This window comes from Metallumcola ferriviriculae (assembly GCF_035573695.1).
In the GTDB taxonomy this organism is placed as follows: domain Bacteria; phylum Bacillota; class JADQBR01; order JADQBR01; family JADQBR01; genus Metallumcola; species Metallumcola ferriviriculae.
Window position 1 is genome coordinate 162,501 of the sequence record NZ_CP121694.1, and the last position, 57,671, is coordinate 220,171.

Consider the following 57,671-nt stretch of genomic DNA (forward strand, 5'->3'; position numbering starts at 1 on the left):
TGCAGTTTTCAAAGAACTTTTCTTCCCTTTGTTAAAAGAAACTTCTTGACTCTTAATTCAAGAAGTCCTTCAAAACTAAACAGCGGATTTTCTCTCTTAAAGCCTAAATCGACCTAGGAGTATTTCTTTTCTCCTTAGAAAGGAGGTGATCCAGCCGCACCTTCCGATACGGCTACCTTGTTACGACTTCACCCCAATCACTAGCCCCACCTTCGGCGGCTCCATCCTTCTCGAAGTTCGAGGTCCGACTTTCGAGGTGCGATTTCTCCTGTCTTCCTTTAGGGTCTCTTGGGTCTTCTCTTGCTTTTTTCTTTTCTTTATCCTTGACCCTCAAGACCAGCTTGAACTCGCACTTCTCACTTCGAACTTCCAACTTCGAGAAGGTTAGGTCACCGACTTCGGGTGTTGCCAGCTTTCGTGGTGTGACGGGCGGTGTGTACAAGGCCCGGGAACGTATTCACCGCAGTATGCTGACCTGCGATTACTAGCGATTCCGACTTCATGCAGGCGAGTTTCAGCCTGCAATCCGAACTAAGAACTGCTTTTTGGGATTGGCTCCACCTCGCGGCTTCGCTACCCTCTGTACAGTCCATTGTAGCACGTGTGTAGCCCAGGACATAAGGGGCATGATGATTTGACGTCATCCCCACCTTCCTCCGGTTTGTCACCGGCAGTCTACTTAGAGTGCCCAACTTAATGATGGCAACTAAGTACAGGGGTTGCGCTCGTTGCGGGACTTAACCCAACATCTCACGACACGAGCTGACGACAACCATGCACCACCTGTCTCTCCGTCCCCGAAGGGAACTCCCTATCTCTAGGGATAGCGGAGGATGTCAAGCCCTGGTAAGGTTCTTCGCGTTGCGTCGAATTAAACCACATGCTCCACCGCTTGTGCGGGCCCCCGTCAATTCCTTTGAGTTTCAGTCTTGCGACCGTACTCCCCAGGCGGGGTACTTAATGCGTTAGCTGCGGCACTGAAGGGGTCGATACCTCCAACACCTAGTACCCATCGTTTACGGCGTGGACTACCAGGGTATCTAATCCTGTTCGCTCCCCACGCTTTCGCGCCTCAGCGTCAGGGTCAGGCCAGCAAGTCGCCTTCGCCACTGGTGTTCCTCCTAATATCTACGCATTTCACCGCTACACTAGGAATTCCACTTGCCTCTCCTGCCCTCAAGCCAACCAGTTTCCAGTGCCAATCCTGGGTTGAGCCCAGGTATTTCACACTAGACTTGATCGGCCGCCTACACGCCCTTTACGCCCAGTAATTCCGGACAACGCTTGCCCCCTACGTGTTACCGCGGCTGCTGGCACGTAGTTAGCCGGGGCTTCCTCCTCGGGTACCGTCACCTTACACGCTATTGACGTGCAAGACTTCTTCCCCAATGACAGAGCTTTACGACCCGAAGGCCTTCGTCGCTCACGCGGCGTTGCTGCGTCAGGGTTTCCCCCATTGCGCAATATTCCCCACTGCTGCCTCCCGTAGGAGTCTGGGCCGTGTCTCAGTCCCAGTGTGGCCGTTCACCCTCTCAGGCCGGCTATCCATCGTCGCCTTGGTAGGCCGTTACCCTGCCAACTAGCTAATGGAACGCGGGCTCATCCTTTAGCGGGAGCACTAAGGCCTCCTTTACTCAAAATATCATGCGATATCTTGAATGTATCCGGTATTAGCAGCTGTTTCCACCTGTTATCCCGGTCTAAAGGGCAGATTGCCCACGCGTTACTCACCCGTCCGCCACTATCCGTCCCCGTAAGTCTACCGAAGTGTCTTTACGGTTAGAACCGTTCGACTTGCATGTGTTAAGCACGCCGCCAGCGTTCGTCCTGAGCCAGGATCAAACTCTCCTGTTAATTATCTTAAGCTCATTTGAGCTTAATTATCTTAACTTGAAGTTCTCTCCGGCTCCTCTTTGCTTTATTTTCTTACAAAAAGGGTCCGCTTAAATCTTTTGCCTCGGTACTTCAAACGCTTATCACGCTTGGTTGCCGCTGCTTCAAAATTTAGGCTTTAAAACTTTCTTTCCGCTGTTCAGTTTTCAAAGACCTCTCTCGCCGCCGCTTTCGGCGACAAATACTATCTTATCATATTTCTTCCCGCGTTTCAACTGGTATTTTCTACCTCGTCTCTCCGCTTCTTCCGCCGCCTCTAAAAGCGACAAAATCTATCCTATCATCTCTCGCCTTACTTTGCAACTGGTAGTTTTTGCTCTCAGTTGCTCTGCTGCGAGAAAAGTCGGTGCCATATCCCGGCACCTGGAATTATATAATAGCACATATTTTCGCAGCGTGTCAACATTTCTCCCTTCTTGGTCCATGTTAAACCATAAAAGCTAAGACCGCACTTTCCCACGTATTTTACCCCCAAGTTTCAACGGTAATTGAGAAAAGCGGGCCGAGGGCCCGCTGCTATTAGCTAATCATTTTCTCTTGGTCGCATAGTAGGGAACAGTATTACGTCCCGAATGGATGGTGAATTGGTTAAGAGCATTATCAACCTATCAATGCCTATGCCCAATCCGCCTGCAGGAGGCATGCCGGTTTCTAGTGCACGCACGAAGTCCTCGTCCATCATGTGGGCCTCATCATCCCCTGTTTCTCTTTGCTTCACCTGAGAAAGAAAACGTTCTTTCTGATCTATAGGGTCATTTAATTCGGAAAAGGCATTAGCTAATTCCCGGGCGAAGATAAAAGCTTCAAACCGTGATGTAAAATTAGGGTCTTCTTTCTTCCTCTTAGCCAATGGAGATACTTCTATCGGATAATCCATAATAAAAGTAGGCTGAATCAAATGCGGTTCCACAAATATTTCAAAGACTTCATTTATTACCTTACCCTTAGGAGTGCCCTTTTCTAGTTCCATGTCCAATTTATCAATGAGCTTATCCACTTCATCCTGAGTGTTAATACTGCTGAAATCCACATTCGCATGTTCTTTTATGGCATCCAACATGGTAACCCTTTTCCAGGGCGGTGCTAAATTTATTTCCGTCCCTTGGTATGTAATAGCCTGTGTACCCAGCGTCTCCTGGGCAACAAAACTAATCAAGTTCTCCGTCAGTTTCATCATGTCATGGTAATCCGCATAAGCTTGATAAAGCTCAATCATCGTGAATTCCGGATTATGCTTGGTCGAGATGCCTTCATTACGAAAAACTCTACCTATCTCATAGACCTTTTCTAAACCGCCAACCAGTAATCTCTTAAGATGCAGTTCTAGAGCAATGCGCATATAAAGATCTATATCCAGTGCATTATGATGCGTGGTAAAAGGTCTGGCCGTTGCCCCACCGGCAATGGCATGCATCGTCGGAGTCTCTACTTCCAAGAAGCCCTCTTTATCCAAATACTGCCGCATAGCTTTAATGATGTTGCTGCGGGTTATAAATACTTTTTGTACCTCTGGATTAACAATTAGGTCTATATATCTTTGGCGGTAACGCAAATCCGTATCTTTCAGTCCGTGCCATTTTTCCGGCAAAGGTTGTAGAGATTTAGTTAAAAGTACCAAGCTGTCAACGTTGACTGTTACCTCACCCCTGCGGGTTTTAAATACCGTACCCCCGATGCCGACAATATCACCAATATCCAGGATCTTAAACAATTCATAAGTCTCTTCGCCCACATCTTCTTTGCGAATGTAAAACTGAATTTGACCGGAAATATCTTGAACATGCGCAAAGCTTGCCTTACCATGTTCCCTCTTGGACATAACCCTACCGGCAAGAGCCACGGATTTGTCCGCATATTCCTCAAAATCATCACTAATTTGAGCAGCATAATGCTGACGCAGAAATTTATCGCCAAAGGGATCGAATCCCATTGCCTTAATTTGATCCAACTTGTCCCGTCTTATCTGTAATAATTCATTGACATCTTCGGTCAAAAAAATCCCTCCAAAAGCTACTTTTTAATATCAATAATTTCGTACTGTAGTGTCCCCGCAGGCACCTCAACATCCAGCACTGCCCCTACGGCTTTACCCAAAATAGCTTTGCCTACAGGTGATTCGTTTGATATCTTATTATCTGCGGGGTCAGATTCTATAGAGCTAACGATACTGTATTCCAACTCATCGTTATTTTCTAAGTCTTTAAGTTTCACCCTTGAACCCAAAGAAACCACATCAGTCAATACATCCCGGTCATCAATAACCCTGGCATTACGCAGTTTTTTCTCCAAAGTAATAATTCGTCCTTCGATAAATGCTTGTTCATTTTTCGCATCTTCATATTCGGAGTTCTCACTGATATCGCCAAATTCTAACGCCTGTTTAATGCGCCCGGCAATTTCACGCCTCTTAACTGATTTAAGATGTTCTAGCTCGTCCTCCAATTTTTTTAAGCCTTGAGCAGTCAAAATTAATTCTTCAGTCATATTCGGTTTCGCTCCCTTTCTAAATAACTTGCTGAATCACTATGTCAATATATGTTATTGCCCCATTCTTTATACTGTCAAATACTAGTATCCAGCTAACCACGAAACAAGCACTGGCTGGCCAAAAAATTGAGCGGCAGTCAGTGCTCCCTCTATTTTGCTTATTGGGTATTATATAGAGCAACCTAATTTTTGTCAAGGACTTTCGGCCTTAGCCAGCTTTTTTCTTTTTAGCACGGTCACATATTTGACCAATTTCCTGATTATCCACCGGCCGGTCGAAAGAACGAAACCCAGCCAGTTTAAATTTGTGTTTATCTGCCAGTGCCGCTATTTCCGTAACTCTTTCAATTGATAATTCTCTCCCTAAACTATATGATTCCCGGCGTCCTTCCAAGGCCAAAATCATAGTTTCGGCCATACATGCATAAGCCATTCCTGTCGGATAGCCAAAATTAAAATTAAAATTGGCGGGCCCCGGAACTTGAACTACTCCACCTTCAATAACTAAGACATCATCTCTTTCAGCCGCCACCCGCTTGGAAACATCCCTGGGTCTAGCAACATCGCATACTATCGCGCCCGGTTTAAGATCCTCAGGAAAAATCAATTCATCTACCGCAGCAGTAACAGCTATAATTATATCGGCTCGTTTTAATGCAGTACGGACATCTGTAGCAATGCGCACAGATAAACCGGTCTGATAGAACACCCGGTGGGCCAGTCGCTCAAGCTTTGCTTTATTCCGACCAGCAACAGTCATATATTTAGCATCTTGGGCCAAAATTTGCGCACAAACAGCGCCAATAGACCCGGTAGCACCCAGAACCAGGATTTCAGCGTTTTTCAAATCTACCTCCATCAATTCGGAAGCTTTCTTCACTGCCTGACAGGCCACAGCAACAGTGTAACTGTTCCCCGTGGTCACGGCAATATCTAATTCCCTGTTTACGGTAATTCCTGCGTCGCCAACAACTGATGTCATCGCTCCTAATCCTAAAATATCAGCCCCAAGTTTTTCAGCTAAACGACCAGTTTTGATAATCTTTTTTAAGACATAATCCTGGGGTAAACTTAGCATTTGTTGACTGGTCAAAGGACACCCGACAAACCAACCAGAAGTTTCTGCATGAGGAGAAACCACCCCCTCAATATCGGAAACATGAAGTGGAGGGAAAAGTTTGGTCACATTCGAAATAAGCTGCTCAGGCATCTTTCCCAGTAATGGGAACTTCCTGGTATAATCAGTTATATCTAATGGGTGGATCATAAAAGCAAACTTACTCAAGACAAATTCCTCCGTTCATTAATCAAAATACTCGATCCTCGGTAAGAAGTTCATTTCGGTCAATACCCGCTCGTAATCCTCAGTGTTGATATCTTGAAGCCTTTTACTGGTTAGAGCTACCATCACCGCTTCCATTACATTGGTGCCAAAGGACCTACCGTTTAATTCGGGCGTTGTGGTAACAAGCAGCTTGGCTCCTCTCTTTTTCAATTCTGCCACATCGTCAACAGTAACTGTATTGGTTATAATAATCTTTCCTTCAATATGTCCCGGAAGGTACTTTTTTATGTAATGGAAGTCACCCGCAATTATATCTGCCTCATCGTAATAATTAGCAAATTTATTGTTATTATTGGCCTGCTCTTGCTTGCTCCCTGTGGGATAAAGGTATTTAAAAGGCATTCTGCACACTACCGGTGCAATTATTCTGGCCACCCGGTTCAATGCCTTTAAAGAATTGAGGGGCACGGGAATCCCCAGTCCAAATATCAAATCACCATAAACCGTCTGCCCGCCCAGTTGGTGAATCGCTTCAGCCATACCAAACCGGTCAACTGCACACACCATTAAAGTTTTCTTATCATTGAATTTGATGCCGGCGTCATGATGCAGATGGTTTATTACCCGGCGCTCCAATGTATTCTTCAAGCCGCTGCCATCTACAATGGGAGTTTTCTGTGCAGCCCTGGCAATCTTGGCTGCATCCTTAATAGTGTAGCGTCGCTTCCCGGCGAAAATGTATAAATCAGCGCCTCCAAGACCAAAGGCATCCACCTTACCGTCCAATTCCTTTATCAAATTTATAGCAGCGTCCATATCCCCATCAGTGCCGCGTCGTTCTATTATAAACTTTTCTCCTAAAAATGTAGTTTCCACATAATGATCACGTTTAGAGGAACCCAAGCTTATACTTACTACTTTCATCAACTGTCCCCTCCCCCTTTCAGGATCTTGATAACTCTTCGCACTTCTTCTAGCGAGACCAGCTTGTCTTCTTCAATGGGTGATTTGCCAATTTCCAGCCCCACGACATCCCGACCAATAACTGCTGACATCAGTTCAATCCGGTAGTTTGAACCTATTACCACCACCTGGTCATACTCTTTTAGCTGGGCAATAATATCCATAACGTAGTTAAAAAGTTCAAGTCCGTTCTGATGTAAAAACCCCCGACGTTGTTCCTCGGTAAGAATAAGGTAAAATTCGACTCCTTCTTTATTCAGTACTGCTTCCACTTCATCCCTATTTTTAATGGGAAAACCTAAAACAGCAATAGGGGCGCCTTTGCGTACTTCCCCCAAGCTTTCCAGGCGCGACACCAGCGTTCGGTCCACGCCAACCTTTTTTGCGGTTTCTGTTTGTGATATACCCATGGCCCGCAACTCAAAAATCTTATCAACACTTCTTAGCACCCTTTTCTTACTAATAACCTTTTCCCCAATGCGTAGTAGATCCATTAGCAATCCTCCCATAGGTTACACAAGTGAGCAAGAATTTATGTGCACAAAACTGTGTACAGTAAATTTTAACAAATATATCCCTGTTTCACAAGGGACCAAAAATGTAAGGGATTGTAGAAAAAAGAAATAATCTACCGCAAGGGTAGATTATCGGGCATTTCTTTATACTGTTTTAGTACCCTTTTCAAGCTCATTACATCCTGCTGTTTATTAACAATTTCCCTAATTTTGGTGGCGTTCCACAAGCCTTTTATATACCAGGCGACGTGTTTACGCATTTCCCTTACGGCAGTGTATTGTCCTTTGGCGTCCACCATCATATCCAGATGGCGCAAAGCCATATTAATCTTCTCCTCAGCGGTGGGGGGCGGAACCATTTCCCCGGTTATTAAGAATTTTGTTATTCGATTGAAAATCCAGGGGTTACCCAAGGCGCCACGACCAACCATTACACCGTCACAGCCGGTAACCGCTAACATTCTCGCCGCATCTGCTGGCGCCCATATATCACCGTTACCCACGACTGGTACCGGCACCGAATTCTTTACCTCTTTGATAACCTCCCAAGAAGCCTTTCCTGAATAAAATTGCTCCCGGGTGCGGCCGTGTACCGTAACCATAGCGGCCCCGGCATCCACCATGGCAGCTGCAAAGGATGGGGCATTAACATTATCCTTGTCCCACCCAGCACGTATTTTTACTGATACCGGAATAGTCACGGCATGGCTGACTGAAGCAACGATTCTTTTAGCTAGCAGCGGCGTTTTCATTAGGGCGGACCCCTCTCCGCTTCTAACTATCTTGGGAGTGGGACAGCCCATATTAATATCCACCATATCAGCGCCTAAGCCTTGTATAATGACTGCTGCTTCAGCCATAGCCACAGGATCTGAGCCAAATAACTGCACAGCTATAGGCGGTTTCTCACCAGCAATTTCCACTAATTTGAAGGTACGCTGGTTATTATAAACCAATGCTTTTGCACTTACCATTTCCGTGACCACTAAGCCGCATCCCGCTTCCTTGGCCAAAACCCGATAAGTTTTATCGGTTACTCCAGCCATAGGTGCGGCAATCACCGAGTTATTTTTTAGCATTCCTGCAGGGGTCAATCCCATATTCACCCTCGCTTCACTTCAACAAATTTCGTTGATAAATCAGCCTCAGTCCCTCTAAAGTCAAAAACTCATCTATAACTTCCACTGTCGCCGAGTGCTTTCCAATCAAAGGTGCAAGGCCGCCAGTAGCTATTACCCGGGCCCTTTCAGTCATTTCTTCCTGCATCCTGTTTACTATTCCTTCTACTTGGCCGACAAAGCCGTAAAGAATACCCGACTGCATACTGTTGACAGTGTTTCTTCCCACCACATTGGGGGGTGGTGCCAACTCCACCCTGGGCAGCTTCGCTGCTCTTTGGAACAATGCCTCCATCGAAATACCAATACCCGGTGCAATTGCCCCGCCCAAATACTCCCCATCACGAGATACGAGGTCGAATGTAGTGGCCGTGCCGAAATCAACCACTATAGCCGGACCCCCATACTGTGAGTATGCCCCAACAGCATTGACAATCCTATCCGCGCCCACTTCCCGGGGGTTGTCAAAACGTAATGGCATTCCTGTTTTGATGCCCGGCCCGATTAGAAGAGGGGTCATGCTAAAATATTTTTCCGTCATCTCCAAAAGTGCAACCTGCATTTGGGGTACCACGGAAGAGATAGCAATTCCGGTGATATCTAAAAAACTTAATTTTTCAAATTGGAAAAGATTCTTAAGCAAAATAGCAAATTCATCAGCGGTTCGTTCACGGTAAGTGGAAACCCGCCAATGATTTGTTAGCTGCTCTCCCTGGTATGTACCCAATAAAATATTTGTATTCCCCACATCAAAGGTTAAAAGCATTCTACACCTACCTCCTAGTGCGCCGCGTGCGCGGTCTCCCCTAGGTCAATTCGCTCTATTATGACATTTTCCTTTATTTTTCCCTAATTTGCAATCGTTAAACCCAGCATCAGTTAAGGTTGTTTAATTGCGGTAATACAAAGATAAATATTCACGATTTATAATTCGCCGGGAACCAACAAACCGCCGGACACCAGTGAACTGCGGAGGTTGACTGCTACTCCCGCTGCTAAAAATACTTTTACTGCATCCAGTGGCAAAAACCAACCAACTCCAGCAACAATTGCTTCACGAGCAGTAAGGCCCATTACGTAAGCCAGTTGGACGGTACCGGTAGTATAAATGATAACCAACCCGACAAGCATGGCCGCCAGCATGGTCCCGTAACCCGGACTTTTTACGTGTTCGACAATCCAACCAATGATAAAGGCGGCAATAATATAACCCCAGATATACCCGCCCGAATAGCCAAATATTACAGGAATTCCACCCTTTAACTGTGCGAAAACCGGTGCCCCCGCAGCACCTAAAAGCAGATATACCAACATACTTAAGCTACCCAAGCGAGCACCTAAAATTCCCGCCGTCAGGCAAACCGCAAATACTTGCATCGTGATAGGTACCGGAGAGAAAGGTATGGGTATTGATATCTGTGCCATTACTCCGGTAACAGCAGCAAACATGCCTGCCAGTATCATTGACTTCAGTTTCATCATTATATCCCCCTTAGTATGTAAACCAGTTTTATATTCAGGTTGACGTTGACAATAAATTTTTTTACCGGCTTAGGGTCACCTCGCCAGATAGAAACTCTTTCAGCTCATCACCATCCGTTCTAACAACAAGCCCTCCCCCGTCACCCAGTGCCACTGCTTCCCCGGAAACAGTACCGCTATGGGAAGTGACTGTTACCATTTTGCCTAACGTTACGTTAAGCTCCTCCCATTTGCCTCGTATAGGACTAAACCCTTTGGACAAGAAAAGCAGGTAGTTTTTTTCAAATGCATTTAAAATACATGCCAGCAACCCAACCCTGTTAAGCTTTTTACCCAATACTCCTTCTAAGGTAATTGCCTTGCCTTTTACCTCCTCAGGAAAATCAACAAGCTTAATATTTATACCAAAACCCAAAGTGACATAATTAATACTATCCACTTCTGCACGCATTTCGGTAAGAAGCCCGCAGACCTTTTTGCCTTCGACCAAAAGGTCGTTGGGCCACTTTATTCCCGGCTGTAACCCTGTATATTTTTCAATACCCTCAGCAACTGCCACAGCACCTAATAGGGTTAGTTTGGGCGCATGGGCGGGTGAAACAGTTGGTCGCAGCAACACCGAGCACCAAATACCGGCACCAGGCGGCGAAAACCAGCTGCGTCCCAGCCGCCCTTTTCCGGCAGTTTGTTGTTCCGCGACTACCACTGTCCCCTCACCCTTACCTTCATCAGCCAACTTTTTAAGCTGGTCATTTGTTGAAGTAAGATGGTTATAATGATAAATTTTTTTACCGATAAAATTGGTGGTAAGCAGCGAATAAATTTCCTCAGCATAAAGCTTATCCGGAATATGCAAAATTTTATATCCTAATCTGGGCACTGACTCTATTTTGTACCCTTCCTGACGCAGGTAATTAATGTGCTTCCAAATAGCCGTTCGGCTTACCCCCATCTCTTTACTCAGCCATTCACCGGACACATATTCATCGGATTTTTTTAGTAATGCCAATATTTTACCCTTCATCGCAACCTCACCCCAATATTGTTAACCTCATTTTATCATAGGTTAACATTGCTGACAATACTCTTGTTACACTAAAATATCTTGCTTGGGCAAGCTGGAGCCAATCACAAACTAATTATTATCCCTGGCGTCCTCTTCCAGCATCCGCTCAATTCGATTATTTTCGTCCACCAAAGCAACTTTAGGCTTAAATCCAGCCAGTTCGTCATTGTTCAACATTCCATAAGCTATAATAATTACCAAATCGCCTTTTTGAACCAACCGGGCGGCAGCACCGTTTACACAAATTACACCACTGCCCCTCTCTCCGGGAATAACATAAGTCTCAAACCGCTGCCCATTGTTATTATCTACTACTTGTACTTTTTCATTGGGTAAGATGTCTACCGCTTCTATTAGATCAAGGTCGATGGTAATACTACCTACATAGTTTAAATCCGCTTGGGTAACCGTTGCTCTATGAAGTTTTGATTTCATAATCATACGCATCATATTTTAGACCTCCAAAATAATATTATCTATCAGGCGAGTTTTACCCAGCCAAATGGCGCCAGCCAAAGCAATACTGCCTGCCAATGTTTTCGGCGTACTCAAGTTCTCTACATTCAATACTTCTAGATAATCTAACCGTATACCGCTGTTTTGGGTCTTGAGGAATTCTTTCATTCTGGTTTTCAGTTCTTCCGTATTACGCAATCCCTTATCCAGCAATTCGCGGCCAAATCTCAGTGTCTGGTACAGCGCTAGAGCATTATGCCTTTCATCTGGACTGAGGTAAACATTTCGGGAACTAAGAGCTAACCCGTCTGCTTCCCTAATAATGGGCAGACCTACTACTTCTACGGGCTGATTTAAGTCCTTGACCATCCTTTTAATTACCACCAACTGCTGCAGATCTTTTTGGCCGAAATAGGCCCGTTGAGGCTGGATAATATTAAACAATTTTGTAACTACTGTAGCCACACCCTGAAAATGCCCAGGCCGAGAAGCGCCGCATAATCGATTGGTCAATTCCTCAGGCGCTTGCACATAAAAGCCAAAATCGTCTTCATACATTTCATCCGCCCCCGGGGTAAAAATAATATCAACCCCGGCATCACGAGCCAGCTTGAAATCCCTTTTTTCATCTCTTGGATAGCTTTCGAAATCTTCACCCTGACCGAACTGAGTCGGGTTAACAAAAAGACTGGTGACTACAAGATCACATTCTTTTCTAGCGTGCGCCATTAGGGATAAATGCCCGACATGGAAGTAGCCCATTGTGGGTACCAAACCAACAGTCTTGGAGGGGCGGCAGGGTGCCAACGCTTCCCTAATCTCTTTAATGGTACGAACAACCTTCATCTTAAACTCCTCCATTTTCTAGAAGTTTCTTAATGACTGCACCTTTTTCGTTACTTAAGCTGCCTTTTTCTAAAGCCAACCCAATTGTTTCCTTACCCAAAGTTCGGTACAAGCTGTCTGCGTCCTTTACCTCTTTGGCAATTCGTGCCAAGTGATCCTTAATGGTTTCCACATCGCCTCTGGCGATAGGGCCAGTAAGAGCATCCGGAATACCCAATTTCTCAATATTCGCCAAGGTCCCTTCTATCAGCGGGTAAATTGCAGGTACAAATTGATCTTCAGGCATTCCCGCCTCTACCATTAATCGTTTACTTAAATCTATCAGGGTGACCAAATAATTTGATGCCACCACCGCAGCCGCATGATATAAAGCCTTCTTATCACAATCGATGAAAAAGTAAATGGCGCCTAGTGCTTCCACTAATTTTACGCCAATTACCCGGGCGTCGTTACCACCTTCAATACTGAAGACGGCGCCAGGAAGCTTCTCTACCGCAAACTCCGCCGAAGCACAAGACTGCAGTGGATGTAATGATAACACCCGGGCACCATCCTCCCGGGCCGGTGCCAGCACCGACAAGGTTAATGACCCGCTACAATGAATTACCGTATGCCGACCATTAATCAATCCTTCTTCACTAAGCTGCTCCACAACCGGAGTAATAGCATCATCATTGGTTGTAACAAACAGCGTGTCAATATTCTCAAGCAGCGCTGCCTTACTTTTAAAGTACCGGGAATTAGTTATTTCAGCAGCACGGGCAGCACTAGATACGGAGCGGCTATAATAACCTACAATGTCAAAACCTCTTTCACCAAATAGTTTACCCAGTGCAGTACCTACCACCCCCGCACCAATAAAACCCATACGCATCTGTCATAACTCCCTCTCTTTTAGCTACATAAACATACAAATGCCCCCTGAACACACGTCCAGAAGGCATATCAGTCCTATTCCCTCCGTCCCGGTCCCATAGGCTCCAAGCGGCAATCATGTCGATATTCTTTTATCAGGGATACATCGTGTAAACAGTACGGTACGACATAAATCGTTACCATCTGCCACTATATTTTAACATCCAACCTCCCGAAAAACAAGACTTTTTGTTCAGAATATTCTAATTCGTTGAGTAACTGCGAAGCCCTTGTCCCGCCGGGAAATCTTAAGTCGGGGTTTAATTCTAGCATGGGCACCAGCACAAAGCCACGCTGCCAGGCCCGAGGATGCGGCACAGTCAAACGGGTTGAATTTAATACCAATTTATCATAAAGAATTATATCTAAGTCTAAAGTACGCGGGCCCCACCGTTCCAATCGCCTTCTTCCCAACTGCGCCTCTACTTGCTGTAAATAATTTAGGAGATTTAAAGGCGAAAAAGTTGTGGTTAATGCCGCGGCCGCATTGAGAAACCAACCTTGGTCGGTTTTTCCCACGGGCTGGGTCTCATACAAAGCAGAGACCTGCAGCAGCCGAATATCCCGATGTTCACCAATTAATGCCAATGCTTTAGTTATTGTGTGTTCCCGGTCCCCAAGGTTAGAGCCTAGACTAATATAAATAGACATGCTACCTACTCCGCTCAATTTCCACAGCAAAACTATCAAACTTACCATCAACAGGAGCCTGGGGCTTATCAATCCTTACTTTAACATGCGATACTGCAAAGCGGCTGAGCACTTCGTATGCAATATTTTCAGCTACGGCTTCAATTAAGTGATATGTTCGTCCTTCTACTACATTTTTTGCCGTGAGATATACATTACTGTAATCTACAGTAAACTCTAAATTATCAGTTTGCCCCGCGCGCTCCAACTCTTTCCAAAGCTCCAGATGGACAATGAATTTTTGCCCTTGAACCTTTTCATGAGGAAGGCACCCATGGAAACCATAGAATTCTAATCCGGACATAATGATTTTATCCATTAAGCTATCACCGCCGCACCATGGAGTCCGTCATCCTAGTTACCCGTGCCATTTCTTTTACGTCATGAACTCTGACAATATCAATACCTAAAGAAATACCTAAAGTCAACGTAGCTGCAGTGCCTTCCATCCTTTCACTTACCGGTAAATCCAGCGTCTTACCTATCATAGACTTCCGCGATGTTCCCAGCAGCACAGGCTTGCCTAGGGCTTGAAATTCTTTCAAACGCCGCATTACCTCCAGATTCTGGTCCGTATCTTTACCAAAGCCGATACCCGGGTCAATGATAATATTGTCCGGAGCAATACCGGCACCCTCCGCGATAGTAACACTTTCAGCTAAACTGGAAATAATATCACCCATAAGGTCTTGGTAATGGTTTCCCGACTGATTATGCATGAGTATCACTGGTACATCGGGATATTGCGCCACCACTTCAGCCATTTCTGAGTCTTTTTTCAAACCCCAGACATCGTTAATAATTTCCACACCCATAGCCAATACTTCCCTTGCAGTTTCACTCTTATATGTATCAACGGAAATAGGTATGGGGATTTCCGGAATCAGACGTTCCAGCACGGGCTTCAATCGGGCAATTTCTTCTTCTGCCGATACTTGGGCCGCTTGAGGTCTGGTAGATTCAGCGCCCACATCTAAGATATCCGCTCCCTCATCTACCAATCTCTTCGCCTGTTCTAGGGCTTCCTCCAAACGATCAAACCGACCACCATCAGAAAAGGAATCAGGTGTCACATTTAAAATTCCCATTACCAAAGTGCGCTCCCCCAACATGACCTTTTTGCCACGACAGCGCAATTCCCGGCAGGACCGGCCCTCTATGTTTAATAATACATTCTTAATTGCCTCTGCCGTTTCCTGCAGCCCAAAAGGATACATGCGTAGTTTGTAAATTAGCTGTTCGTATTGTTTCAAAGTTCCCATCAGTAAAGCGTCAGTCTTTTCCACTGAATTATCTATCACACCACGGTGTACCGCTGCATCCCCTCCGTGAGCCAGCATTTCCTGTTTGATAACATTGGCAGCCGCAACGGGTAATCCCGCCAACTTCAATGTCCGATGTACCGCCTTTGGTGCCATCGCATTGATACCCGCCAAGTCACAGCCAACGGCCCGGATATATTCTTTTACCTCCTTCTCATTTTCAATTATTACCGCTCTCACTCGCCCACTCACGGGCAACACCTCCTAGTAGATATCCTGCTCTTTCAGGTAATGGTACTTGTAGCATTCATCCTGCACTGGGCAAACGTGACATAGCCGAGATAATTTATCTGCGCGGTACAACATTCTTCCCAATACCGTTTCCCTGCCGTTAATTTTTCTATGAACTGAAATCGCTTGGGTGATTATACTAATCTCCCCACGATTGAATCCTAGTCTTTCCAGTATAGTATGCGCCATCTCGCTGCTGATTAACGCATGATCCCCTGCACCGTCGTACTCCTGCCAACGACCAATGTCATGTAATAGTGCTGCTGTGTAAATAATCTCTTTATCTATGTTTTCCTGATCAGGACATTTTTCCTCCAGCCACAGCTGATAGCAAATACGCGCGACATCCAGGAAATGATGCAAGTCATGCCGGCAAAACTGCCGTTCCTTTTCTTTTGAGGCAATTTTAGCAATATTTTCTTTAAATTCATTATCTGCCAGTAATGTACGCACCCTCTGCATAACAAAGCTCCTTCAAAAAATTTGTTCATTATCGATACTTATACTATTTTAGACAAAATTTTATTTACTCCTGCTCAGCGGCTTAGGCAATTATTGACTTCCAGACGCGCTATTACATTGCATTTAAATGTTCCTGTTATGTAAAAAAAAGACAGCTTGGAAAATCCAAGCTGTCTTTTGAGCTATCTTAGAATAGACCTGATACTTTACCGGTCTTCGTATCCACATCAATTCTCCTGTAAGCCGGGTCAGAACCGGTTCCAGGCATTAGACTGATGGTTCCAGCCATAGGACAAAGGAATTTAGCACCGCTGTACACCAGGATATCACGAATAGGCAGCCTCCAGCCTGTAGGCACACCCTTAAGTGTAGGGTCATGAGTCAGACTCAAGTGAGTCTTAACCATCATCGTTTGGAAATCAGCGAATTTGGGATCAGATTCGAAGCGCTTAGCTTTTTCTTCAGCCAAAGGCGACCAATCCACACCATCCGCTCCGTAAACTTCCCTAGCGATAGCATCTACCCGCTCGCGCAAAGGCATGTCAAGCGGATAAAGCGGTTTGTACTCGTTGGGTTCTTCGCATGCTTCCGCTACTACGTCCGCTAATTCCAGTGCGCCTTCACCGCCCTTGAGCCAATGTTCGGAAACAGCTACACGAGTATTAGTTTCTTCTACCAGTTTACGTACCAATTTAACTTCTTCTTCCGTATCAGTGTAGAAGCTGTTAATACATACTACCGGTGTGATACCGGACTTTTTCACAACTTCAATCATATGCTTCAGGTTGCAGAAACCTTTTTCCACCAATTCAAGGTTCTGAGTAGTGTACTCTTCGGGAATGGGACGACCGGGAACAACCTTAGGTCCGCCGCCATGCATCTTAAGAGCACGAACAGTAGCAACCAGTACAGAAACATTGGGCTTCAATCCACTTAAGCGGCACTTAACGTTCCAGAATTTCTCAAAGCCGATATCAGCGGCAAAGCCAGACTCAGTCACATGGTAGTCAAACATTTTCAAGCCAACGCGGTCACCAATAATGGAAGACTGACCAATAGCGATATTGGCAAAAGGACCAGCGTGTACCATTACCGGCTGCCCTTCAACTGTGGCACAAAGAGTTGGGTTAATGGTATTGCGCATCCATGCAGTCATAGCACCGGCAACTTCTAAGTCTTCTGCAGTTACCGGGTTGCCCTTCTTATCATAGGCAACAGTCATTTCGCCGATACGCTTTCGCAGGTCAGCTAAATCCGTAGCAACAGCCAAAATAGCCATCAATTCGGAGCTGACAGAAATAGCAAAACGGGACTGCATCATATAACCGTCTCTCTGTGCGCCGATACCCATGATTATGTTACGCAAACCTTGAGCCGCAAAGTCAATTACCCAACCCATCTCAACATTGGTGGGGTCAATGTCCAAACGCTTAAGTCCACGAGTGGCTAAAGTTTCATCATCATAGTTGCGTTCGTGCTGCATCCGCGCATTAAGCGCCACCATAGCCAGGTTATGGGCATTGGTAATGTCGTTGATATCACCTGTCAGACCAAGAGAAAATTCAGTCATGGGAATAAGCAGGGCGTTTCCGCCACCAGCTGCAGTACCCTTAATATTCATGGTCGGTCCGCCGGAAGGCTGACGCAAACAACCGCCTACGTTTTTACCTCTCTTACCCAATCCTTCAATCAATCCCAGAGAAGTGGTGGATTTACCTTCACCCAGCGGTGTAGGAGTAATGGCGGTAACTTCAATGAATTTACCGTCAGGTTTGTTTTCCATCCGGTCCATAATCTTGATGAAATCAAGTTTAGGAGTCCTCCCCATGGGGATAAGTTCATCTTTTTCCAGCCCTAATCTTTCTATCCAGTCTTCATTTGTGGGCAGGGATTTTTCCGCCTCTTCGGCGATTTGCCAATCTTTTAATTTTGTTGGATCAAACGGCATTAAATATCTCTCCTTTCAATAGTAAAAATAAAAAATTCCTCATCTTGTACATCGCAACAAAAGAAAAAAACTTAAAACTTTCCCCCCTTCAACGCACCCTTCAATAACAAAGTTCCTCAGTAAAAACCAATACCAAACAACTTAATGTATGTCCATTTCTAAATTGCACTAACATTTAAATATTTCTCTTAATTTTATTCATTTCCTGCAAAAGCGGAAAAATTTTTACCAGTACTGCTAACTAATAGGAGTTACCTCAATCAGGCGGCACTTTAGAAAATGTGATAGCTCCTTCATCGAGGAATCAAGGGATAACCTACCCTCGAGGTATGTCTCTACTATGTTTACATTTACACTCTTAGCATCTAATTCCGCTTGTTCCAGCACCTGCCACAGCCTTAGCCGCGTCTGATTAATTATCCTGCAGACCACCTCAGCCTGACTATCTGCACTTGTTTGAGCGGCAAAAAAAGCATCTGCTTTACTTATTGTTTTTTGCAGTCTGGCAGCGATGAAATCCGCTAAACGCATATCATCAGTATCCAAGCAGATGGTGAATATTATCTCCCCACCTTTCTCCCCCCTCTCACCCTTTATTATATTGTAAACTCTAACTTGTCATGCAAAAAAAAGCCCCTTCCGGGGCTTACCTTAATTATTTAATGCCTATTGAGCTCTTTTTCCCTTTAAACAACACCCTTTTCCTTCAACTCCTTGCTTAGGTACCCTAAAAATTCCTCCGCTACCTGTTCGGGTGGTTGTGTTAGATAACTTACCAAGTAGTAAAGTGTTGTCGCAACTAACAGTGCCCATACCCCGGGCCAGTGCCCCAATGGCTTAAACCCGCTAAACTGAAGAAAAATACTGACCGCTCCACCGCCTAAAATCGAGGTGATGGCCCCTGCTGCCGTACCCCGTTTCCAAAAGAAGGCACCAAAAATAGCCGGTACCGTAACCAGAAGTCCAGCAGAAGAAGCTACAGACAATACCGCAATCAGCCCTAGCTTTAATCTGGCAAAGAGAAGGGCCAAAACGGCAATGAACGGTATCGCGAGCTTGCCAAACCTCAGTTGTTTGGCTTCAGAAGTATCTTTCCTTAAATTGCCGTAAACATCCCTGGACAATACCGATGATAATGTCAGCAAAATTGAGTCAATAGTAGATATCGCAGCGGCGGTAATACCCACCATTACTACCAGCGCTAATGCTTTAGGGACAATAGGCAGCGCCAGCAAAGTCGGTGTAGCCAAGTCGGCGTTTTCTAAATTGGGCAGAAGCACCTTGGCACTAAAACCCCATATTATAGAAACCAGTGTATAGATGAGGCCAAACCCCAAAAATCCCATAACCGTCAACCGCATGCTTTTCATGGATTTAGGCACAAATAAGCGCTGACTTACCTGAGGATTACTAATGCTGAAGAAAAACCACGGCAGACTTAATCCCAAAAAGGTTTTAAACGAGAATAAACCGGGCCCCGGTACCACTAACCACTGGGGATAGTCATTTTCTAGGGTGTTGGCCAGAGAGCCAAATCCTCCTAGCCCTTTATAAACCACCGTGTAAACAACCACCAATGAAGCGATAATCATTAAAAGTGATTGCAGCGAGTCCGTCCATGCGACTGAACGAAGCCCGGCAATCCACGCCCAGATAATAGCAAGAATCGTAGCCAATATTACCCCGGTCATGAAAGAGATGCTGCCGCCGGACATGCCCGTAACCAGGTAGCCTACCCCCATTAACTGAACAGCGCTGTAGGGTATTAGAAAGATGCTGTACGCCACCGCGGCAACTAAGGCAAGAGTCCTGCTGTCATAGCGGTGCCCTAACATTTCCGCCGGCGTAACGTAGTTATACTTTTTCCCCACTAGCCAAAAACGCGGCCCAAAAAACGCCACCAGTACCAGCCCAGATAAATATATCAGTTCAAACCCCATCGCCCCTACACCGCCGGTGAAAGTGAGGCCTGCTAAACCCACCATCATGAAAGCGCTATAAGTAGTGGCACTATAGGTCAATGCCCCGACAAAGCCACCTAACGTCCTGCCGGCCAAAAAATAATCAGTCATAGACTTACCCATTCCTTGACGAGAGACAAATGCTACAATTGTTCCTAATACAATATAGATAGCTAAAGCAGTATAAATATGTGTCTGACTCATATCAGTCCCTCCAACCTGCAGTTAATATTCCCACTGCTATAACGGCCACTATGGCAAAAGCAGCCCAAAACAAAAATGCACCATATACTTTAGCCACCGATGTCAAAAGAGTGAACGGAACCACGTACCCCAGAATAACTAAAGCGAGGAAAAAGAGCGTCCACCCTCTTATATGTTTTTGCTTATGTTTATTTTCTACCACTGCCATTCCCCCATTTCCTTTGATTTTAGTTATCCCCGAAATCCCTTATTTATAATGAGCACCGTGAGTATCCAGCTGTCTTTACACCTCCGAGCAAAAAAAAGGCGCCCCTCTATTAAGCACTATTATAGCAGAGCCCCTTCCCGTTGACAAGACCGAAATGATCTTTGAGCATAATACTAACGTCAGAAGAAAATCGACGCTATTGTTCATTTAATAGGCGCAGGCCAGTTTTTTCCAGCTTCCTTTCTATGCGGTCAAACACGCTTTCTTCCTCTGATCTGATGGTATGCAGATGGACACCCTCAGTTAATGATGAAAGAAGTGCCGCCCCGCTTTGTTCTATTTTATTGCAAAAGTTTTCTACATCGTCCCGCGACTTTAACATTAAAGAACCGGATATCTGCCCATAGATAGCATGCTCGACAATAACATCTACCACAGTCCCACCGCAGTCAACGAAAATATTTAGTTCTTCCTGGGTACGTTCTAAATCGTGTTGACATGCAAATGTGCGCTGTAAGAGTTGGTTTGATGCGGGAGAGAGATAGATATAGCCCTGTGGGGTAGCAAGTATCTCAAACCCTTGCGCACGAAGAATAGCTATGTCCTGGACAACCACCTGCCGGCTCACCGCAAAACTTTCTGCTAAGTCTCCTCCAGTAATAGGCCTTTGCGTCTCGCTTAAAGATTGAACAATTTTTTCCCTCCGTTTAGCGGCATTCAACTGCGTCCACCCCCTTTACTCTAAACTCTTTGCCTTATTTAAAAACCTTTCTGTTTCCACTATGAACCGTTGATGTTCTCCTGTACCAATTTTTTTATTACTGTCATAAGCATCAACAGCAAAGACCAGTCGTCCGCCATCAATCTCTTTTAGACTAGCTTTTGCCTTGACAGGGAATCCCACAGGTGTAGCGGCCAGGTGCTTCACGGAAATAGAGATGCCGACCGTAGTCTTTCCCTCATCCAGCAAGTGATCAACCGCACTTAAAGCAGCATTTTCCATAAGACCAATCATTGCGGGGGTCGCATAGACCTCTATCTGGCCGCTTCCATATGCCTGAGCAGTCTTATCTCTGGTCACCGTTTCTCCGGCTTCGCCGGCCAAGCCTACCTTTAATTTACTCATTATGACCCCTCCACTTGATTTTTAAATGCCCCTTACACCACACCAACCCCCATGTATAGAAAATTATCCACAGCCGATAATCTCATATACATCAAGAAAGAGCCCGGGATTCATTCCCGGGCGCGCCTTACTCGTATTGCCACTCTTCTATCGTCTTTTCGTAAGAGGTGCTTTCATCTTCCTTAAAGTAAATGGCGATTTCTCTTTGAGCACTTTCCACAGAGTCAGCGCCGTGTATTACATTGCGTCCGATATCTAACCCATAATCGCCTCGGATGGTACCAGGTTCCGCTTCCAAAGGATTGGTTTTACCCATCATCTTTCGGGCAGCGCTCACCACATCTTTCCCTGCCCATACCATGGCCACCACAGGACCCGAGGTGATGTATCCCAGCAAGCCGGGGAAAAATGGTTTGCCAACATGTTCACGATAATGTTCCTTAGCTTGCTCTTCGGTTAATAGTAATAATTTTATCGCTACAAGCTTGTACCCTTTTTTTTCAAACCTACCGATAACATCCCCCACCAAATTTCGTTGTACGCCATCGGGTTTAATCATTACGTATGTCTGTTCCATAAAGGTTCCCCTCCAATTATTTAAATTTAAATGTTATGACCGTGTCCGGCCCGCCAATAGGAGGTCGGGGGCGTTCGCCAACTCCATCATCCTCCCAGTCGCTGCTATTATCTTCTTGATCTCCCTTGGTGACGGAATCCCCATCCAAATTTTCCAGCAACTGCTGGAAATCATCTGCCTCCAGCGTTTCTTTTTGCATGAGGTTCTCGGCGACCAAGTGCAGTGCCTTCATGTTGTCCATTAATAGCTGCTTGGCCTGATTATAACGCTCATCCATAATCTTTCTTGCTTCCTTATCTATCGAAAAGGCTACCGCTTCACTGTAGTTGCGATCACGGGATATGTCCCGGCCAAGAAATACCTGTTCCTGCTTTCTGCCAAAAGTCAGCGGGCCCAGTGCATCGGACATACCAAATTCTGTAATCATCTTGCGTACCAATTCGGTGGCCCGCTCCAAATCATTCTGCGCTCCGGTACTTACTTCTTTAAGCACCAGCGCTTCAGCAACACGACCACCCAAAAGCATGGTCACCTGATCCATTATTTGCGATTTGGTCATATAACGCCGATCTTCCTTGGGCAGCAGCAGTGTATATCCACCCGCACGCCCTCTGGGAATAATAGACACCTTATGCAGCGGATCAGTATGCGGCAGGTAGTGCCCGATCAATGCGTGGCCTGCTTCGTGATAGGCCACTAATCTGCGTTCATAATCACTGATAACCCGAGATTTCTTCTCCGGGCCGGCAATTACTCTCTCAACTGAATCCTCTAGGGATTCCATGCTAATTGTCGTATCGCCTTTACGGGCAGATAATAATGCCCCTTCATTAACTAGGTTAGCTAAATCTGCACCGGTAAACCCGGGCGTGCGTCTAGCCAGCACTCCGAGACTTACATCTTCCTTCATTGGCTTACCCTTAACATGGACGCCCAAAATCGCTTCCCGGCCTGTCACATCCGGAACATCCACCGTAATCTGGCGGTCAAAACGTCCCGGACGCAAAAGTGCCGGGTCTAAAATATCCGGGCGGTTAGTGGCAGCAATGATAATGATGCCCTCATTAGCAGCAAAGCCGTCCATCTCCACCAAAAGTTGGTTCAATGTCTGCTCACGCTCATCATGACCGCCGCCTAATCCCGCACCCCGTTGCCTACCAACCGCATCAATCTCATCGATAAAAACAATACATGGGGCACTCTTTTTTGCTTGTTCAAACAAATCCCTTACCCTAGATGCACCAACACCCACAAACATTTCCACAAAGTCTGATCCGCTGATAGAGAAAAACGGCACTCCCGCTTCACCCGCCACGGCCCTTGCTAACAGGGTTTTTCCCGTTCCCGGGGGTCCATAAAGGAGCACCCCTTTGGGTATCCGTGCGCCTAAATCATTAAACTTCTTGGGACTTTTTAAAAACTCTATTACTTCTTCTAACTCTTCTTTAACTTCATCAGCACCGGCAACATCAGCAAAAGTTACTCGTTTCTTTTCTTCAGTATGCAGTTTGGCCTTGCTCTTACCAAACTGCATCACTTTACTGCCGCCACCCTGAGTTTGCTGCATCATAAAGAAAATCAGGCCAACCAATAATAAGATAGGCAGAAAAGTGCCTAATAAACTGGTCCACCAAGGGGGTTCTGGCGCAGGACTGGTATTAACAGCCACCCCTTTCTCACGCATTAAAGCCAACAGTTGCTGGTCTTGCACAGTCTTTGCCGAAAATTCCGTACCATCCTTTTTAACACCTTTTATCCGGTAGACATCCCGCTCAACAATTATGTCCGCTGATTCCACCTGCCCCTGCTGAACGGCTTTATATATTTGTGAATAATTCCAAGCTTCCGCTTCCTGCTGCTCAGGCGTAGTCCATTTAATAATGGATATAGCAATTAAAACAATCAGCAAGTATATTGCCAGGTTTTTAAAAATGCCTCTCAATCAATACCCTCCTCCCGCAAGCTTCCTTATATAATATAATGCGGTATTGTATCACAGTTTAATCCTATTTTCAAACTAGACAACTTATTCATTTGTGACACCAAAAGTAGCTAAAAGTCTTAACTAACATTCATCTCCTATATTTACCGCCTGTAATTCTAACAAGTTTTTACTCCTCTCTGTCACCCGCACCCTATTGTTGATAGCATACCCAACTACCCAAATAATTTCATTTTTAGCATCTACCAGCAGGGGAATATTATCCCGTTTATCAACCCTAACTTTTTTGTCAATAAAAAAATCTTTTAATTTTTTCTCTCCCGGTGCACCAAGGGGATAGATACGGTCTCCCGGCAGTCGGTTTCTCAGCGTTAGAGGCAGGGCGACCTTTCCCTTATCCAAAACCACTAGCAAATCCCCACTATCATAAGTTTGAACAGTACTTATTTCCCTAACCTTTATCGCCAAACCTGCTTCCTTCAAAATTACTGTGCCAGTCAGCGGCAATGGATACCTGTAGCGCTCAACCCTACTTGGTTTACTTTTCTTCCGCAATATTAATCTGTGATAACTTATTTCGAGAATTACTCCCCCGGGTAGTTCCAGCATCTTCCCAGATTGGCCACTTAGGCTAAATTCAAGTATACGCCGCACTTGGAGGTAATCCAAGGCTCTGCCGCTTAACTTACGGGCAGCTAAGCGCAATACCCGACTGGCCAATGCAGGGTGGAGGGAGTTCAATTCACCCGTGTTAAAAGACAGCGTCTCATTTTTTTTGTCACACAGCTGTGTATACTTTTGCCAAACAACTTCCTCCAAATAATTATTTTCTGCCTGAAAAATTTCCGCTGTTTGTGAAAGAATATTTACCAACTGAGGATTATATTCTTCTAAATAAGGTATCAATTCGTTTCTAATCTTATTACGACGGTAAACTGACTTTTTATTACTGGGGTCATTCCGCCAGGAAAGACCCTGTTCACTACAATAAGTTTCAATTTCGTTTCGGTCAACCGCCAGCAGGGGCCTAATAAGATCATTATGCTGAGGCAGCATACCTGCCAACCCCTCCGGGCCGCTCCCTCGCAACAAATTATGTAGTAAGGTTTCCGCCTGGTCATTACGATGATGCCCCAATGCTATCTTATTACAGTCAAAAAGTTTGGCCACTCTTCGGAGATATCGATAACGAACAATTCTGGCCACTTCTTGGGAAGACCCCCCATCTTCCAAAAGTGCCGGTATATCCGCCGAAGCATATGTGACACAAATACCTAAAGAGCTCGCATATTCCTGCACAAAAAAAGCATCCGCCAGGCTTTCTTCCCCACGAAACATATGGTTCAGATGAGCTACATGCAAGCTGCATTGATAATCTCCCTGCAACTTAGTCAAAATATCAAGTAATGCAATAGAATCCGGCCCACCGGATACCGCTGCCAAGATTTTATCTCCCAGCTGCAACATATTCTGTTTTTTAATAAAGTCTTTTACCTTATCAAGCATACTTTAACCTTTTCTTCCCATAAAACGGCAGTCTGTCTATATTTCGTCAAAAAACTAGTCATTCCTGCCCCCTTACGGTTTTTTACACTGTTTCCTCATATCTTTCCCCATTTAAAACAAAATAAAACTTCAAGCTGTTGTACTTGAAGTTTAAGTATTTCGGCAAAACCTAATGTGTTACCGTATACCCCGCCCAAAACAACCGACCTGTATATTCACCTATTACATTTGAGGCAAATTTCGGTCCATCCTGGCTACTAAGATCGTCATGTCATCCGCCGCTTGACCTTGATTATGTTTCAAGCCGAATGCCAATAATTGGTCTGCTATATGCTGAGGGTCATCGCTTTGTATTTGGTTTAAAACATTGAGCAAACCACGTTCACCTTCTTGCTGGTCAAGAATGCCGTCCGAAGCCATCACCAGTATGTCCCCCAGCTGCAGCGTCATAGTCAGACTCTCCACTTCGATGGTTTGAAATATCCCCATGGGCAAATTGCCGCGGGAAACAGCTTCAACCCGGTGTCCTCTCTTAATCCAACTAGGTGCTGCACCTATTTTTACAAATTCAGCTTCTCCGGAATAAAGGTCTATCATTACCAAGTCCAGGGTGGTAAAGCTGTCATCCACCGAACGCATGGTCATAATTGAATTTGCCGTCTTCACAGCAACATCTGTAGAAAACCCCGTCTCCAGAAGTTTATGCAGCAAATTAACCGTAACGTTACTCTCCCTGGCTGCCTTGGGACCAACACCCATACCGTCACTAATTAGCAACGCTGCTTTCCCTTCTGGTAAATTAAATGTCGCTACCTTGTCACCGCAGATAGCGCTGCCCTTCTTTGCCGTTTGGGCCACACCGGTTTCTAAATGATATGTCCAGGAAGGAATTAATCTTAGATGGCAATTCACAGCACCGGAATGTATCGGACATACCCGTTTATCCACATCATATGGTCTGCCTACTATTCTAGTTACCACCGGCAGTATTTTGGCGTAACATGTATCAATTCCACCACAGGGCTTATGTTTTAAATTAACTTCTAAATCCTTCCTACCCCTTCTAAAAACAATTAGTTCGTAAGGAGTAATTCCTATGGTGCTAAGTTCCCGAGCCAATACAGCTTCTAAATCTCCGCGTTTTTCAACTTCTAAAAGGAGCGAATCCACCAGTTTTTGCATTACTTCGGCAACACCGTTAAGCTGCAGCGCGACTACCCCTTTACTTTCTTCCAATCTTTTCCGCCAAAATCGATCCACCTGGTATGTCTCCACCATAAAGTTAACTGCTGTGGCGATCTCTCCCGAACGAGTGCAGCGGCCATTTATGTGCGCTGAAATATCTTTCTTGGTTACCCGCCCGCTATTCTCCGCCAGGGTAAACAATCGGATCAGATTTTTATAAGTGCGGTAAACATCGTTATCCCAACATTTTTTAGTCATCGGGCACTGATGACATACCTTTTGGGCAATCAAATTCATAATATTAGCCATGTCATCATCCAAACTATGTTCTTGGGTCGTGCTGGCAGTTTCATTAAAACTCCTGGCCAGTTCAGCAAACACCCGCGACAAATCCTTTACTTTCTTTCCACTGATGCCAGCTAATTGGGTGTGTATTTCCATGTCATCATTTGCCTTAAATAATCCTCTTAAGTGCTTATGCCACCCCGGTACCGCCAATAACAGCAGGGAAGCGGCAAGTATTTCTGCAAATCTTATCACAGCGTCAACCTGACCCAAAAGATATACTGACAAAATCATATTACCCAAAATATATCCGCCAACCGTTCCAACCTTCCCATAATCGTTGAAAATACCAGCTAGCAGACCACCCAATGCATATGCACCCACAAGAGAAGGTGCCATGATTTTAGTGATACTAGGCACTACCCCCATTAAAGTTCCGGCAGCGGCTCCTGCGCCCGGTCCTCCGCCCAATGCTACCAACATGGTTACCCAATTGGCAGCCAAACGCTGCAGTGAGAAGTACCCCAAGGTAATATCCTCCATGCCGCTTAGTACGCCCACAAACAAGATAACCAGGCATAATGTCTCTTCCGGTGATAAGGCGCGTAAACCCTTATTACTTAAAGCATTGATTATCAGCGTAAATGCCACACCCATGGCTGCGGCAAAAGTAGCTTCAAAAAACACAGCTACCCACTGATATAAAGTAGGCTGAAAAAATATTGCCAGAACTCCTTTGCCCAGAATGGTTGTAACAAACACCACCAGCGAAATTATCAGCCACCTTCGTTCGTAATTGATCGGATAAAGCACACCGACGGTAGCAAGCAGCACCAGCACAAAAAAATGTTCCCACATGGCCAAACCACTTAAAGTAGTGAACACCCCAGCTCCAATAGCCGTCAACGCCAGAGGAAGATGTTTCCTCTGTACAGCAATTATGGCAATTAAAAAAGCCGGCCCAAAAGGCATCAGCTCTTTTAATATTACCGCCCGACCTAAAAAAAATGCTGTGAAAGCAATCAGAACCCCTTGCCAGGAAAAGCTTGCAACTATGCTTTGACATTGTTTCACCAGTATTGGTCCCAGCTTCCCTCCAATATAATTCTTAAAATTTCTAGTACTATTATTTGCTTTTGACTCCCGCTTTATTTTTTTCTTCTTATATTCACTGCGATAAGGATAGACATCGCTTTGATTATACATTTTATGCCACCACCTTTACTAAATCATTATAGTACAAGCCCCTTGCAATCTTTGTCGGGGACAGGCGGTAGCACAGATGTAATTTCCGACAAAAACACGAAAACCTCGCATTAAAATGCGAGGTTTATCCATTTGCCGCAACACTGCGGTTATCTGGTAGCGGTGGTAGGACTCGAACCTACGACTCTACGGGTATGAACCGTATGCTCTCACCAGCTGAGCTACACCGCCATCTTTGGTTGCGGGGATAGGATTCGAACCTATGACCTCCGGGTTATGAGCCCGACGAGCTGCCAACTGCTCCACCCCGCACCGTACCTTATAAAGTATGCCGTATTTCCATCCTATTGTCAAGGGTCTGTGCCTGCTTATTTCCGTCAGTTAAGCATCAATTTGGTACCTATAGCAAGTAATACCAATCCAGCACCTTTCCACCAACTGAAGCAAATCCTTTCTAACCCAAACATACCAAAATGATCAATAAGAAGCGCAGTAGACACCTGTCCCACAATGATAGCAGTAGTTGCCGGGGCCACACCTACCCTCGGTATTGCCGCTATAACACCATAAATAATTAGGACATTTATCAGTCCGCCCAGATACACGTACCACGGTGCTTCAGGTATCTTAGAGAAATCACCGTTTCCAAACCGAAAAAGCAGAATAAGACCAACCACTATTGTAGCCAGTACATGCACTATTAGGGTTGCTTCCATACGCCCCACCACTTTACCTAATACGGAATTTATGGACCCCTGTACAGCCATAGCAACCCCGGCAGTTGCGGCGAGAAGAAGAGCGAACAAATTTGTAGTCATCCGTATACCCCTTTTAACTAGGCTATTAAAAAACAATACCTCCGTAGTATAACCAAAGGGCACCACCTTAAACAAAGAACAAAAGCATTTCATGCCTTCGGCCTCAAAAGGTAATGCTTTTGCACCCAAGGGCATTAAGAGAGACTAGGCAACAAGTTGCCAAGTCTCTCTATATTCTTACCCAGGGAACCCCTTGGCGTCACTTATCCGTGACGCCACTCGCCCTAGATCGCTTTGCTGTTGCAAAACTCTTAGCAACTTGTTGCTGTAGAGTTTTGGCATGCCCCTTGCGGGTAGACCCTCCTGCATTTAACATAAGGGGGCATGCCCCCTTAACAACCCCCATGTATAGGAAATTATCCACAACCCATAATTTCCTATACATCAAAAAAATAATGGTGCCCTAGGGCACCATTAACGATTTTTTGCTTGTACTTCCTGCCACATAACACACACCACTGTGTTAAATACATTATAAACGTCAATTGTGAATAATCTATGAATAAAGTGTAAAATAGATTTAAACATTATCATGGAACAAAAGCATTTCATGCCTTTCGGCACTTAAAGGTAATGCTTTTGTTCTTACCCAGGGAACCCCTGGTTCCCTAGGTCGCTTCGCTATGACCCTCCTGCATTTAACATAAGGGGGCAAGCCCCCTTAACAACCCCCATGTATAGTAAATTATCCACAACCCATAATTTCCTATGCATATGTAAAATTAACTCTTGCTGACGGTAAACGTAAATCTGCTGCCCTGACCCTGTTCACTTTCTACCGTAATAGTTTCATCCATTGCTTGCACAAGTTTTTTTACAATGGCCAGACCCAACCCCGTGCCACCCTTAGACCGGGTACGGGCTTTATCCGCTTTATGAAACCTTTCCCAAATGTCCTTCAGTTGTTCCGGCGGTATACCAGTTCCCTCATCTTCCACACTTATTAATATTTTTTCAGCTTTGCTTTCAACTGCAACGGTAATACTTTTCCCTGAAGGAGTAAATCGTAGAGCGTTGTCCAATAAATTAACTATAATTTGCTCCAGACGATCAGGATCAGTGGTGACCCATACTTCGTCTTCCTTTGTATCTAAGCTCACTTCTAATTGTTTTTCTTCAACCCGCGGGATAAATTTTAAAATTACCCCTCTTAGCAGCCGATTGAGTTCAACCCGCTGCCATGATAATTCTACCTTGCCCGCTTCAATCCTCGCTAAATCAAGAAGGTCATTAACCAGGCGGCTGAGCCGGTTAGTTTCACTGCTGACAATCTGTAAATAGCGGTGCTGGTCTGAGCCGTTAATGGTGCCATCCAGCATACCGCTGACAAAACCTTTAATAGAAGTGAGCGGCGAACGCAATTCGTGGGATACATTCGCAATAAATTCGCGCCGCATATCTTCTAACTGCTGTAGTTGTTGAGCCATATAATTAAAACTTTCTGCTAAGCGACCAATCTCATCTTCACTATTTACCGTTACCTGTTTATTGAAATCGCCATCCGCCATCTGCAAAGCTGCATGGCTTATCTCTTGAAGAGGAGACGAAATACGTCTGGACATAAAATAGCCGATTAGTACAGCAAAAATACTAGTAATTATGGCCGCGATAAGAATAAGCCGGTTTACCTGCTGCAGCGTACTTTCGATGCCGTAAATGGGCGAGTGTAAGAATATCGCCCCCGCCACCTCGTCTTCCAAAAATAATGGAATACCTACTGATATAACCGCAACATCAAATCGGTTGCCAAAAAAGCCGGTCCGTGTAACAACATTAGCTCGCAATACCCGGGCCATATCTTCCGCACCCAAATGGTTGCTAAACCACTGTTCTTCCCCAGGTCTAGAATCCAAATAAACCCTCCCCTCAGAATCCACCAGCCATATTTCGGCATTCATAGACCTATCTATACCATGTATTACATAGCTAACCTGATCCCAACTTATCTGACCCTGCCGGTAGTTCAGCAATATACTGTTAATTCGCTGGCCCGCTTCCAACAAGGCCTGCTTCCTTTCGTGCAGATAAAAATTTTGAAACAATTGAGAAAATAATATCCCTAAAACCAGCACAGTAATTAAAATGACCACCAAATATGTGGTCATTAACTTGCCAAAAATACTGCGAAAGGCTTTCATTGCTTCACCTCAAATTTATAGCCAACACCCCAAACGGTCTTAATGCTCCAGATTTGTTCACCCTTTTCTAATTTACTGCGCAGCCTTTTTACATGCACATCTATCGTGCGCGAATCGCCTAAGTAATCATAATCCCATACTTTCTCTATCAGCTGCTCTCTAGTAAACACCTGATTTACATTGGTTGCTAGAAGGTAAAGCAGTTCAATTTCTTTTGGCGCCAGTTCGATGGTTTCCCCATTTAATCTAACGACATATTCCTCTAGGTCAATGACCAGATTGGGAAAGGTAAGCAGCCTTTTTTGTTTTAATTGTTGTGGTTGATAGCGGCGGAGAACTGCTTTAATACGAGCCAATAATTCTTTTGGTTCAAAGGGCTTTACCAAGTAATCATCCGCCCCCAATTCTAAACCGAGAATTCTATCGAAACTTTCCCCTTTGGCAGATAACATCAGAATAGGCACATCACTAATTTTTCTTATCTCTTTGCAAGTATCCCAACCATCCATTTCCGGCATCATGATATCCAGAACCACGATATCAATCGGTATGCTCTTGAATAGATGAACGGCTGCATCACCATTTTCGGCCATACAAACCATATATCCCTCTTTTTCAAGATATAGCTTTATGATTTCCCTGATGTTATCGTCATCGTCCACAACCATTACCTGTGTCTTTTCGTCACCCACACCAAAGCACCTCTCCGCTGGCTAAATTTTTCAGTATAACAAGCCCCCAATTGGAAAAATTATAAATGCGTTAAAATTGTAGCTAAAATGGAGGGAACCCCATTGTCTAAGAATGCTCATTACTGCCTTGTTATACTATTTGCGTTTATGCTTATATTTTACGGTATAGCGTCTGTTGAAGCAAGTCCAGTAGTTACCAATCATTATGCCAATAAAGGGTGTACTGATATCACCAGAACACTTCTTTATACAGACCCGCCCATGACCGGAGAGGATATTTTAGAACTGCAGCAGCGCCTAGTGGAGTTAAAATACAATTCACCACAGAACGGTATATATGATAAGAGAACCGCAGAAATAATACGAAAATTCAAGACCGCCAATAACCTGTCTCCTACCACGGAAGTCGGCCCTCTAACTTGGGCTCAGTTAGGGAAAGATGCATCCACTTCGCCTTCGTCTACTAATCAAAGTTTAGGCAAACCGGAACACCCTGTGCAAATGCTAATAGAGGTAACCAAACAAAGGTTAACCGTTTTTTCCAAAGGAAAACCGTTTCATTCTTTTCCCATTGCGGTTGGCAAGCAAGAAACCCCTACGCCCCACGGTGAATTTAAAATTGTAAGTAAGGGTGCATGGGGCGGTGGATTTGGTACCCGTTGGAATGGTTTAAATGTACCCTGGGGAATTTTTGGTATTCACGGGACTAATAAGCCTTGGTCTATTGGCCGCTATGCATCCCATGGCTGCATTCGGATGTTAAATCGCGATGTGGAAACCCTCTTTCCCTGGGTGGCCATCGGTACACCGGTAAAAATAGTTAATTCTAATTTAAAACCACCAAACAAAATTTCTCGGACTTTTAAGCCAAAAAGTTCCGGCCAATTAATAGTTTTTGTGCAGGAAGCTCTAAAGAAACAGCGTTTTCTAGCAGGGCTGGCGGATGGAATTTATGGCACTTCCACTACTATTGCCGTCTCATATTTCCAAGCATTTAATAATTTGCCCATCACCGGCGAAGTAGACCCAAAGACTTACGACTTAATTATGGCAAAGGGGCAATAAGATGACTTTAACACCTGAAAACCTGCTGGGAAAACTAAAAAAAGAAGGAAGCTTTGAAGAATATTATCGTTATTTGGGCCAGCTTTACGGTATTGCCGAATACGGTACCCATTTCAATCTTCAAATTAAGGATGAGGAATGCACCGTAGTTTCGCGGGATGAAGATTTTGCCTTAGCTGCCCTGGAAACCGATATCCAACATAAATCTTTAGAAAAAATCAATTGGATTGCAGAAGCCGAAGCCGATTATACGGCTAAGGCTTACCTTGCTGCATTAGATCGATACCATCGCCTTAATGCTGACACCTATGTTCACAAAGAGGATCTTCAGGAGGCAGTGAGAAAATTTGAAAAGGTGCATAACGGCAAAGCAAGCTTCGCATATGCACCTGAACACGAACATAAGGATGATTAAATAGTTGTTTGCCTATAAATTAACCCATATAGCAAATCCGCTTCACTCACTATAATCTCTTCTACTTCTAGTTGATCCATAATTAGCATTAAAATACGTATGCCTGCTATGATGATATCTGCTCGTTCCGGCTGCAGCCCCTTCACCAGTTTCCTCTCGGGTAGGGGCAGTAAAGCCAAATGATCAAATATCCATCTGATTTCATCAATTGAAAGTTTACTCCCATGTACTTTATCCGGGTCGTACTGAGCCAATCCTTTTTTAATAGCTACCAAAGTAGTGACAGTACCACCCACTCCAACTAATACTTTCTTGTCACCCATAGCAGCGATTTCCGCCAAGGTAGGACCTAACTCCTGCATCATCTCTACTGGCGAGGTGCAATGCTCCGTGCATCTGACCGCTCCCAATTGATGGCTGCTTGCGACTTGTGCCCCGTTTGATAAATAGGATAATTCAGTACTGCCTCCCCCTATATCAATTACAATCGCCTGGTTTTTGATCACTCCTGGCAAGCCACCCACTGCTCCGATAAAAGATAGCCTCGCTTCTTCATTTCCAGAAATCACTTGAAACTCAAGACCAATTTTATCTTTAATTTGTTTTAAGAACGCAGCTCCATCAACAGCATCCCTTATAGCACTAGTAGCTACCGCATCCACTGAAACTGGTTGAAATCTTTCCAGTAATTTGCTGCACTCTTTTAGGGCATTTAAAGTACGCCGCTTGGCATTATTCTGAAGAACACCAGTATTTTTAAGTTCTTCCCCAATGCGAGTAATCTTTTGATACGTATGCAGGCGCACTAGATTGTCGCGGTCCCTTTTTGCCAACAGAACCCTTACGGAGTTGGTGCCTAAATCCACCGCTGCATGAATAGACATAATGTCACCTCTGTTTTAAAAAATAAAAGCACCTGTATAAGGTGCTTTAAATTCTTCCTTTACCGCCACCGCGCTTGGCATCAGTATTCTTTTTCAAATCTTGCTGTCTTTCATCACTTTCCTTCATAAACTTAGCTAATTTATCTTCAAAGCTAAAGCTAGGCTTAATACGCTTCTTAGAATTATTCCTGTTTTTGTTATGCGGCTTGTAATCAGGCTTCGCCTGTTTAATGGATAACCCAATCTTGCCACTATCATCAATATTAATAACCTTGACAGTAACCTTTTCGCTCTCTTTTACATAATCCTTTACATCCTTAACATACGCATCTGCCACTTCGGAAATATGAACTAGACCTGTAACCCCACCGGGCAGCTCCACAAATGCACCAAACTTAGTTATTCCTGTCACTACCCCTTCAAGAATGTTACCTACAGCGATGGACATACGAAAAAATACTCCTCCTATCGTAATTAACATTAACCTCATTATAGACTAGGCAGGAGCACGTGTCAATAATGTTCGCGTAAGACATACATCTAGTCACCAGCCAGGAATTATTAGTCTCGAATATCCGCATTTCTCTCCGTTTCCTTTAAAACCTTTACTTCACCAGGATAAGCAGGAACCATTACCGTCTCACCGGGTTTCCGTTGTTTTACACCAACTACATATAAAAAACCGCTCTGAAGCCCGAGAAGTCGGGCTTTTCTTTTGTCAATCTTTATGCATTTATATGTTGTATATCGTCGTGTATTGTGATATTATGGGATTAGAGGTGAATTTATGTATGTAAAGAAAAGTATCAGTAATGGTAAGGTCTATTTGTCTTTTGTCCAAGGTTATAGACAGAATGGAAAGGTAAAACAAAAAACAGTTGAGAAACTTGGCTATCTTGAAGATCTGGAAAAGGAATATCCTGATCCTATTGCACATTTCAAGCGGGTTGCAAAGGAACGTACCAAGAACGAAGTTCCGCAAAAAAAACTAGAACTTGACCTGTTAGCTAAGCTTCCGGATCAAGCAGCATTGCGCAAAAATCTTGGTTATACTGTGCCAAAATCAGTATACTCTCTACTTGGTCTTAGAGAATATTTCCAGAACAAGCAAAGGCATTTAATCGTAGATTATAACCTAAACAGCATATTCAGTCTGCTCATTTTCAACCGCTTTTTATTTCCTTCATCAAAAAGACACGCCTTTGAAACCAAGGATTATTTCTTTGAATCCTTTGACTTTTCACTGGCTGACATTTACCGTGCTCTGGATTACTTTGCCGGATATTCAAATGAGATCCAACGGCATCTCCATAGTAGAATATCGGAACTTATAGCAAGAGATAACCAGCTTGGATATTATGATGTCACCAACTACTACTTCGAGATCCCTTATGAGGATGAAGATGAATACGATGAAGACGGGAATATGATTAAAAAGGGTCAAAAAAAACGTGGCCCATCTAAAGAGCACCGTAAAGATCCCATCATTCAAATGGGACTCCTGATGGATACTAATGGAATCCCCATGGCCTTCAATACTTTTTCTGGTGGCGAAAGTGAAAAACTCTCTCTACTTCCAACAATTCGCCGTGTAAAGAGAGATTTCGCCTTGGAACGTATTATCGTTGTAGCAGACAGGGGGCTTAACACTAGTGATAATACCACTTTTCTTTCGGGAAAGAACCATGATGACATGGCAGGTAATGACGGCTATGTTTATGGACAGAGTGTTCTCGGTGCTGACAAAGAATTTAAAGAATGGGTATTAAATCAGGAAGATTATTTAATAGACAAAGAAGAAGATAAGGATGGAAATACCGTCTTTTTTAAGCACAAATTCCGCATTCATGCAAAGAAAATACAGTTAAAGGGAACAGATGGCAAGCGTGCCCAAAAGATGGAAATATTTCAGAAACAGATGGTCTACTATTCCGATAAATACGCCAAAAAACAGAAAAAAGACAGAGATAAGGCTATTGCGAAGGCAAAGGAACTGATTGCCAAACCCGGAAAATATACAAGAGCTACCAGCATTGGAGCTGCCGGCTATGTAAGCAATATCAAATTCTTAAAACAAACAGGTGAAATACCTGACGGGCTTGTTCTTTCCCTGAATGAAGCAAGAATTCAGAAGGAAGAAAAATATGATGGATACTATTCCATTGTTACCAGTGAAAAGCATTTATCAGATAGAGAAATTCGTGATATTTACAAGGGACTTTGGGAAATCGAAGAATCCTTTAAAGTAATCAAGAGTGAATTCAAGGCGAGACCTGTATATGTAAAAAAAGATGCACATGTAGAAGCACATTTTCTGGTATGTTTTGTAGCACTCGTAATCATGCGGGTTCTTGAACAGATGCTAGAGAAAAAACATACTGTGAAGCAGATTCGCAATTCTTTGATTAGCTATTCCTGCTCCTATTTGGAACAAAACTATTACCTGTTTGATTATCGAGATGATGTAATAGAATCCATTGAGTCTGTCTTTGGCTTTGACTTAAGTAAAAAGATTATGTCTCAGGCAGCGATCAAAAAAATTTTGCAATACAAAAAATAAGTGTCAATACACTACAAGTTTTTGACAAAATACAAAACCCGCTAGCCCTTGGTAATACTGGGGCAACGGGTTTTTTTAATCGTTTTTGCTGTAAAACTCAGGTTATAGACTAGGCAGGAGCACGTGTCAATAATGTTCGCGTAAGACATACATCTAGTCACCAGCCAGGAATTATTAGTCTCGAATATCCGCATTTCTCTCCGTTTCCTTTAAAACCTTTACTTCACCAGGATAAGCAGGAACCATTACCGTCTCACCGGGTTTTACCATACCGAAGTCCTCCCTGGCCAATCTTTCTATATAAGCGTCTGTTTGAACCAGATAAGCCTTTTCATGCAAGTTTCCATTTTCCACCTTCAACTGGTTTAACTGCTGCTTAAGCTCCTCCTTCTGTAAAGTCAAGCGATGAATTTGGTAATATACTTGACCAAAAGAAAACATGACATACCCTAGCACAGCAAGCAGTATTATTGACCCCGGTTTCCATCGAAACCTCCACCGTTTCTTTGGTGTACGGCTGACCTCCGGGACCCTATAGGTTTCTTGGGAGTATAAATTAGGCGCTTCCACTTACACTTCCTCCTCTTCCCCAAATATTCCCAAAGCATCACCCGGGAGCACAATTACCACTTGATACCCCTTAGTACGGGCCCTATGTAAGAGCGTAGCAACCGAGCTTGCAGATAGCTTCAACTGTTTGGCTATCTCCTCACTGGATTTCCCCATCTCTTTTAGTGCAACTACCTGCCGCTCCCGAAAGCTTAACTTCTCCACACCACGTATTTCGATCTTCATCGGCTATCCCCAAGGTTGTCCACAAGTTATCTACATACTGTGGATATTTTTGCTACATATTTCTATTTCTCTGCCTGATTTAATATTCCTGCTACTACTGGTAATTTTCAGAAAGAAAACTTTGCCCTATCAACTGGCTCTAACGCCATTAGGAAGCCCCGTCTCATTTCGCCCACTAAAAATAAAGTAACCGGATTGCGTACGATGGCAAAAAAAAATAGCCCCTCCAATTAAAATCAGAGAGCTACAAAACAATGACAAAACTTATTTTATAAGATTTGACTTAAGAACGCCTGGGTCCGTTCATTCTTTGGTGCTGAAAAAATATCGTCCGGTTTCCCCTGCTCAACAATTTTCCCATCGTCCATATAAATTACGCGATCCGCCGCTTCCTTTGCGAACCACATTTCATGGGTGACTACCACCATAGTCATCCCCTCTTTTGCCAAGTGCTCCATCACCACCAACACCTCTCCCACAAGTTCAGGGTCCAGTGCCGAAGTAGGTTCGTCAAAAAGCATAACCTTGGGCTGCATAGCCAGCGCCCTGGCAATTGCCACCCTCTGTTTCTGTCCACCGGAAAGCATGGCAGGGTAAGTATCCAGTTTATCAGATAGACCTACTTTCTCAAGCAGGTCTTTTCCCAGCTCGGTTGCCTGACCCTTTGGCATCCCTTTTACCTGAGTCGGCCCTTCAATTACATTTTGAAGCACGGTCATATGCGGGAAAAGATTGAAGTGTTGAAAAACCATACCGACCTCTTGACGCAATCGGTTTACCACTTTAGGCTGGGATATCATTTTCTCACCGTCTATATAGATATCCCCCTTCTGTGCCTTCTCTAAAAAGTTTATACAGCGGAGAAGCGTGCTTTTCCCCGAACCACTGGCTCCGATGATCACCACTACTTCTCTCTCTTTGATTTCCAAGTCAATCCCCTTGAGGACATGCAGGTTACCAAACCACTTATTTACTCCTTCAATTTTTATCAAAGCAATAATACCCCCATCCTTATTAATCCTGGTATTCGCTTACTTTAAGGCGATTCTCTATTTTATTAACGATAATAGTCAATGTGGTAGTCATTAGTAAGTACCAAATGGCTACTGTAACCAGCATCTCCATGTAAAGGAATGTTGACGACCCTATCTGCCTGGCCTTTAATATTAATTCCGGCACGGCTATGGTGCTAGCCAAAGAAGAATCCTTCGTAGCGATAATAAACTGATTACCCAAAGGAGGGATTGCTCTTTTAAAGGCCTGAGGTAGAATAATACGCCGCATTGCCTTCGCCTGGGTCATTCCTAAAGAGCGTGCTGCTTCCATTTGACCCCGGTCAATGGATTGAATCGCTCCGCGCAGGATTTCTGCAAGATAAGCACCATTATGTATACCCAATGCAATAAAGGCGGAAGGTATTTCTGGTATTCGTATAACGCTTGCTAAACCGTAATAGATAACGAATAACTGGAGCAGCAATGGTGTCCCTCTAATTATATAAATGTAAGATGCGGCCGGAACATTAAAAATTTTCAACCGTGAGATTTTCGCAAAAGCTACTATTAGTCCAATTATAAAACCCACTAATATCCCTAAAGTAGTAATTTCCAAAGTCATTAAGGCAGCATCTTTGAAAAAAAGAAATTTCCCGGGAACGACGGAAAAATCATATGGCAAGTTCCAATTCAAGTCGTTCACTCCTCTGGCTTTTTTTGGGAAAAAGAATAAAAAATTAGATTATGCATAGCGCCGAAGCACTATGCACAATCAAGCATAGTAAACTTAATCCCTGTTGTTTGTCAGGTTACTGTTTAGTAATATCTTCACCATCAAACCACTTAGCACTGATCTCAGTTAAAGTACCGTCTTGATGCATTTCTTCTAATATTGCATCCACTTTTTCTCTTAATTCATCGTCATCACTATGGAATGCAATACCCATGGTCTCTTGGCGTAAAAGCTTACCAGCTAACGTAAGTCGGTCACCGTTTTTAATCTCCTTAATAGCGTTTAATCCTACCACCCGGTCAGTAATCACGCCAGCAAGTCGGCCATTTTGGAGCTCCATCAAAGTCTGGAAATCATCTTCGTAGGTCCGAGCTTGAGCCCCTAGCTTTTCCACATCATCAGCAAAGGTCGTTCCGGTAGCCACACCAATTACAGATTCTGCCGTCAAATCATCAGGGGTTTTAATGTCAGAATCCTTCATGACTATTAACTGGGCGCCAGAATAGTAATAAGGAATGGAAAAGTCTACTTGCTTTTCCCTATCTTCAGTAATTGCCATACTACCTAATATCCCATCATATCTTTTTGCTCTTAACCCTTCAATAATTCCGTCCCAAGCAGTAGTTACATACTTCATATCCATCCCTAACCTTGTGGCTATTTCATTGGCCACGTCCACATCAAAACCAACCACTTCATCTTTCTCGTTGACGAAGTTAAAGGGCGGATATCCGCCGGATCCGGCAAAACTAATTACCTCTTTTTCCGGTTTCGCTTCCTCTTTGGGCTGCTCCTTTTCTGCCTGTTCCTTATCCGGCCCTGCACCATTATCCGTCTGGCTGCTGCATCCAACTACTGCCGCTAAGCTTAATATCATCAAGCTAATCAGCAAATACATGCTAAGTTTTTTAAACATTTATATCTCCACTCCCTTTTCTTAATGTTTATGTTAGTTAAACCCTTGTCCAACTGCTTCACGCTACCCCCCTGCTAGCGCATCCCTCCTTTTTTTGATATAAAAAATCCAGGCACAATAACCCTCTACTAAGTAGAGAGTTAGAGTACCTGGATTTCGCCAAAACGACTCATCCTAAACCATGTTTAAACATAGTCTATTCCTGGCCCACATGACCCAGAAAAGATCCCAGCTCCCATTGTGTTTTTCAGCTTCCGGTTTCCCCGTAAGTCAAAGGGACACTTACAATTATCCGCCTGAGGTAAGGCATACAACTGCTCGTGCCTGCGAATACTCCCGGACCCTACTTCACAATAATTTCCCTCAATTTTCCATATGAATTATATAATAAATATCAGTTAAAGTCAAGATTTTCGTTTTTTCAGAATACGCCATAAACGCTTTGGTACGGTTGCTAATCCTCTTAATAATTTTGTAAATTTTTTAATAATTCCATTAAGTTTGTACAACAATAGCGTAAGTAAGCCCAAGGGAATTTTAAGAATTCTTTTTAAGATTTTAAAAGGAAATAAAGCAATGCGCCACGAGGTAAAAATTATCCGTCTGCAGATATCAAAAATTTGCAGCCATAGCTTAAAGACGGTACGACTGCCAACAGCGTAATAAACCAGGGCACCCAATCCTATACCCAAAAGAACATATAGACGAACCTCACCCCAATTAATTTTTAGCAGCGCAAAATAGCCAATGATAGTAGCCAATACCCAGAAAGTAAAATCCCCAGCGTGTCCAATCCACCGCGGCGGCCTGAATTCTGCTCGCAGAGCACGGTAAAAATCAAATGCAAATGCTATTGCCAGGCCGATGGCTACAGTCCAAAGAAAATATTGCACCTGGGTGATCACCGAAACCACCTATCCCACCTCCCGGCTCAGATCTATTAGGATAGACATTACTTGAGCAGCTTTTGCATTATACCCTTACCTTTTTTTACCTGGTGCTCATCCAGGTACTGGATATTACCGATATTTCCGGTAATGGAAACCTTTCCTTCATCAAGGTTAAGCTGATTAACATTAAGGCTTTCTCCTTTTAAGACCAAAATCCCCAAACTGGTGTTCAGCATTATTTTCCCCTCATCAAAACTATCCACATGCTTTACCCCGGATACCGATAATGCCTTTCTATCAGTAAGTGTCAATTGGTGTCCTTGGCTCATGGGTATTCGCCTCCTTTTTTGATAAATGTATGTCCGATAAGTGGGCCTTATGACAAAAAAAGAAGCGCTTGCAAGCGCCTCTTTCACTACTCCCAAACCTTTTGGACCTGAACATCTTTGAAGAAATACTTCACAATTTCTTCAGGCGATTTACCTTCTTCCGCTAGTGCTCTAGCACCCCATTGGCTCATTCCTACACCATGTCCGTATCCTTTACCTTTAACAACTAGGTTGTTCCCCTGAACAGTGATGCTATCCAATAAGGTGGAACGCATCTCCGTACTGCCCAATGCTAAGCGTAATGCCGGTCCACTTACGGTAGTGTTTCCTAGCTTTATAACCGTCGCTCTACCCGAAGGACCTTTCTTTGTTATTTTCACCGTGTTGACCGCGCCCGGATCTTTGCCGGCTTTCTCCTTTACCGCTTGCCGTACTTCACTTAATGGGAAACTCGCAGTCCATGCTTTATTGTCTTTCTCAGTAATAGCAAAACCAGGGTCCTTCACACTATGTATATATGGTGCTGGTTCTTTTCTAAACGCCAAACCTTCATCAGCCGAATCAGAAGTTACCCCACCCGCATCAGCAAAAAACCATCCGTTTATATAATCACCTTTATAGGTAACCACTTCCCCCCGGGTCTGCTTTACCGCCTGCTCAACCCGGCTATTAATTCTTTTGACATCATAAGCCTGAAACTCCTCTACGCTAGTAGAGGCATCCGTGCCACGCTTCTCGACTCCGCCTTCCTGAATTTTTTTCATGGTAAACGTGCGAGCAAGGATAGCTTGTGCTGCCAATGCTTCCGCCGGCCAGGAAGTGTCCATTTCCGCTGCAACCACACCCTTTAAATATTCTTCAATTTTCAATTCCTTCTTTTCACCAGTTTCGCTGATAAATAAAGTGATTTTAGGTTCTTTACCGCCGGCGACTTGCGGTTTTTTCTGCTGGTTATCTTGTTGCTTATTTTTGGGTAAATTGGGTTTTTGTGAAGTATTCGGACACCCCACGGCAGTGATAATAAACATTGCACCTACTACAATTAACAAAGCTAATTTAATCTGACGTTTTAACATTCTTCTTCCTCCTAATACCAGGTTTTATCTTATTTTTTCCTTATGGAGGAAATTTAATGAATGGCAAATGTTAACTTAGTATTAATGAAGATTTGGCTTGCCATATAATACTTGCCAACCCACCACCCTCGCATGTGCTCTGGGGCCTAGGTCCTTCCTAAAAATTATCCTTTCTGACTGGTGCACCAAAAAAGCCAGGTTCCTGAGGAACCTGACTTTTCCAGTGATACGCTATTTAGTTAACCGCGTCTTTCAAAGCTTTACCAGCTTTAAACGCAGGCACCTTAGTAGCATCAATTTTAATTTCTTCCCCAGTCTTGGGGTTACGACCAGTACGGGCAGCTCGTTCCCTCACTTCAAAGGTTCCAAATCCAACTAACTGCACCTTTTCACCAGCTGCCAAAGCGTCTTTGATGGAATCCAAGAGTGCACCGACAACTTTTTCAGCGTCCTTCTTTGTGATTTCTGCTTTGTCTGAAACGCTGCTTACTAAATCTGTTTTGTTCAAGGCAATCCCTCCTAAACGTTTTTCATGGTACCCCCATAAAAGTTACCTTACTGGTTATTCGAGATGTTGCAGGGAATTCCTGCTAAAAAACCAAGTTTTTCTAGGAAATTCCCTATGTTACCCAATTTCTTGCTTAGATTTTTGCCAAAGCTCTTCCAACTGGTCCAAACTCAGTGCCCGCATCGATACATTTTGCTGTTTTACTTCCTGTTCCATATATCTAAAGCGCCGGATAAATTTACCCACCGCTTCCTTAAGCACCTCCTCAGGTTCGAGTTTTAGCAACCTGCTGACGTTTACCGCTGCGAAGAGCATATCACCCATTTCTTCCCTTATTCTTGCCATGTTTCCAGTTTCTATCACTGCTAAAAGTTCATTCACTTCCTCCGTCACCTTTTTCAACGCTTCCTGCGGTTTGTCCCAATCAAACCCCACCCTAGAAACCTGAGACTGCACCTTTTCCGCCAACATCAAGCTGGGCATTGCCATAGGGACATTGATTATACCTGTATCCCCAAGGCCCTCCCGCTCCTTTGCCTTGATTTCTTCCCAGTTATGTATAACTTCACCGGCATCATGCACTTCAATGTTATCGAACACATGGGGATGTCGGCGTATCATTTTAGCAACTATTTCCTTAATCACATCATTCATATCAAACTGTCTATTCTCTTCTGCTATATGCGCATGGAAGACAACCTGTAGTAGTAAGTCTCCCAATTCCTCACATAATTTATTCATATCACCCAGATCGATGGCGTCCGCTACCTCATAGGCCTCTTCAATCACATAGCGCCTTAGCGACCGGTGATTCTGTTCTTTGTCCCACGGGCATCCATTGTCACTACGCAGCTGACTCATAATCTCTGTCAATGGGTCTAACGGCGTAAGACAGGACTGCTCCTCCCCCACGGCCGGCACATAGACGCTGGTCAAGTGGTCAACCCATGACTGCCTGTCCAATTGATATAAGGGCAGCCATGATATCCTTTCCTGACCGGATACCCCTGCCGCCTTAATCAGGCAAACCTGCGTATCGTCGGGATAGCTATCCATCAGGGTTAACTTTAGGTCAGAGCAAACCTGCCTGTTGTAAGTCTGGAGCAGCAGCATCGACCGCGAAGGCAGCAAAGCAGCATTGTCCAGTGTTAACGCATCAACAATGGCTACCCCCCCTGAATCCACGGGATCGATACCAATAGCTGCAAAGATAGTATCTATACAGCTCATAGCGGCATAGATACGAATCTCCACCTGCTCATCAGCAAACAGCATTTTTACCGTCTTTTCAGCAATTAGCGGATGCCCGGGCACTGCATAGGTAATGGGCCCTTTGAGAGACATTTCCTTTAGCTGTTGAACTATTTCGTGATAAAGTTCGTCAAATTCCCCCGCCTGTTGATAAAGTTCATCGAACGTTTGATAATTTACCCCCTGGCTGGATAAATCGTCCGCTACGGGGTGCCTGCCGGTACGCAGCCATAAATTCTTCGCCTGACGTAATCGTTCCAAATTTTCCACCGGCAACTGCCCAAGACCACCAGGCCCTAATCCAATAATCTCAATCATATTCTCACCTCACAAAACCTAGCCTAACCAATATTTTAATTATCCTGCTGCCTGCAAAGGGAAGGGCTTCCACATCTTTCAACCGCAAAGCACCGGTCCCTGCCAGCATTATTAAGTAAGCGAAGACAGCAATGATAATAACACCCATTACTGCTATAGCATTTCCCCATAACAATAAAAAGCGCCCATAACTAAATACCACTATACCCGTCATTATTGTAACAGCCAGCATCGGTTTAAACAAATATCGCTTTATTGCCATTCCGGGCAAAAATATCTTTAAGCTTAGATAATTTAGCATAAACGCGGTAAAGAAACCCAATACGGTTGACATCGCCGCCCCTCGTATACCTACAGTAGGTATGGCAGTTAACCAATAACTTAATAAAAGCTTCACTGCTGCACCAATGAATAGGTTAATTACCGGGATATATGTTTTGCTCATTCCCTGTAATACCCCGGCAGTTACCTGATACAACCCCAGAAAGACCACTCCCCCTGCCAAGTACCTTAGGGGTACTCCTACCTCACTGATACTAAATAAAAATATGCTGATTGGTTCAGCCAATGCCCACAGCCCCGCAGCGGCAGGCAGCAGAAGTACCGTTGTTACCCGAAGCGCAGCATTACCTCGATGGGCTGCTTGCTCTAAGTATCCCCGAGAGGAAGCCTCCGCGATGGCAGGTACTAAACTAACCGCAAGGGACAAAGTTATGATCGTGGGCAAATTAATCAAAGTCCCGGCCATCCCCGTAAACTGACCGAATAATTCCGTTGCTCTGTTTACTGCATAACCGGCGGCCCTTAATCTTTGGGGTACCACAACTGCATCTATCAACTGCATGATAGGCATAATTAGATTTCCTAGAGACAACGGCAGCGCTATAACTATGATTCTCTTGACCAATACACGTTTTCTTTCTTGGGGTAAAAACCCTATTCGCTTAAAGTCAGTATTTCTCTTTCTAAGAAAATACCAGATCAAAAAGGCCAATCCAACGGCGCTGCCCGTCACCGCCCCAAAAGTAGCACCTGCAGCAATTAAAGTAATATTTCCTGAATATACAAAGACTGCTATGAAAACCGTAATCACCCGAATAGACTGCTCCAACACCTGGGATATGGCTGTAGGATGCATAACCTGCTGACCTTGGAAAAAACCCCGTAGGGAAGACATGACTCCGGTGATAAAGATAGCCGGCGCAATTGCCTTTATAGCCAATTGTGCTCTAGGCTCTTTTAGAACCTCTGTTGCTAAAAAATCTGCACCCATCATTAAAGCGGCTGCAAACAAAAGGCTCGCTACCGATAAAAGAATTAAGGCCACCTTAAATATCCTATTGGCGCCGTAATAATCTCCCTGCGCCGTTTTTTCCGCTACCAATACGCTAATCGCAACGGGAATGCCCGCGGTAGATAAAGCCAATACCACTGTGTATATGGGGTAAACCATTTGGTATAACCCTACACCTTCACCGCCTACCAGGCGAGCGAAGGGTATGCGGTAAAATGCACCTATACTTTTAGAAATAAAACCCGCCAATGCTAAAATCGCTGCACCACGGATAAATCCGTCCCTACCGGTCACATTGCTCCTCCCCCAAAGCACCTTTGCTTATACACCCTATCTTTTACATCCCCGGGGTGTTAATAAAGTTATGTATTAATAGACTCCTTCACCTTTTTTTTATAAATTCCTACTCCTTCCCTAAACATATTTTAAGGCGGCATTTAGCCGCCTTAAAATACTTTTATTCGATTATTGTTCCATTTGTTTAGCCAGGAATCCCGCCGCTGTTTCCGCAAGTTTCATCTCCATGTCACCCATTTTTACATTGGGTTCCTTTGAACAAAGAATTACTGCACCAATGGGATCACCTTCGGCAATGATAGGTGCCACCACTTCGGCTGAATACTTGCATGGTTCGTTTTCGTCTTCTGTAGCACAAATACGGCAGTGCCCATGTTCACCGGGGTTATTGATTAGTACCGACTTTCTATCTTCCATAACTTTCTCTACAGCCGGTCCTACCGGTTTATCCAAAAACTCTTTTTTAGGAGCTCCGGAAACTGCAATAATGTTATCCCGATCTGCTATACATGCAATATGTCCAATCGCCTCGTAAAGAGAATCAGCATATTCCTTGGCAAAGTCGCCTAGTTCCCCGATAGGAGAGTACTTTTTCAAAATAACTTCACCATCTCGGTCAACAAATATCTCCAACGGGTCACCCTCACGAATTCGTAATGTCCTACGGATTTCTTTGGGAATAACAACTCTTCCTAGGTCATCAATACGCCGTACAATTCCTGTTGCTTTCATCGACTGTTATCCCTCCTTCTTGCTTAAACTTTACAGCCACTTATTTTAGTCTCCTGTACAGATAGTATATATCTACCTGTTACTATTTATTCATTATTTTCCAACCTGCTGAAAGCAAATATTTTACAAAAAAGCCCACAACTCTCAGAAAATTATCATAGAAAAGAGAACCTCGAATAATATTTCGAGGTTCTCTTCACTGTACACAAAAGCTGTTTTTACTTTTTAGAGAAGTTTCTCAATCTCTGCGTCTGCTTTTAGCTCCTCGAAATATTTCGTAAAGGCATCGCCTTTTTCATTCGTCATCAGCTTTTCATTTACCACCGGCTTCATTTCTTCAAAAGAATCCAATTTCTCGTCTACCTTAATAATGTGGTAGCCGAACTGACTCTTTACCGGTTCCTTGCTAAATTCGCCTTGCGCCAGTTGAAATGCCCCGTCCACAAATGGTCTTACCAAGCCGGTTTCATTTTCAGTGAAGTACATGTCAATCAACCCACCGTTAACGGCAGAGCCGGTATCATCAGATTTTTCTTTAGCTAATTCAGCAAAATCTGCTCCTGCTTCCAATTCGCCAATAATCTGCTTTGCCTTCTCTTCAGCCTGCTGCAATTCTTCTTCAGTAGCCTTACCTTCTTCTGCCTTAACCAAGATATGGCTCACCTTAACTTTTATCAAGTCAGCTTTATTTTCTTCAAAATAACTGCGCATGTCGCCTTCGTTTACCTTGATATCTTTGGTAACTTCTTCATATAATGCCTGTTCCGTAGATTGGTACTGGAAGTATTGCTTCAAACCCTCTTCAGTAATATTAGCCTTCGTTAGCATCTGTTTGTACTCATCTTCAGAATTATACTGCTTCTTCATTTCCTCCAGCTGCGTAGCTGCTTCTTCCTCACTAACTACTACGTCCTTTTCTTCAGCACCCTGAAAAATAAGCTGCTTAATGATTGCGTTTTCTAGAGCCTTTTGCTCCAGTCCTTCATCAAAAGCTTTTTGTTGTTCTTCTTCCATTGAATAATAACCGTTTGTAGCCTTGAGCCATTGTATCTCGGTGTCCAATTGCGTCCTAGAAATTTCATTGCTGTTAACCTTGGCTACCACTTCATCATCTTTATCGCTTGCCTGTTTCCCGCACCCTGTTAACAGAAGCACCAGCGTTACTAGCACAGTGGCAAAAATCAGCAGGTTCTTCTTACGCATAAATTCACAACCTTCCTAAAGCAAAATATAGTCTCATTATATCAGCAGTCAAACTAGCCTACAAGGGCTTTAGCCTCCACGAGGATACTTTCCAGCAGCACCAATAATTCCCTATCCTGCAGGCGTTTGCTGCGCACCTGCAACTTTAGACCTTGAACCACCGAGATACTTAAACGCCGCGGAAACTTCTGAGCCAGTTCCATCAGCTTTTCAGCTCCTATATCCACACCCCTATTAAACAGAAGTTCTACCCGTTCCTCACTCACTTGTTTAATGGCTTCCAATCCTAGTTGTATTCCCAGCACCCTCATTTTAGCAAGTAGAAGCAAATTTCCCACCGGCGCCGGCGGTTTACCATATCGGTCCGTTACTGATTGTACAGCATTTTCAACTGCTGACAAGCTGTTCACTAAAGTAAGCATCCGATAGAACTCAATCTTTTCCCCGGAGTCGGTAATATATTCATTGGAAATATAAGCATTCACCTTCAACTCTATCAACGGCGGTTTGTCGGCTGCGGGCGCTATTTCCCCACGCAGGTTTTTGACTGCATCCTCCAACAGCTGACAGTATAGGTCAAAACCTACCGCCAGCATATGGCCGTGTTGTTCCGGTCCCAAGATGTTGCCGGCGCCGCGAATTTCCAAATCTCTCATGGCAATTTTAAATCCTGAACCCAATTCAGTAAATTCCCTGATTGCGGATAACCTTTTTTCCGCGACAGCGTTCAGCACTTTATCCTTTCTATATGTAAGATAGGCATAAGCAACACGATTACTGCGCCCCACCCTGCCCCGAAGTTGGTAAAGCTGTGATAACCCCATGCGGTCTGCCTCATCTACCAGCAAAGTATTGGCATTTTGTATGTCCAAGCCATTCTCCACAATGGTTGTACATACCAGCACATCGTACTTGGCATTGATAAAATCCAACATTACTTGTTCCAGCTCACGCTCTGGCAGCTGTCCATGTCCGACACCTACAGAAGCCTCCGGTACCATCTCTTGGATTTCCGCCGCCTTTTTTTGCAGCCCCCGCACCCGGTTAAAGACATAGAATACCTGTCCGCCCCGGTTTATTTCCCGATAAATGGCATCCCGTACCAATTCCGGACTGTGCTCCACCACATAAGTCTGTACCGGGTATCTTTCTTCCGGTGCGGTCTCAATTACACTCATATCCCGCACACCGATCAGAGACATGTGCAGCGTTCTTGGAATGGGAGTGGCGGTCAGCGTAAGTGCGTCTACCTGATGCCTCAACTCTTTTAACCGCTCCTTATGCTTCACACCGAAACGTTGTTCCTCATCGATTATTAAAAGACCAATATCTTTAAAGCGGACATCACCAGACAGCAGCCGATGTGTCCCAATGACAATGTCGACCTCACCCCGTTGTAATCCTTCAATAATGTTTTTTTGCTCCCCCCTACTGGTGAAGCGGCTTAATACAGCTAATTTTATCGGAAAACGCTGAAACCGTTCCTGAAAGTTAAGATAATGCTGTTGAGCCAACACAGTTGTCGGTACCAAAATTGCTACCTGCTTACCTGCTTCACACACTTTAAACGCAGCACGCATCGCTACCTCTGTTTTACCATAACCCACATCTCCCACCAGTAAACGGTCCATCGGTTTCGGCTGTTCCATGTCTGCTTTCACTTCATCAATTGCTATTAGCTGGTCAGGTGTTTCCTCATAAGGGAACTGTTCTTCAAATTCCTTCTGCCATTCGCTGTCCGAAGGAAGAGCGTATCCCTTTGCAGTTTCCCGGGCGGCATAAAGTGCCAGCAGTTCCCCAGCCAAGTCCTCCACAGACTGTTTCACCCGGCGTTTCACCCGGGCCCATTCATTGCCACCGAGCTTATTGAGCTTAGGGACTTTATCTTCAGCGCCAACGTAAGGTTTAATTAAAGAAGACTGTTCTGTGGGAAGGTATAATTTGTCTTCCCCGGCATATTGCAGATGCAAGTAATCCTTGAAGGCCCCACCCACTTCCAACTGTTCAATACCGAGATAACGCCCGACGCCATGGCTTTCGTGAACTACGTAATCACCGGCTTTTAAGTCATGTAAAATGTTCGTCTTCTTGCCTTTTTTAAATGACTTCCTGCTTTGCCGTTTGACCCCGTAAAGCTCTACATCTGTCAAAACAATTAATTTCTCTCCGAGTAGCTGAAAACCTTGCTGTAAGCCCGGCCAACAAATAACTGCTTTTCCCGCCTCCGGCGTCAGGTTTATCTTGTCGGCCAATTCCAATTCTATTCCCATGTCCCAAAGATGCGATTGCAGCCGCTTAGCTCGCTCCTGATCCGCAGTAAAAAGAAGGATGCGGTATTTCTTTTGTGACCACCGTTTTATGTCTGCCGCCAGCATATCCATTTTACCCAAGAAGGAGTGGGCCGCATGAATTTCAAAGTTTACCACCTGTCTGGGCTTGATTTCCTCCGGCAATCCCTTAGGTAACAACGACATATATATTCGACAGTGGCAGTTCTGGCTGTATAGTTCTTCAATTCTGAGGTAATTGTTGTTTTGGGAGGGCAGCAGGGCCCCGTCAATGAGAAGCTGTGCATAAGTGTCATTTCTTTCCTTGTTAAGACGCTTGGCTTCTTCCCCAATGCGTGAAATTTCGTTCCAAATTACCACCGGTGAGCGTCTAAAATAATCTATTAAGGTACTGGCGTCGGGATAAAAGAAAGTGTGAAACTGTTCCAAACCCGCTGTCCAGCGCCCGTCTTCTAGTTTATCAAGAGCGGATTGAACTTTATCACTTAGCCGCTCCACTGCGGCATGCTTTTTTCCTGCCAGCAGTTTCTGTTTAACACTAATGAACTCAGCTTCAATAGCCTGCCTGCCTAACTTCTTTCTCTCTTCAGTAATTATTAACTCCTGTGCGGGAGGTATGACTATTTTCTCTAGCCTTTCCTGCGACCGTTGAGTTGTAGGATCAAAATATCTAATAGAATCAATCGTTTCCCCAAAAAGTTCTATCCTTACCGGCTTCTCATCCACCGGATAAATATCCACAATCCCACCACGAATACTAAATTGAGCAGCATTTTCCACCCTGTCAACTCTTTCAAAACCTCTGCTCACTAATTGCTCTGACAAACTATTAAGGTCCAATGAATGCTCATTCTCAAAGTGCAGCATCGCCTTAGACAATATGTCAGCAGGTACAATTGATGCAGACAGTGCACCAACCGGAGTAACTACGCAATCCAATTCCCCTATTGCGAGCCTTTTCAAAACTGCCAAACGCTGGTTTTGAAGTTCATTACTATGAGCATAAACTTCGTAGGGCATTATTTCTCGAGCAGGGAAATAGGCTGTCCTGCCAGGTAAAAATACAGCTTCTAAGTCAGCATTAATCTTCTTTGCCTCTTCACTGTTAGCAGTAACTATCAGCACCTGGTAACCACTATCAACCAAAGATGCAGCATATAAGGCCCTTGCCGAGCCGCTAATACCATAGGCCAGCATATCTTTCAAGCCGGTCCGAAGCCCGTGTGTCAGTGCCTTTGCCGGCGGACTATCTTTTAATAAACCAATCAACCCCGCAACATCCATTAAGAATCCCCTACCTTAATTATTACCTTAATTTTTTCCGCCTTCTATTAAACCAAAACATTACGCTGACATTCCAAGCCACGTGTACTAGCCCCGCGACAAACCACGCACCCCAAAAACCGAATATGTGTAATAAATAATTGGTTAACCCGCCAAAAAAGGTGTGACTGAGTACACTTGCTGCCGCAGGAAGGAACCGCACCCCCGCTATAATATCATAAACCCCTTCAATAATACCAAAGATTCCATGCAACGCAACTAACGGTACTCCTAAAAGTACCGCGGCTGCAGATTTAAATAATTCTTCTATAAATGGTATCGCTGTAATGACAGCCTTATTACCCAATAAATTGACAATCTGCCGGTTAATCAGCCAAACCATTAAGGCCACCATAACGGCAGAAAGTAAAATCAAAGAATATTCCTCCTAAAGCTAAGGATTAAACTCATTCATTACAATATCCGCCGGTTCACTAATTAAAGCAGTCACTGCCTTAGCGGCATTACCCAACGCCGGCTTGATAACTTCCCATTGTTCATCGTCAAAAACGCTGAGGACATAATCCACAGTATCATCTCTTTCAGAGCGGCCAACCCCCACCCTTACTCTGACAATATCCTCGCTGCCCAAATGCTGAATAATCGATGCCAACCCCTTATGACCACCTGCCCCACCACTAGGTCTTATGCGTATCTTACCCAGCGGCAAATCCAAGTCATCATAGACAACAATCAAATCCTGTAAGGATAATTTGAAATAGCGGTAAACCTCCGACACTGCTTCTCCGCTCAAATTCATAAATGTTTGGGGCTTTACTACCATTACTTCTTGGCCTTGGTATCTGCCCTTACCGTAACAGCTCCGCCAACGAGTACGATTAATGGCTACATTTAAGTAGTCTGCTACCAAATCCGCCACCATAAACCCCGCATTATGCCTGGTTGCTTCGTACTTTGCCCCCGGATTTCCAAGCCCTGCTATCAATTTCACCCAGTCTCCTCCTCTCAATTATAGGGAGGTTCATATCTTTTAATATCCCCCAAAACATTGTTACAAACCTTTCAGTAGAAAATAATTTCTACCTTGGAAGTCCCCATCGGCACCAATTTAGTCATAAAAGGATACCTTTTAACAGAGGTAAGAAAAAACCTTCTCTCTGGAGAAGGTTTTAAACAAATCTATGCTTCTTCAGTTTCTTCTTCAGGTGACCCTTGTACTCCAACTTCATCAACCGCTTCTTCAGTGTCTTCCTCTTCTTCCATTCGTGGCGCAACGATGGTAGCAACCACTGAATTGGGGTCAGATATAATTTCTACATTTTCCTGAACATCTAAATCTGCAACCGTTAAGGTATCGCCGATTTTTAGCTCACTAATATCCGCCCTAATATATTCGGGAATATCCGTAGGCAAACACTCTACCTCCAGTTCCCTTAAACCATGCTGCAGAATACCGCCTTCTTTAACACCTTCTGCATCCCCCGTAAGGTGAATCGGGGCCACAGTTTGCAGCTTATCCTTCATGGAGATTTGCATAAAGTCAACATGCACAACGTCTCCGCGCACCGGATTACGCTGTACTTCCCTAATCAAAGTGTTAAATTCGGTAACACCAACTTTTAACTTTACCAACGCATTGTCCCCAAAATTACTTAAAAGCTTTTCCATTTCCTTAGCAGAGATCTCCAAGGTTTGACTGTCAATTTCTTTACCATATACAACTGACGGAACTAACCCCTTATCTCTCAGGCGGCGGGCATAGCCCTTACCACTCTTCGCCCTCTCTTTAGCATCTAACATAACAACATCCATAAAGTTACCCTCACTCCTTTTATTTCTTGCTTTTTAAAAAAGCACGCAGACAAAAATTTATACTTTGTCTATAGTATAACACCATTTTAGCATACTAGCCCCAAGATGTGAATAAATTAGAATTAAAATGTCTTTGACAACCTGCCTACTATGCCTTACGGAGGTGTTCGCCATGTTGGCTAGTACACAGCTTATCGGACTGCCTGTGATTGCCCTCAGCAGCGGCAATCAAATCGGAATTGTAAAGAAGATCGTTTTCCACCCGGACAAAAGAGTCCTGGCAGCCTTAGTATTGGAAGAAGATTCTAACCAAACCCTCACCCTGTTACTGGAATTTCAAAATATTAAAGGAATTGGTGATTATGCAGTTACAACGGTCAGCAGCAAGTCCATTCGTCAAGCAAAAGAGCTACCCGAGTTAATGGAAATTATGGAAAAACAGCAGCCCTTCAAAGGGCGTCGGGTAGTAACTGAAAACGGCCAGCTTCTCGGCAGTGTGGAACGAACCTTTATTGACCCCGTTACCGGCCAAATATCAGCACTGGAGCTTTCCGGCTCTATGCTGGCAACTGCCCTAAAGGGTCGATTGCTGCTCCCGGGTCAATTTTTAAGAATTATCGGCACCACAAATATTGTCACCACATCGAAGGCGGCCAGACACCTCCAGCCAGCCCCAACGAAGTTTCAAAAGACTCTCAAAAAAGTTCAGGGAAGTAGCAGTCAAACCTGGGAAACCACCAAACGCTGGGCGAATTCTTTAGGTAAAACCATTCAAGAAGTAACCGCGGATGATAAACCTGACGATGAAGTAAAACAATGACGAAAAATAAGTTTTTCTCTTTAATCAAATAACTTGCTCACAGATAAGTCTTCATGAACCCTAATTATGGCTTCACCCAGCAGCGGTGCCACGGACAATGTTTTTATCTTTGGAATCTGTTTTTCTTCCGGCAGAGGAATGGTATTAGTTACCACCAATTCCGTAATATCAGAAGTTTCAATACGCTCTATGGCAGGACCGGATAGCACCGGGTGGGTACAGCATGCATAAATTCTTTTTGCCCCGCGCTCCATCAATGCCGCGGCACCACTTGCAATGGTTCCCGCTGTATCGATAATATCATCTGTCATGATCACATTTTTACCATCAACGTTGCCGATGATATTCATTACCTCAGATACATTAGGTGCAGGCCGACGCTTATCAATGATAGCTATATCAGCCCCCAATCGGTCCGCCAGCCCCCTGGCCCGGGTTACTCCACCAATGTCCGGTGATACCACCACCAGGTTGTCCAAGCCCAAATTAGAGTAATACTCGGCCAATATAGGCACACCCGGAAGGTGGTCCACCGGAATGTCGAAAAAACCCTGGATTGCGTTGGCGTGAAAATCCATGGTCATTAACCGCCTTACACCTGCAGCTACAAGAAGATTAGCAACGAGCTTTGCCGAGATCGGATCCCTGGCCCTAGCCTTTCTTTCCTGCCTTGCATAGCCATAATAAGGGGTCACAGCAGTAATTCTACGTGCTGAAGCCCTTCGTAAACCATCAATCATTATTAATAGTTCCATCAAATTCTCGTTTACCGGTGCGCAGGTTGGCTGAACCACAAAAACATCTGCTCCCCGGACACTCTCATCATTGGCAACACTTATTTCACCATCACTAAAACGCTTCACCTTGGCATCGCCAAGGGGAACTCCCAGATATTCGCTTATTTCCTGCGCCAACATTGGATTGGCGTTGGCAGTAAATATCTTTAACTTACGGTTGAAAAAGGCCATGGAAATCCTCCCAAATTAAAAATTTCATGACTAACTTTTTTCGAGCTTTTTCTTACATATCCTCTTTATTTTTTTCCTTTTTTGAAATTGTATTAGTTTTTCTGCCTCTTTCCTCGATATTTTTCTGCCTGCCCCTGGCTACAGCCAAACTGTTAGCCGGTACATCCTTGGTTATTGTTGAGCCGGCACCAATAATTGCATCGGCAGATATCCTTATCGGTGCGACTAAATTTGTGCTGCTCCCGATAAATGCACCATCTTCTATTATTGTTTTCCATTTATTAACCCCATCATAGTTGCAAGTAATGGTGCCGGCGCCTACATTTACCCGTTTGCCGATATTAGCATCGCCAATATAAGTTAGATGGGGTATTTTAGTTCCATCCCCAATTACCGATTTCTTCACTTCTACAAAATCTCCAATTTTAACACCATCGCAAAGTTCCGTCCCCGGTCTCAAATAGCTGAAAGGACCTATGGTACAGTCTACCCCAATTCGACTCTTTTTGACGACAGAATTCGCAATTGTCGTGTTTCCCCCGACAATACTTTCCTGGATAGTGGTGTCCGGCCCAATTTCACAACCTCCCGCAATGACACTGGCGCCCATAATGCGCGTGTTGGGCTGTATTAGTGTATCCTCGCCAATTTTGGTATCTACATCTATATACGTGCTTTCAGGGGAAACCATTGTCACCCCACTCAGCATCAATCTTTCATTTATTCTTCGCCGCATAACCTTTTCCGCTTCAGCCAGTTGGCTGCGATTATTAATTCCCTGTAGTTCACGATAATCGTCCAGCTCAACAGCGGCCACTTTCATTTGTTGCTGTTGAAAGAATTCCACCACATCAGTTAGGTAATACTCCCCTTGAGCATTTGACGGCTTAAGCCGTCTCAAAGCGACTCCTAATTCATTCCGGCTGAAACAATAGCACCCTGTATTAATCTCCTCGATTTCTTTTTCCCTCTTGTCAGCATCTTGTTCTTCAACAATTTTTTGTACGTAGCCCCGGTCATCACGAATAATACGTCCATAGCCATGGGAGTCGGGCACCTGGGCGGTAAGAACACTGCACACCGCTTCGCTTCGACGATGCTGTTCTACAACATTTTTTATCGTTTCAGCTGTTATTAACGGAGTGTCCGCACAAAGCACCAGCATGGGCCCTTCTTCTTGCGGCCAAAGATCAACTGTCTGCTGAACCGCATGCCCGGTTCCCAACTGCTTTTCCTGCAATGCATACAGAAATTCTTCCCCTAGAGTCTCCTTGACATCATTCGCTTGATGTCCTACAACCACGATCCGCCGTTTTACCCCTGCATCTTGAACTGCCCGCAATACATGTAAGGCCATGGGTATTCCCGCTAAGGGGTGCAACACCTTGGCCACCTGCGATTTCATCCTGGTTCCTTTGCCAGCAGCTAAAATCACTGCAACTATATCACTCACAATTCTACCTCCCAGCCAGTTACATTTGACTATACTACTATTTAGTGTTTAACACTTACGATTTATTCTTGTTAAAGAAAGATAATTCCTGCGAAGGAAAAAAAATAAAGGAGCACTTAGCTCCTTTAATCTCCTAACTGGCAACAGCTACTTCGTAAGCTTTAAGAACGGCCGACTGGATTAGTTCCCGGGCACCCGGGTTAATGGGATGCGCAATGTCCCTAAACTCCCCGTCAGGCGTGCGTCTACTAGGCATTGCCACAAATAACCCATTTTGGCCGTCTATTACCTTGACGTCATGTATTACAAAAGATTCGTCAAAAGTAACAGATACTATTGCCTTCATCCGTCCCTCATCATAAATTTTTCGAATTCTAATGTCTGTTATCTCCATTACCCCTCACCACCCTTCAATAGCTGCTTATATGTAGAAGTATTGTATTCATTCTTTATATTACCATAAAATACCTGCTCCATTTAACAATATTTTTGTACAAAAATAAAAAAATATATACCCCTTAGGCAGAAAAAGCCGGATGATGGCTTAAATAGTCTCCGTGGGGTAACCGCTTTGGTCCAATATATCGGCTATATTTTGTACATGCTGCGAATCTCTAGTCTCCATGGTAAGCTCTACCATCGTTTCCGTAATTGGTACCGTGGTTTTTAATCGGTCGTGATTAACAGTAATAATATTAGCTTTTGCTCGGGCTATTATGGACAAAAGCTGCTGTAATGACCCCGGCCTGTCAGGTATTATGGTACGGAACCGGGCCAAGCGCCCAGTCTTCACCAATCCCCGGTTAATAATCTGTGAAATGATATTAACATCTATATTACCGCCGCTGATGACGCAGGCCGCTTTTTGAATACCCGGTAAAGAAACCTTCCCTGCCAGCAGGGCAGCCAGAGTCACCGCACCGGATGCTTCCGCTACCATTTTACTGCGCTCTAAAAGCATCAATACTGCAGTGGCGATCTCTTCATCATCAACAACCACAACATCATCCACCAATTCTTTAACTATTTTAAATGTGATATCTCCAGGTGTTTTTACGGCAATACCATCAGCAATGGTGTTGAAACCTTCTATTACATTGACCTTACCCTCTTTCAATGATGCCTTCATTGATGGAGCCCCGGCTGCTTCTACACCGATCACCTTAACCCCTGTCTTCTTAGCTTTCGCGGCAGTAGCAATTCCCGAAATAAGTCCACCACCACCCACAGGCACAAGGATAGCATCCAGGTCTGGCTG

57 protein-coding genes, 2 tRNA genes and 1 rRNA gene (1 of these 60 only partly in view) are annotated in these 57,671 nt (G+C 44.3%); 4 read left to right on the forward strand and 56 right to left on the reverse strand.

Features of this window, described 5'->3' with window-relative positions:
* Positions 1-138: 138 nt before the first annotated feature.
* From MFMK1_RS00870 to MFMK1_RS01030, 33 genes are all read right to left on the reverse strand, one after another.
* Positions 139-1,854 (reverse strand): 16S ribosomal RNA (locus MFMK1_RS00870).
* Between the two features lie 185 nt (positions 1,855-2,039).
* Positions 2,040-2,162 carry a hypothetical protein gene (locus MFMK1_RS00875; protein WP_366922618.1) on the reverse strand — a complete coding sequence of 41 codons (123 nt, stop codon included), beginning with the start codon at positions 2,160-2,162 and terminating at the stop codon, positions 2,040-2,042.
* Between the two features lie 254 nt (positions 2,163-2,416).
* Positions 2,417-3,886 (reverse strand): lysine--tRNA ligase, encoded by a 1,470-nt coding sequence (gene lysS / locus MFMK1_RS00880; protein WP_366923303.1) that lies wholly within the window; start codon positions 3,884-3,886, stop codon positions 2,417-2,419.
* A 17-nt stretch (positions 3,887-3,903) separates the two neighbouring features.
* Positions 3,904-4,377: a transcription elongation factor GreA gene (gene greA, locus MFMK1_RS00885; RefSeq protein ID WP_366923304.1), complete on the reverse strand. Its 474-nt coding sequence runs from the start codon at positions 4,375-4,377 to the stop codon at positions 3,904-3,906.
* A gap of 211 nt (positions 4,378-4,588) precedes the next feature.
* A complete protein-coding gene (locus MFMK1_RS00890; protein WP_366923305.1) occupies positions 4,589-5,665 on the reverse strand; it encodes a saccharopine dehydrogenase NADP-binding domain-containing protein in 1,077 nt (358 codons plus the stop codon).
* A gap of 18 nt (positions 5,666-5,683) precedes the next feature.
* Positions 5,684-6,592, reverse strand: a complete 909-nt coding sequence (locus MFMK1_RS00895; RefSeq protein ID WP_366923306.1) for a quinate 5-dehydrogenase — start codon at positions 6,590-6,592, stop codon at positions 5,684-5,686.
* The gene (locus tag MFMK1_RS00900) at positions 6,589-7,122 is read right to left on the reverse strand and encodes a transcriptional regulator (RefSeq protein WP_366923307.1); all 534 of its coding nucleotides are present in this window, start codon (positions 7,120-7,122) and stop codon (positions 6,589-6,591) included. Before MFMK1_RS00900 ends, MFMK1_RS00895 begins: the two co-directional genes overlap by 4 nt.
* Positions 7,123-7,256: 134 nt before the next feature.
* Positions 7,257-8,243 carry a tRNA dihydrouridine synthase DusB gene (dusB, locus tag MFMK1_RS00905; protein ID WP_366923308.1) on the reverse strand — a complete coding sequence of 329 codons (987 nt, stop codon included), beginning with the start codon at positions 8,241-8,243 and terminating at the stop codon, positions 7,257-7,259.
* Positions 8,244-8,256: 13 nt separating this feature from the next.
* The gene (locus MFMK1_RS00910) at positions 8,257-9,027 is read right to left on the reverse strand and encodes a type III pantothenate kinase (protein ID WP_366923309.1); all 771 of its coding nucleotides are present in this window, start codon (positions 9,025-9,027) and stop codon (positions 8,257-8,259) included.
* 158 nt (positions 9,028-9,185) lie between these two features.
* Entirely contained in the window at positions 9,186-9,743 is a 558-nt protein-coding gene (locus MFMK1_RS00915; RefSeq protein ID WP_366923310.1) for a biotin transporter BioY, read from the reverse strand.
* A 61-nt stretch (positions 9,744-9,804) separates the two neighbouring features.
* Positions 9,805-10,767: a biotin--[acetyl-CoA-carboxylase] ligase gene (locus tag MFMK1_RS00920; RefSeq protein ID WP_366923311.1), complete on the reverse strand. Its 963-nt coding sequence runs from the start codon at positions 10,765-10,767 to the stop codon at positions 9,805-9,807.
* A gap of 111 nt (positions 10,768-10,878) precedes the next feature.
* Positions 10,879-11,259 carry an aspartate 1-decarboxylase gene (panD, locus tag MFMK1_RS00925; RefSeq protein ID WP_366923312.1) on the reverse strand — a complete coding sequence of 127 codons (381 nt, stop codon included), beginning with the start codon at positions 11,257-11,259 and terminating at the stop codon, positions 10,879-10,881.
* Positions 11,260-11,262: 3 nt separating this feature from the next.
* Positions 11,263-12,111, reverse strand: coding sequence for a pantoate--beta-alanine ligase (gene panC / locus MFMK1_RS00930; protein ID WP_366923313.1), 849 nt, complete (start codon positions 12,109-12,111; stop codon positions 11,263-11,265).
* 1 nt (position 12,112) lies between these two features.
* Positions 12,113-12,985, reverse strand: a complete 873-nt coding sequence (locus MFMK1_RS00935) for a Rossmann-like and DUF2520 domain-containing protein (RefSeq protein WP_366923314.1) — start codon at positions 12,983-12,985, stop codon at positions 12,113-12,115.
* Positions 12,986-13,176: 191 nt separating this feature from the next.
* Positions 13,177-13,677 carry a 2-amino-4-hydroxy-6-hydroxymethyldihydropteridine diphosphokinase gene (gene folK / locus MFMK1_RS00940; RefSeq protein ID WP_366923315.1) on the reverse strand — a complete coding sequence of 167 codons (501 nt, stop codon included), beginning with the start codon at positions 13,675-13,677 and terminating at the stop codon, positions 13,177-13,179.
* 1 nt (position 13,678) lies between these two features.
* Positions 13,679-14,035 carry a dihydroneopterin aldolase gene (gene folB, locus MFMK1_RS00945; protein WP_366923316.1) on the reverse strand — a complete coding sequence of 119 codons (357 nt, stop codon included), beginning with the start codon at positions 14,033-14,035 and terminating at the stop codon, positions 13,679-13,681.
* Between the two features lie 7 nt (positions 14,036-14,042).
* Positions 14,043-15,230, reverse strand: coding sequence for a dihydropteroate synthase (folP, locus tag MFMK1_RS00950; protein WP_366923317.1), 1,188 nt, complete (start codon positions 15,228-15,230; stop codon positions 14,043-14,045).
* Positions 15,231-15,242: 12 nt separating this feature from the next.
* A complete protein-coding gene (locus tag MFMK1_RS00955; RefSeq protein ID WP_366923318.1) occupies positions 15,243-15,731 on the reverse strand; it encodes an HD domain-containing protein in 489 nt (162 codons plus the stop codon).
* A 187-nt stretch (positions 15,732-15,918) separates the two neighbouring features.
* On the reverse strand, positions 15,919-17,679 hold the full coding sequence (locus MFMK1_RS00960; RefSeq protein WP_366923319.1) for a formate--tetrahydrofolate ligase: 1,761 nt from the start codon (positions 17,677-17,679) through the stop codon (positions 15,919-15,921).
* A gap of 237 nt (positions 17,680-17,916) precedes the next feature.
* Positions 17,917-18,210 (reverse strand): hypothetical protein, encoded by a 294-nt coding sequence (locus MFMK1_RS00965; RefSeq protein WP_366923320.1) that lies wholly within the window; start codon positions 18,208-18,210, stop codon positions 17,917-17,919.
* 155 nt (positions 18,211-18,365) lie between these two features.
* Positions 18,366-19,844, reverse strand: coding sequence for a sodium:solute symporter family protein (locus MFMK1_RS00970; protein WP_366923321.1), 1,479 nt, complete (start codon positions 19,842-19,844; stop codon positions 18,366-18,368).
* A 1-nt stretch (position 19,845) separates the two neighbouring features.
* A complete protein-coding gene (locus MFMK1_RS00975) occupies positions 19,846-20,046 on the reverse strand; it encodes a hypothetical protein (RefSeq protein WP_366923322.1) in 201 nt (66 codons plus the stop codon).
* A gap of 202 nt (positions 20,047-20,248) precedes the next feature.
* A complete protein-coding gene (locus tag MFMK1_RS00980) occupies positions 20,249-20,773 on the reverse strand; it encodes a transcription repressor NadR (RefSeq protein ID WP_366923323.1) in 525 nt (174 codons plus the stop codon).
* Positions 20,774-20,788: 15 nt separating this feature from the next.
* Positions 20,789-21,178 carry a thioesterase family protein gene (locus MFMK1_RS00985; protein WP_366923324.1) on the reverse strand — a complete coding sequence of 130 codons (390 nt, stop codon included), beginning with the start codon at positions 21,176-21,178 and terminating at the stop codon, positions 20,789-20,791.
* Positions 21,179-21,305: 127 nt separating this feature from the next.
* Positions 21,306-21,755, reverse strand: coding sequence for a nucleoside-diphosphate kinase (ndk, locus tag MFMK1_RS00990; protein WP_366923325.1), 450 nt, complete (start codon positions 21,753-21,755; stop codon positions 21,306-21,308).
* A 16-nt stretch (positions 21,756-21,771) separates the two neighbouring features.
* The gene (gene ftsH / locus MFMK1_RS00995) at positions 21,772-23,697 is read right to left on the reverse strand and encodes an ATP-dependent zinc metalloprotease FtsH (RefSeq protein WP_366923326.1); all 1,926 of its coding nucleotides are present in this window, start codon (positions 23,695-23,697) and stop codon (positions 21,772-21,774) included.
* 123 nt (positions 23,698-23,820) lie between these two features.
* Entirely contained in the window at positions 23,821-25,203 is a 1,383-nt protein-coding gene (gene tilS / locus MFMK1_RS01000) for a tRNA lysidine(34) synthetase TilS (RefSeq protein ID WP_366923327.1), read from the reverse strand.
* A 222-nt stretch (positions 25,204-25,425) separates the two neighbouring features.
* Complete coding sequence (gene spoIIE / locus MFMK1_RS01005; protein WP_366923328.1) at positions 25,426-27,879, reverse strand: stage II sporulation protein E; 2,454 nt, start codon at positions 27,877-27,879, stop codon at positions 25,426-25,428.
* Positions 27,880-28,033: 154 nt separating this feature from the next.
* Positions 28,034-28,110, reverse strand: a tRNA-Met gene (locus MFMK1_RS01010).
* Between the two features lie 5 nt (positions 28,111-28,115).
* Positions 28,116-28,191, reverse strand: a tRNA-Met gene (locus tag MFMK1_RS01015).
* A gap of 65 nt (positions 28,192-28,256) precedes the next feature.
* Complete coding sequence (locus MFMK1_RS01020) at positions 28,257-28,697, reverse strand: DMT family transporter (protein WP_366923329.1); 441 nt, start codon at positions 28,695-28,697, stop codon at positions 28,257-28,259.
* Between the two features lie 722 nt (positions 28,698-29,419).
* Positions 29,420-30,835 carry a sensor histidine kinase gene (locus MFMK1_RS01025; protein WP_366923330.1) on the reverse strand — a complete coding sequence of 472 codons (1,416 nt, stop codon included), beginning with the start codon at positions 30,833-30,835 and terminating at the stop codon, positions 29,420-29,422.
* Entirely contained in the window at positions 30,832-31,503 is a 672-nt protein-coding gene (locus tag MFMK1_RS01030; protein WP_366924845.1) for a response regulator transcription factor, read from the reverse strand. Before MFMK1_RS01030 ends, MFMK1_RS01025 begins: the two co-directional genes overlap by 4 nt.
* Before the next feature lie 126 nt (positions 31,504-31,629).
* On the opposite strand from MFMK1_RS01030, the gene MFMK1_RS01035 reads away from it, so the two are divergent.
* Together MFMK1_RS01035 and MFMK1_RS01040 are read left to right on the forward strand one after the other, a co-directional pair.
* The gene (locus tag MFMK1_RS01035) at positions 31,630-32,592 is read left to right on the forward strand and encodes a L,D-transpeptidase family protein (protein ID WP_366923331.1); all 963 of its coding nucleotides are present in this window, start codon (positions 31,630-31,632) and stop codon (positions 32,590-32,592) included.
* 1 nt (position 32,593) lies between these two features.
* Positions 32,594-33,007 (forward strand): hypothetical protein, encoded by a 414-nt coding sequence (locus MFMK1_RS01040; protein ID WP_366923332.1) that lies wholly within the window; start codon positions 32,594-32,596, stop codon positions 33,005-33,007.
* Here MFMK1_RS01040 and MFMK1_RS01045 read toward each other — a convergent pair.
* The gene (locus MFMK1_RS01045; RefSeq protein WP_366923333.1) at positions 33,004-33,891 is read right to left on the reverse strand and encodes a Ppx/GppA phosphatase family protein; all 888 of its coding nucleotides are present in this window, start codon (positions 33,889-33,891) and stop codon (positions 33,004-33,006) included. The two genes, MFMK1_RS01040 and MFMK1_RS01045, sit on opposite strands and share 4 nt — an antisense overlap.
* Before the next feature lie 46 nt (positions 33,892-33,937).
* Complete coding sequence (locus MFMK1_RS01050; protein ID WP_366923334.1) at positions 33,938-34,339, reverse strand: S1 RNA-binding domain-containing protein; 402 nt, start codon at positions 34,337-34,339, stop codon at positions 33,938-33,940.
* Positions 34,340-34,678: 339 nt separating this feature from the next.
* On the opposite strand from MFMK1_RS01050, the gene MFMK1_RS01055 reads away from it, so the two are divergent.
* On the forward strand, positions 34,679-36,451 hold the full coding sequence (locus MFMK1_RS01055; protein WP_366922124.1) for an IS1634 family transposase: 1,773 nt from the start codon (positions 34,679-34,681) through the stop codon (positions 36,449-36,451).
* 174 nt (positions 36,452-36,625) lie between these two features.
* Here the strand turns inward: MFMK1_RS01055 and MFMK1_RS01060 are convergent, their stop codons facing one another.
* From MFMK1_RS01060 to MFMK1_RS01140, 17 genes are all read right to left on the reverse strand, one after another.
* Positions 36,626-37,021, reverse strand: a complete 396-nt coding sequence (locus MFMK1_RS01060) for an FtsB family cell division protein (RefSeq protein ID WP_366923335.1) — start codon at positions 37,019-37,021, stop codon at positions 36,626-36,628.
* The gene (locus MFMK1_RS01065; protein ID WP_366923336.1) at positions 37,022-37,246 is read right to left on the reverse strand and encodes an RNA polymerase sigma factor; all 225 of its coding nucleotides are present in this window, start codon (positions 37,244-37,246) and stop codon (positions 37,022-37,024) included.
* Positions 37,247-37,515: 269 nt separating this feature from the next.
* Positions 37,516-38,238, reverse strand: coding sequence for an amino acid ABC transporter ATP-binding protein (locus MFMK1_RS01070; RefSeq protein ID WP_366923337.1), 723 nt, complete (start codon positions 38,236-38,238; stop codon positions 37,516-37,518).
* A 22-nt stretch (positions 38,239-38,260) separates the two neighbouring features.
* Positions 38,261-38,863, reverse strand: a complete 603-nt coding sequence (locus tag MFMK1_RS01075) for an amino acid ABC transporter permease (RefSeq protein ID WP_428846296.1) — start codon at positions 38,861-38,863, stop codon at positions 38,261-38,263.
* 187 nt (positions 38,864-39,050) lie between these two features.
* Positions 39,051-39,890 (reverse strand): ABC transporter substrate-binding protein, encoded by an 840-nt coding sequence (locus tag MFMK1_RS01080; RefSeq protein ID WP_366923338.1) that lies wholly within the window; start codon positions 39,888-39,890, stop codon positions 39,051-39,053.
* Between the two features lie 404 nt (positions 39,891-40,294).
* Positions 40,295-40,804, reverse strand: a complete 510-nt coding sequence (gene yabQ / locus MFMK1_RS01085) for a spore cortex biosynthesis protein YabQ (RefSeq protein ID WP_366923339.1) — start codon at positions 40,802-40,804, stop codon at positions 40,295-40,297.
* Positions 40,805-40,842: 38 nt separating this feature from the next.
* Complete coding sequence (gene yabP / locus MFMK1_RS01090; RefSeq protein ID WP_366923340.1) at positions 40,843-41,109, reverse strand: sporulation protein YabP; 267 nt, start codon at positions 41,107-41,109, stop codon at positions 40,843-40,845.
* A gap of 86 nt (positions 41,110-41,195) precedes the next feature.
* A complete protein-coding gene (locus MFMK1_RS01095; RefSeq protein ID WP_366923341.1) occupies positions 41,196-42,185 on the reverse strand; it encodes a SpoIID/LytB domain-containing protein in 990 nt (329 codons plus the stop codon).
* A 235-nt stretch (positions 42,186-42,420) separates the two neighbouring features.
* Positions 42,421-42,693, reverse strand: coding sequence for an HU family DNA-binding protein (locus MFMK1_RS01100; protein ID WP_366923342.1), 273 nt, complete (start codon positions 42,691-42,693; stop codon positions 42,421-42,423).
* 117 nt (positions 42,694-42,810) lie between these two features.
* Positions 42,811-44,262 carry a bifunctional methyltransferase/pyrophosphohydrolase YabN gene (gene yabN / locus MFMK1_RS01105; protein WP_366923343.1) on the reverse strand — a complete coding sequence of 484 codons (1,452 nt, stop codon included), beginning with the start codon at positions 44,260-44,262 and terminating at the stop codon, positions 42,811-42,813.
* A 4-nt stretch (positions 44,263-44,266) separates the two neighbouring features.
* Entirely contained in the window at positions 44,267-45,850 is a 1,584-nt protein-coding gene (locus MFMK1_RS01110) for a putative polysaccharide biosynthesis protein (RefSeq protein ID WP_366923344.1), read from the reverse strand.
* 171 nt (positions 45,851-46,021) lie between these two features.
* The gene (gene spoVT / locus MFMK1_RS01115) at positions 46,022-46,585 is read right to left on the reverse strand and encodes a stage V sporulation protein T (RefSeq protein ID WP_366923345.1); all 564 of its coding nucleotides are present in this window, start codon (positions 46,583-46,585) and stop codon (positions 46,022-46,024) included.
* Positions 46,586-46,810: 225 nt separating this feature from the next.
* On the reverse strand, positions 46,811-47,788 hold the full coding sequence (locus tag MFMK1_RS01120; protein ID WP_366923346.1) for a peptidylprolyl isomerase: 978 nt from the start codon (positions 47,786-47,788) through the stop codon (positions 46,811-46,813).
* 53 nt (positions 47,789-47,841) lie between these two features.
* Complete coding sequence (gene mfd / locus MFMK1_RS01125; RefSeq protein ID WP_366923347.1) at positions 47,842-51,360, reverse strand: transcription-repair coupling factor; 3,519 nt, start codon at positions 51,358-51,360, stop codon at positions 47,842-47,844.
* 22 nt (positions 51,361-51,382) lie between these two features.
* On the reverse strand, positions 51,383-51,775 hold the full coding sequence (locus MFMK1_RS01130) for a hypothetical protein (RefSeq protein ID WP_366923348.1): 393 nt from the start codon (positions 51,773-51,775) through the stop codon (positions 51,383-51,385).
* An 18-nt stretch (positions 51,776-51,793) separates the two neighbouring features.
* Positions 51,794-52,351, reverse strand: coding sequence for an aminoacyl-tRNA hydrolase (gene pth, locus MFMK1_RS01135; RefSeq protein ID WP_366923349.1), 558 nt, complete (start codon positions 52,349-52,351; stop codon positions 51,794-51,796).
* A gap of 188 nt (positions 52,352-52,539) precedes the next feature.
* Positions 52,540-53,172 carry a 50S ribosomal protein L25/general stress protein Ctc gene (locus MFMK1_RS01140; protein WP_366923350.1) on the reverse strand — a complete coding sequence of 211 codons (633 nt, stop codon included), beginning with the start codon at positions 53,170-53,172 and terminating at the stop codon, positions 52,540-52,542.
* A gap of 172 nt (positions 53,173-53,344) precedes the next feature.
* On the opposite strand from MFMK1_RS01140, the gene MFMK1_RS01145 reads away from it, so the two are divergent.
* Positions 53,345-53,992: a PRC-barrel domain-containing protein gene (locus tag MFMK1_RS01145; RefSeq protein ID WP_366923351.1), complete on the forward strand. Its 648-nt coding sequence runs from the start codon at positions 53,345-53,347 to the stop codon at positions 53,990-53,992.
* A gap of 20 nt (positions 53,993-54,012) precedes the next feature.
* Here MFMK1_RS01145 and MFMK1_RS01150 read toward each other — a convergent pair whose 3' ends face one another.
* The 4 genes from MFMK1_RS01150 to ilvA all read right to left on the reverse strand — a co-directional run.
* Positions 54,013-54,960, reverse strand: a complete 948-nt coding sequence (locus MFMK1_RS01150) for a ribose-phosphate pyrophosphokinase (RefSeq protein ID WP_366923352.1) — start codon at positions 54,958-54,960, stop codon at positions 54,013-54,015.
* 52 nt (positions 54,961-55,012) lie between these two features.
* Positions 55,013-56,413: a bifunctional UDP-N-acetylglucosamine diphosphorylase/glucosamine-1-phosphate N-acetyltransferase GlmU gene (gene glmU, locus MFMK1_RS01155; protein WP_366923353.1), complete on the reverse strand. Its 1,401-nt coding sequence runs from the start codon at positions 56,411-56,413 to the stop codon at positions 55,013-55,015.
* A gap of 133 nt (positions 56,414-56,546) precedes the next feature.
* The gene (gene spoVG, locus MFMK1_RS01160; RefSeq protein WP_366923354.1) at positions 56,547-56,807 is read right to left on the reverse strand and encodes a septation regulator SpoVG; all 261 of its coding nucleotides are present in this window, start codon (positions 56,805-56,807) and stop codon (positions 56,547-56,549) included.
* 150 nt (positions 56,808-56,957) lie between these two features.
* Positions 56,958-57,671 carry the 3' portion of a threonine ammonia-lyase gene (ilvA, locus tag MFMK1_RS01165; RefSeq protein ID WP_366923355.1) on the reverse strand. The gene runs 513 nt beyond the window's last position, so the window shows 714 of its 1,227 coding nt (coding positions 514-1,227); its start codon lies off the right edge, out of view — the gene reads right to left on this strand; the stop codon is at positions 56,958-56,960.

What these genes read in the sequence shown, in the direction of transcription:
- greA (WP_366923304.1), bottom strand. Translation starts at nt 4,377, where the DNA reads ATGACTGAAGAATTAATTTTGACTGCTCAAGGCTTAAAAAAATTGGAG.
- MFMK1_RS00970 (WP_366923321.1), bottom strand. Translation starts at nt 19,844, where the DNA reads ATGAGTCAGACACATATTTATACTGCTTTAGCTATCTATATTGTATTA.
- MFMK1_RS00960 (WP_366923319.1), bottom strand. Translation starts at nt 17,679, where the DNA reads ATGCCGTTTGATCCAACAAAATTAAAAGATTGGCAAATCGCCGAAGAG.
- MFMK1_RS00955 (WP_366923318.1), bottom strand. Translation starts at nt 15,731, where the DNA reads ATGCAGAGGGTGCGTACATTACTGGCAGATAATGAATTTAAAGAAAAT.
- spoIIE (WP_366923328.1), bottom strand. Translation starts at nt 27,879, where the DNA reads ATGTATAATCAAAGCGATGTCTATCCTTATCGCAGTGAATATAAGAAG.
- panD (WP_366923312.1), bottom strand. Translation starts at nt 11,259, where the DNA reads ATGATGCGTATGATTATGAAATCAAAACTTCATAGAGCAACGGTTACC.
- MFMK1_RS01150 (WP_366923352.1), bottom strand. Translation starts at nt 54,960, where the DNA reads ATGGCCTTTTTCAACCGTAAGTTAAAGATATTTACTGCCAACGCCAAT.
- yabP (WP_366923340.1), bottom strand. Translation starts at nt 41,109, where the DNA reads ATGAGCCAAGGACACCAATTGACACTTACTGATAGAAAGGCATTATCG.
- MFMK1_RS01065 (WP_366923336.1), bottom strand. Translation starts at nt 37,246, where the DNA reads ATGAAGATCGAAATACGTGGTGTGGAGAAGTTAAGCTTTCGGGAGCGG.
- MFMK1_RS01050 (WP_366923334.1), bottom strand. Translation starts at nt 34,339, where the DNA reads ATGTCCATCGCTGTAGGTAACATTCTTGAAGGGGTAGTGACAGGAATA.
- MFMK1_RS01145 (WP_366923351.1), top strand. Translation starts at nt 53,345, where the DNA reads ATGTTGGCTAGTACACAGCTTATCGGACTGCCTGTGATTGCCCTCAGC.
- MFMK1_RS01140 (WP_366923350.1), bottom strand. Translation starts at nt 53,172, where the DNA reads ATGGATGTTGTTATGTTAGATGCTAAAGAGAGGGCGAAGAGTGGTAAG.
- MFMK1_RS01025 (WP_366923330.1), bottom strand. Translation starts at nt 30,835, where the DNA reads ATGAAAGCCTTTCGCAGTATTTTTGGCAAGTTAATGACCACATATTTG.
- folB (WP_366923316.1), bottom strand. Translation starts at nt 14,035, where the DNA reads ATGGATAAAATCATTATGTCCGGATTAGAATTCTATGGTTTCCATGGG.
- MFMK1_RS01045 (WP_366923333.1), bottom strand. Translation starts at nt 33,891, where the DNA reads ATGTCTATTCATGCAGCGGTGGATTTAGGCACCAACTCCGTAAGGGTT.
- panC (WP_366923313.1), bottom strand. Translation starts at nt 12,111, where the DNA reads ATGAAGGTTGTTCGTACCATTAAAGAGATTAGGGAAGCGTTGGCACCC.
- MFMK1_RS01095 (WP_366923341.1), bottom strand. Translation starts at nt 42,185, where the DNA reads ATGTTAAAACGTCAGATTAAATTAGCTTTGTTAATTGTAGTAGGTGCA.
- MFMK1_RS01030 (WP_366924845.1), bottom strand. Translation starts at nt 31,503, where the DNA reads ATGGTTGTGGACGATGACGATAACATCAGGGAAATCATAAAGCTATAT.
- MFMK1_RS00915 (WP_366923310.1), bottom strand. Translation starts at nt 9,743, where the DNA reads ATGATGAAACTGAAGTCAATGATACTGGCAGGCATGTTTGCTGCTGTT.
- ndk (WP_366923325.1), bottom strand. Translation starts at nt 21,755, where the DNA reads ATGGAACAGACATACGTAATGATTAAACCCGATGGCGTACAACGAAAT.
- yabN (WP_366923343.1), bottom strand. Translation starts at nt 44,262, where the DNA reads ATGATTGAGATTATTGGATTAGGGCCTGGTGGTCTTGGGCAGTTGCCG.
- tilS (WP_366923327.1), bottom strand. Translation starts at nt 25,203, where the DNA reads ATGCTTGATAAGGTAAAAGACTTTATTAAAAAACAGAATATGTTGCAG.
- MFMK1_RS00920 (WP_366923311.1), bottom strand. Translation starts at nt 10,767, where the DNA reads ATGAAGGGTAAAATATTGGCATTACTAAAAAAATCCGATGAATATGTG.
- MFMK1_RS01080 (WP_366923338.1), bottom strand. Translation starts at nt 39,890, where the DNA reads ATGTTTAAAAAACTTAGCATGTATTTGCTGATTAGCTTGATGATATTA.
- MFMK1_RS01055 (WP_366922124.1), top strand. Translation starts at nt 34,679, where the DNA reads ATGTATGTAAAGAAAAGTATCAGTAATGGTAAGGTCTATTTGTCTTTT.
- MFMK1_RS00985 (WP_366923324.1), bottom strand. Translation starts at nt 21,178, where the DNA reads ATGAGTAAATTAAAGGTAGGCTTGGCCGGCGAAGCCGGAGAAACGGTG.
- MFMK1_RS01040 (WP_366923332.1), top strand. Translation starts at nt 32,594, where the DNA reads ATGACTTTAACACCTGAAAACCTGCTGGGAAAACTAAAAAAAGAAGGA.
- spoVG (WP_366923354.1), bottom strand. Translation starts at nt 56,807, where the DNA reads ATGGAGATAACAGACATTAGAATTCGAAAAATTTATGATGAGGGACGG.
- folK (WP_366923315.1), bottom strand. Translation starts at nt 13,677, where the DNA reads ATGTCTATTTATATTAGTCTAGGCTCTAACCTTGGGGACCGGGAACAC.
- mfd (WP_366923347.1), bottom strand. Translation starts at nt 51,360, where the DNA reads ATGGATGTTGCGGGGTTGATTGGTTTATTAAAAGATAGTCCGCCGGCA.
- MFMK1_RS00910 (WP_366923309.1), bottom strand. Translation starts at nt 9,027, where the DNA reads ATGCTTTTAACCTTTGATGTGGGGAATACAAATATTTTATTGGGTACA.
- MFMK1_RS01120 (WP_366923346.1), bottom strand. Translation starts at nt 47,788, where the DNA reads ATGCGTAAGAAGAACCTGCTGATTTTTGCCACTGTGCTAGTAACGCTG.
- MFMK1_RS01020 (WP_366923329.1), bottom strand. Translation starts at nt 28,697, where the DNA reads ATGACTACAAATTTGTTCGCTCTTCTTCTCGCCGCAACTGCCGGGGTT.
- MFMK1_RS00965 (WP_366923320.1), bottom strand. Translation starts at nt 18,210, where the DNA reads ATGCGTTTAGCGGATTTCATCGCTGCCAGACTGCAAAAAACAATAAGT.
- MFMK1_RS00935 (WP_366923314.1), bottom strand. Translation starts at nt 12,985, where the DNA reads ATGCGTATGGGTTTTATTGGTGCGGGGGTGGTAGGTACTGCACTGGGT.
- dusB (WP_366923308.1), bottom strand. Translation starts at nt 8,243, where the DNA reads ATGGGATTGACCCCTGCAGGAATGCTAAAAAATAACTCGGTGATTGCC.
- MFMK1_RS01075 (WP_428846296.1), bottom strand. Translation starts at nt 38,863, where the DNA reads ATGACTTTGGAAATTACTACTTTAGGGATATTAGTGGGTTTTATAATT.
- spoVT (WP_366923345.1), bottom strand. Translation starts at nt 46,585, where the DNA reads ATGAAAGCAACAGGAATTGTACGGCGTATTGATGACCTAGGAAGAGTT.
- MFMK1_RS00900 (WP_366923307.1), bottom strand. Translation starts at nt 7,122, where the DNA reads ATGGATCTACTACGCATTGGGGAAAAGGTTATTAGTAAGAAAAGGGTG.